The following is a 57,048-nucleotide window of genomic DNA, read 5'->3' on the forward strand; positions in this document are numbered from 1 at the left end:
GGGAATAAATATATCGCCAGGCAGGAGAGTAACGCAGTTACTGCAATACCGAGGTAGATTCGTTTGCCGGTGCTGAGACGTTTAAAGAGTGACATAAAGGAAAATAAACCGCGCCGAATTAACAGCCCTTTATAAAAACGATGATGTTTTAATTCATTATTACGCACTTTCGCATACAGTTTTTCACTGGCCGCAATCTCTTCCCGGGAGGGAATATTCCGCACGGAAATATAGCCCGTGAGGGTTTCATCCTGCCAGACCGGGGTCACGTTTGCCCGCACCCAGTAATGGTCGCCATTCTGACGACGATTCTTCACCATCCCCGTCCAGGTCTCACCCTGCTGCAGGGTAAACCACATGTCGCCGAACGCCCCGGCAGGCATGTCAGGATGGCGGATGAGGTTATGCGGTTCACCCAGAAGATGTTCTTCTTTATATCCGCTGGCTTCAATAAAAGCGGAATTGGCATAGGTAATATGACTTTCTGTATCGGTGGTCGACATTAGCGTTGAACCATCGTTAAGCAAATACTCGTTTTGTGTAACGGGAGTGTTACGCCTCATGAGGAACTCCATAATAATGTGCAAGAATAAAAACACCCGGAAAACGCTCAGGTAAGATTAATGTAATTATTTTTATAACTGTCCACCGTCTATTCTCTCTGAAATTAATATTATTCGAAATAGCCCCGTTAATTATTTTTATAGGGTTAATTCCATCGAATGTAATAAAAATGAAAATATCTCCAGGCGCGTTTTTTTGAACCGCTGTAAATAAATGACCTAAGCCAAACTGAAAGAGGGAGATCGCCTCCCAGGGAAAATTGTCCTGCTGAAATAGCGTTTCGTTAACAGGATGAAAACGTTATTATTTAGTCAGTTTTCGTTAACGGGGTGAGGCTTAAGTGAAAATTAACGTCATCGGAACCAGCGGGAGTGGAAAAAGCACCCTGGCGAAGCAGATAGCGGCCGAACTGGCGATTCCCTATATCGAGATGGACAGGCTCTACTGGCTCCCTGACTGGCAGGGAAGCCCGGACGATCTCTTTGAGGAAAAGCTGGAGCAGGCGCTACGGGCGTCGCCAGACTGGGTGCTTGACGGTAACTATAACCGCACTCGGCCCATTAAATGGCGTAACGTCGACGTTGTGGTGTGGGTAGATTACGGGTTTGTCCGCACACTCTGGCAGGCCGTCATCAGGGCCATCAAACGGGCCTGGCACAAGCACGAACTCTGGCCCGGCACGGGGAACAAAGAGAGTTTTCGGCGCGCGTTCTTCAGCAGAGAGTCCATTATCATCTGGACGATGAAAACCTGGCGCAACAACCGCACGCGTTATGCAGCCGATCTGCAAGATCCGCGCTACGCGCACATTCGCTTTGTCCGCATTACCCGTCGCGAGCAGGCGGAAACGCTGATTGCCTCCCTAAAGGCTTATTCTTAGCATGGTTTTATATATCTGATTTCCGGCAAACCAAATGTAAATTAATTGTTTCTCAGTGGTGAAATGCGCCTTTAATAATGTCGACATGTTAAGTCAAACGAGAACGCAACATGTCATGGCGAATCAGCATTCTGGATAAAAGCCCCATCGCTGAAAATGAAACGGCTGCCGATGCACTGGCGCGTACCCTTGCGCTGGCGCAGCAGGCAGAAAATCTGGGCTATCACCGCTTCTGGATTGCCGAACACCACAATACCCCACAGCTTGCCAGCCCCTCGCCGGAGCTGCTGATTGCCTGGATCCTCGGGCAAACCGCGCGGATTCGCGTCGGCTCCGGCGGCGTGATGCTTCAGCACTACAGCCCATATAAAGTTGCCGAGAATTTCAACGTTCTTGCCGCGCTGGCGCCGGGCCGCGTGGATCTCGGCGTCGGAAAAGCCCCCGGCGGCTTGCCGCTCTCGACCCGCGCGCTGCAGCAGGGTCTGAATCAACAGGAAAAGGGCAGCTTTGCCGAACAGCTGGCCCAGCTCGATCGCTGGATCCGTCCTGAACATCAGTCAACAGAAGAAGCCGTTCTTGCCACGCCGCTGCCGCCGTCTCCCGCGCAGGGTTTCCTGCTGGGGGCGAGCACCGAAAGCGCGCTGCTGGCCGCCCGGCTTGACTGGCACTTTGTCTTCGCCGCGCACCTGAACGGCGATCCGGACCTGCTGCGTGAGGTAATCGCCACCTGGCGTGAAAACAGCACTCGCGAGGCGATTGTGGCGGTGCAGGCGATTGTCGCGTCGACGCAGGCCGAAGCGGAAGCGCTGGCGCAGAAGGTGGAAGTGTGGGGCGTTGAGCTGGCCAACGGACAGCGCGTCACCGTCGCCAGCGAAGAGCAGGCTTACGCGTTTGCGCGCCAGGCGGGAAGTGAACCGGTGCGCATTGCGCGTCGGGCGCAATCTCTGCTGGCGGGTACGGCGGAATTCGTGCTCGAACACCTGAACGCCCTCCATGAAACGTGGGGCATTGACGAATTTATTATTGATACCCCGATTGCAAATGGCGCCACGCGCGTGGCGTCCCTGCGCCTGCTGGCCGAGGCGCGTCTTAACAGGGAGGTTACCGTATGAGCTTTGGCGAACAGCTGATTGCCTGGCGGCGCGAGCTGCACCAAAACCCGGAGCTGTCGGGCCAGGAAGTGGAAACCACCGCGCGCCTGCGCCAGTGGCTGACAAACGCGGGCATTGCGCCGCTGCCTTACGAACTGCCGACCGGGCTGGTGGCGGAAATCGGCACCGGCAGCAGGCTGATTGCGCTGCGGGCAGATATCGATGCCCTGCCGATTGAAGAGCGCAGCGGCGTGCCGTTTAGCTCTCAGCACGCTGGCGTCATGCACGCCTGCGGACATGATATCCACACCAGCGTGATCCTCGGCGCGGCGCTAAAGCTGAAAGAGCGGGAGGCCTCGCTTAACGGCCGGGTGCGTATTCTGTTCCAGCCCGCGGAAGAGAACTTTGGCGGTGCGAAGAGCATGGTGCGGGCCGGTGCCCTGCGCGACGTGAGCGCGATTTTCGGTATGCATAACGAGCCCGGACTGCCGGTCGGCGAGTTCGCCACCCGCGGCGGGCCGTTCTATGCCAACGTCGACCGCTTCGTGATCCGCATTACCGGCAAGGGCGCGCACGCCGCACGTCCGCACGAAGGCAACGACGCTATCGTGCTGGCGAGCCAGCTGGTGACGGCGCTGCAAAGCGTTGCCAGCCGCAACGTCAATACGCTGGATTCGGTAGTGCTGAGCGTCACGCGCATCGCCGGCGGCAACACCTGGAACGTGCTGCCGGAAAGCGTCGAGCTGGAAGGCACGCTGCGCACCCATCGCACGGAAGTGCAGCAGAACGTGAAGGCCCGCGTGGGCGAAATTGCCGCCGGGTTTGCCAGCGCCTTTAGCGCGCAGATCGATATCACCTGGTATGCCGGGCCCACCGCGCTGGTCAATGACGAACGCTGGGCAGACTTCGCCACCTCGGTTGCCCGGGAAGCCGGTTATGAAACCCGGCACGCGGAGCTGCACATGGGCGGGGAAGATTTCGCGGTCTATTTGCAGTCCATTCCCGGCGCGTTTGTCAGCATTGGCAGCAACAGCCCGTTTGGTTTACACCACCCGGCGTTTAACCCGGACGAAGCATTAATTGAGCCCGCTGCCCGCTATTTTGCACAGCTTGCGGAAAAAGCCCTGCAACACGTTTAATTCAGAAGAGGTGAATATGTCTGCACATCGTCAACTGCGGCTCGGGACCATTTTGCATGGTGCATCCGGGAATATGTCCGCCTGGCGTCACCCGGCGGCCGTCGCCGATGCCAGCATCAATTTTGATTTCGTCAAAGCGACGGTGTTAAAGGCGGAAGAGGGCAAACTCGATTTCTTATTCGTTGCCGACGGCCTTTATATTAACGAAAAGTCGATCCCGCATTTTTTAAACCGGTTTGAACCGCTGACGGTGTTATCCGCGCTCGCCAGCATCACCTCGCGCCTGGGGCTGGTGGGAACCTTATCCACCTCCTACAGCGAGCCCTTTACCACGGCGCGTCAGTTCGCCAGCCTCGACCATCTGAGCAACGGCCGCGCGGGCTGGAACGTGGTAACCTCACCGCTGGAAGGGTCGGCGAAGAACTTTTCCCGCGAAAAGCACCCGGAACACGCGCTGCGCTACCGGATCGCCGATGAGTATCTCGACGTGGTGAAAGGGCTGTGGGATTCCTGGGAAGGCGATGCGTTCGTACGCAATAAAGAGAGCGGGCAATTCTTTGACGCGTCAAAGCTTCACACCCTGGATCACCACGGTGATTTCTTCCAGGTCGCCGGGCCGCTGAATATTGGCCGTACTCCGCAGGGGCGTCCGATCGTTTTCCAGGCCGGCGCGTCGGATGACGGGAAAAAGCTGGCGGCGAAACATGCCGACGCCATTTTTACCCATCACGAAACCGTCGAGGAAGCGAAGGCGTTTTATCGCGACGTGAAGCAGCAGCTGGAAACGCACGGCCGCCGCGCCTCTGATTTACATATTTTCCAGGGCGTCAGCGTTATTGTCGGCAACGATGCCGACGATGTGGAAAACCAGTATCAAACCACGGCGGCGCTGGTGTCGATTAACGATGCCCTTAATTACCTCGGGCGTTATTTCGAACATCATGATTTCAGCCAGTATCCGCTCGACGAACCGTTCCCGGATATCGGCGACTTAGGCAAAAACAGCTTCCGCAGCACCACCGATGAAATCAAGCGTAACGCCCGCGAGCGCAGCCTAACCCTGCGTCAGGTGGCGCTGGAAGCCGCTTCGCCGCGCCCGCGCTTTTCCGGTACGCCAGAAGAGGTTGCGGACGGACTGCAGGCCTGGTTCGAAGGCTATGCCGCAGACGGCTTTATCATTCAGGGCGGTACGCCGGACACCTTCCCGCGCTTTGTTGACCAGGTGGTGCCCGTGTTACAGGCCCGCGGCCTGTTCCGCACCGACTATCCGGGCACCACGCTGCGCGAAAGCTTAGGCCTGGACGAGCCGAAAAACGCCTTCACACAACAATAAAAGAGAACACCGCTATGCAGAAAACATCGCTTATTCTGGCGCTCGCGCTGGCCTTTACCCCTGCCGTCTGGGCAGAGAATGTGAATATTAACGGCACCGGCGTGAGCATTGAGGCCAATAAAACGCCGATCAACACCGCCAAAAACGGCGATGCCATTGCCCAGCTGCCGAAAGACTATCGCTTTGCCGTACCGGGGAAATTTACCGTGGCGGTGGCCGCGCTTAACTCGCCGCCGCTGACGGTTTTCTCCGATGACAACAAAACGCTGTTGGGAAGCGAGGTCGACGTTGCGCGTCTGGTGGCGGACAGCCTTGGGCTGGAGCTGAACGTGGTGCCGACCTCCTGGGAAGACTGGCCGCTGGGCGTGGCCTCCGGGAAATACGATGCGGCCATCAGCAATATTACCGTCACCAAAGAACGCAAACAGAAGTTTGATTTTGCCACCTACCGGAAGGACTCCCTTGGGTTCTACGTGAAATCCACCAGCCCAATTACCTCGCTTCAGAAGGCGGAAGACATCGCCGGGCTGCGGATTATCGTGGGGTCCGGCACGAATCAGGAAGCCATTCTGCTGGCATGGAATGCTGAAAACCTGAAGAAGGGGCTGAAACCCTTTACCCCGATCTACACCAAAGACGATGCGGCACAAACCCTGGCGCTGCAGTCCGGGCGCGCGGACGCCTACTTTGGTCCGAACGTGATCGGCGCGTGGAAAGCCGCGCTGACGGGTAAAACCAAGCTGGTCGGCAGCGTCGACGGCGGCTGGCCGAAGGCGGCGCACATCGCGGTAACGCTGAAAAAAGGCAGCGGCCTGGTCGAGCCGGTACAAACCGCGCTGAACGGTGCCATCAAAAGCGGCGATTACGACAAGGTGCTGAACCGCTGGGGTGAGGGCGTTGAGCGCATCCCGAGTTCAGAAGTGAACCCGGCTGGCCTGGGTGATTAAGGAGGCGCGATGAGCGAACAATTTCGTGATGTTTCGCCGGAAAACGCCGAACTCCAGCCCATTATCGAGGGGTTGTTCGGTGAATACGCGGCTCGTTACGGGGACTACTTCTCTAAGGACGCAGAAGTCGAGCTGACGGAATGGTATCTGGCGCCGCAGGGGCTGTTTATCGTCCTGGAGCGCGATGGTGAAATCATCGCCACCGGCGCCTACAAGCCCTTTGACGAGCGGACCGCAGAGATTAAACGTATCTGGACCAACAAATCCCTGCGTCAGCAGGGACTTGCCGGGCGCGTGGTGCAGGAGCTGGAGCGCAGGGCGGTGCTGGCAGGGTATAGCCAGATCTACCTGACAACCGGTTTTCGCCAGCCGGAGGCGGTCAGGCTCTATATCAGCCAGGGCTACCAGCCGCAGTTCGATCTGAACCGGGATCCGGAAGAGTATAGCCAGCCGCCGTTTGACGGCCGGCTGCGATTCACCAAAACGCTGGTACGCGAAGCGTTCAGTCAAACCGCATGAGGAACGACGATGAGCAACGTTGAAACCATTAAGGTGGTCCCGGCGCGATATCCGCTGCGGGCCGTCGGCGCCGCGGTGGCGCTGTTTGTCCTGGCGGTCGTCATTCAGTCCGTGGCCTTTAACCCGCGCTGGGAGTGGGCGGTATTCGCCCGCTGGTTCTTTGACCCGGTGATCCTCGAAGGCGTCGGCCAAACCCTGCTGCTGACGCTGATCGGCACCGCGCTTAGCGTGGTGATTGGCGGCATGCTGGCCCTGGCGAGACTCTCTTCGTCCTGGCTGCTGAGCAGCCTGGCGTGGGCCTACATCTGGCTGTTCCGCTCGCTGCCGCTGATCGTGGTGCTGATCATTCTCTACAACTTTTCCTATCTCTACGACACGCTCTCTCTCGGCGTGCCGTTCACCGGCATCACCTGGGGCAGCTTTGAAACCATCAACGTGCTGGGGCAGTTCTCCACCGCCGTGGTAGGACTCACCCTGGTGCAGAGCGCCTACACCGCCGAGATCATTCGCGGCGGATTCCTCGGCGTCGACCACGGGCAATATGAAGCGGCCGCCGCGCTCGGCCTGCCGGCCTGGCGCCGCACGGTGCGCATTATTTTGCCGCAGGCGCTGCGCACCATTCTCCCTTCGGGATTCAATGAGATCATCAGCCTCGCCAAGGGCACGGCGATGGTCTACGTCCTGGCGATGCCGGAGCTGTTTTATACCATCCAGATGATCTACAACCGTACGCAGGAGGTGATCCCGCTGTTGATGGTCGGGGCCGCCTGGTACCTGGTGATTACCACCGTCTTGTCCGCTATCCAGTACGGTGTTGAACGCGCGCTCGCCCGCAGCGAACGCCGCTCTGCCGTTAATCAGAACCGCGCCACCCGTCGCAGCCGTTCTGTCACCACCGCACCAGCACAGGAGCCCGTCCATGCAAGCCTCTCCTGAAGGACACATTTCGATTACCGGCGTCAGCAAGTACTTTGGTCGCCATAAGGCGCTCGACAACGTCACGCTTGAGATCCCGCCCGGATCCGTGACGGTGATCCTCGGGCCGTCCGGTTCGGGCAAATCGACGCTGCTGCGCACCATTAACCACCTGGAGCGCGTCGACGAAGGCTTTATCCAGATAGACGGCGATTACATTGGCTATCGCCGTCAGGGCGACAGGCTCTACGAGCTGAAAGAGAAGGAGATCCTCAAGCAGCGCGTCAACGTGGGCTATGTGTTCCAGAACTTCAACCTCTTTCCGCACCTCACGGTGCTGGAAAACCTGATAGAGGCGCCGGTCGCGCATAAAAAGCTCAGCAAAAAAGAGGCGGTGGAAAGGGCGTTTAGCCTGCTGGACGTGGTTGGGCTGCGGGATAAAGCGGACGCCTGGTCCCGCCATCTTTCCGGCGGTCAGCAGCAGCGCATTGCCATTGCCCGCGCGCTGGCGCTGCGCCCGCGCGTGATGCTGTTTGATGAACCCACCTCGGCGCTGGATCCGGAGCTGGTGGGGGAAGTGCTGGACGTGATCAAAAAGCTGGCCCGGTCCGGCACCACGCTGGTGGTGGTCACCCACGAGATCGGCTTTGCCCGGGAGGTGGCGGATCAGGTGGTGTTTATGGTCGACGGAAAAATCGTGGAGCAGGGCAGCAGTGACGAGGTGCTGAATCATCCGTCGCACCCGCGAACGCGCCAGTTTCTCTCCAAAGTCTTATAAGGAGCGCCAATGAAATACGGACTTCTGGCGGGGCTGATTTTTTCAGCCGCCAGCCACGCCAGCATTGATTTAAAAGCCAACGAGCAGCCGCTGCCGGTGACGGTCGATCCGCAGGCGGTGGCGAAGATCCCCGCGAATTACCGGTTCGTTGAACCGGGGACGCTGACGGTCGCCATTTCGGCACTGAACTCCCCGCCGCTGGCGCTGCTGGCCAGCGATAACCGGACGCGGATTGGCAGCGACCCGGATATCGCTCGCCTGCTGGCGGGCAGCCTGGGGCTGAAGCTGAAGCTGGTGCCGACGGCGTGGGAAGACTGGCCGCTGGGGATCGCCTCCGGGCGCTACGACGTGGCGCTGGTTAACATTGCGGTGACCGAACAGCGTAAAGAGAAGTTCGATTTTGCAACCTACCGCGTCGATTCGCTGGCGTTTTCGGTGAAATCCACCAGCGAGGTGCAGTCCATTAAAAACGCGGAAGATCTGGCGGGGAAAAAGGTGATTGTCGGCTCTGGTACTAATCAGGAACGTATCCTGCTGGGCTGGAACGAAGAGAACCAAAAGGCAGGGCGGGCGCCTGCGCTGCCGGTCTATCTCCACGACGATGCCTCGGGCAATCTCTATATTCAGTCCGGCAGGGCGGACGTGTTCTTCGGGCCGCAGTCGGTCTCGGCCTATAAAGCAGCGCTCACCGGCAAGACACGCGTGGTCGGTTTAGGGCCGAAAAAAGCCTATGTCGCCACCACCACCAAAAAAGGCAATGAGCTGGTGTACGCGCTGCAGGCCGCGCTGAACGGTGCGATTACGCGCGGAGATTACCAGAAGGTGCTGGCGCGCTGGGGCGAGCAGGGCGAAGCGGTAGCACAGTCGGAGGTCAACCCGCCTGGGATAACCTACTAATGGTGCTCTACACTTAGGGTTTTCATCCCTCACCCTCAGGGGGCAACATGATTAAACTCTATGGCGTACGCGGCTGGGGCTCGGCAATCAGTGAAGTGATGCTAACCCTGGCTGATATCCCTTATCAATTTATCAACGTGGACGGGTTTGACCAGCCCGGTCCGCAGCGTGAGCTGCTGCACAAGCTGAACCCGCTGTGCCAGGTGCCGACGCTGGAGCTGGAAAATGGCGCCGTCATGACCGAAACGGCGGCGATTGCCCTGATGGTGCTCGACAGGTGTCCCGATCTCGCCCCGCCCGTAGGGCAGGCCGAACGCCAGCAGTTTCAGCGTTTGCTCATCTGGTTTGTGGCGAACGTCTATCCCACGTTTACGTATGCCGACTATCCCGAACGCTGGGTGCCGGACGCGCCGGAGCAGCTGCAGAAAAACTGCATCGAGTACCGGAAATCCCTCTATTTGTGGTTCGAAGATCGGCTCAGCGCGGCCCCGTTTGCGCTGGGTGAACGGCTGACGCTGCTGGACGTGTATATCGCGGTGGTGCGCACCTGGGGACCCCGACACGCCTGGTTTGCGGCCAATACGCCGAAACTAACGGCCATCGCGGATACCGTATGCCAGCTGCCGGAACTGCACAAGGTGTTAAAGGCCAACGATATTATCTGATAACGTGGAGCCCTGACTCACAACTGGAAGCCTGCATATGCCACACGTAGATATCAAATGTTTTCCCCGTGATTTGAACGACGAACAAAAAACCGCCCTGGCGGCGGATATTGCCGAGGTGATTATTCGCCATTTCAACAGCAAAGACAGTTCCGTGTCGGTGGCGTTGAACCAGGTGAATCAGGAGGACTGGAAAGCGCAGGTCTGGGATACCGAAATAGGACCGAAGCTGGACGAGCTGATTAAGAAGCCCGGCTACTCCATGTAAGATCTTGTGCCGGGGAGCGGATCCGTTCTTCCCCGGCTTTCCCCGCCTGTCATCCCGCTTTTCGCAAAAATCGATAAAAATGAGTTTTGTCTTATCCGCTACACTTTACGTTTCTGACTGACATTTCATAAATCCTTAGGAAAGATCTTCAACAGAATCAGTTAAGGACAGACACGTTAAAGGATAATTTTCTGATGACAAAATTACCGCGGTTTTCCCTCGCCTTTCTTCACCCCCGCTACTGGCTCAGCTGGGCCGGCATTGCCGCGCTGTGGCTCATCATGCTGCTGCCTTATCCGCTGCTGTTCCGAATCGGTCACGGCCTGGGGCGGCTGGCGATGCGCCTGCTCCCTCGGCGCGTCGAGATTGCCCGCCGCAACCTTGAGCTTTGCTTTCCTGAGATGAATGAGAATGAACGCGAGACGTTGCTGCAGCGTAATTTTGAGTCGGTAGGAATGGGTGTCATCGAAACCGGGATGGCATGGTTCTGGCCGGCGTGGCGGGTGCAGAAATGCTACACCGTGGTGGGCTATGAGCACATGGAAAAGGCGCGGGCGAAAGGCAATGGCGTGGTGCTCGTGGGCATGCATTTCCTCACCCTTGAGCTGGGCGCGCGGATCTTTGGCATGCTTAACCCCGGCATTGGGGTGTATCGTCCTAACAATAACGCGCTGCTGGACTGGCTGCAGACGCGCGGGCGCCTGCGTTCCAATAAAACCATGCTCGATCGCCATGATTTAAAAGGCATGATTCGCTCGCTGAAGCAGAATGAAATTTTGTGGTACGCCCCGGACCATGACTATGGCAAAACAAATAGCGTCTTCGTGCCGTTTTTTGCGGTGCCGAATGCCGCCACGACGGCGGGCAGCTATATGCTGGTCAAAAGCGCGCGGCCTGCCGTCATTCCCTTCGTGCCGCGGCGCAGGGCGGACGGCTCAGGTTACGAACTGATTATTCTGGAGGATATTGGTGAAGCGCTGCAGGGGGGAGATAAAGAATCCGTGGCGACGCAGATGAACAGGGCGATTGAGCACGCGGTACGGATGGCGCCAGAGCAGTATATGTGGCTGCACCGTCGCTTCAAAACGCGTCCTGAAGGCCAGCCTGACCGGTATGCCCGCCGTAAACCGGCGGCATCGCGGGTTGATATTCTGTCCGTCGACGATTTTTCCGACCGCTCGGGCGTACAGCACTAAAACAGCACCAGGGCCCTCACCGCGCGGTGAGGGCATGACCGATCCTACAGCGCGGAGCGGCGGTAAGGCGCATAGTCCGCCTGCCACCATGTCTTCTCGATGCGCGCCATCAACGTCTCATCATCTATCGTCGGGGCAACGCCCTGGGCAATTGCGGCCTGTGCCACGGCAACGGCTATCTGGCGTGACACCGTTTCAATACAATCAACCGGCGGCAGCAAACCCCCTTTTTCCGTGGTAACCAGCGGAGACTGCGCCGCCAGGCTGCGGCTTGCTGCCATCAGCATCTCTTCGGTTACCCGGCGCGCGTTGCTGGCCAGAACCCCTAATCCCAGCCCCGGGAAAATATAGGCATTGTTACACTGGGCGATGTCGTACTGCGCGTCCTGCCAGAAGACCGGGGCAAACGGGCTGCCGGTAGCCACCAGCGCGGCGCCCTGAGTCCAGGCGATAAGATCCTGCGGCTGAGCCTCCGCCCGTGACGTCGGGTTCGAAAGCGGCATGATAATCGGGCGCGGGCAGTGGCGATGCATCTCTTTGACAATCTCTTCGCTGAACAGCCCCGGCTGGCCCGAAACGCCAATCATCACCGTTGGGTGCGCGTTCTTCACTACGTCCAGCAGGGAAATATTCTTCGCCTCTACCTGCCAGCGGCTAATGGCGTCGCGCGCGGTGAGCAGGTTTTTCTGGAAATCGAGCAGGTTGGTCATGTCGTCGGTCAGCAGGCCGAAGCGATCGACCATAAAGATCCTGCTGCGGGCTTCGGACTCGGTCAGGCCGTCATCCACCATCAGCGCCACAATTTTTTCTGCTATACCGCATCCGGCGGAACCGCTGCCCAGGAAGACCACGCGCTGGTCGCGAATGCGCGTGCCCGCGGCATGGGCCGCCGCAATCAGCGTACCTGCGGTAACGGCTGCCGTTCCCTGAATGTCATCATTGAAGCAGCACAGCTGGTCGCGGTAGCGCTGGAGCAGTCTGGTGGCGTTTTTCTGGGCAAAGTCTTCAAATTGCAGAAGAACGTTGGGCCAGCGCGCCTTGACGGTGCTGACAAACATATCCATAAACTCGGCGTATTGATCGTCGCTGATGCGCGGATGACGCCAGCCCATGTACATCGGGTCGTCCAGATGCTGCTGATTGTTGGTGCCGACGTCCAGCATGATCGGGAGGGTATAGGCCGGATGGATCCCCCCGCAGGCGGTATACAGCGACAGCTTGCCAATCGGGATGCCCATTCCGCCGATACCCTGATCGCCAAGCCCTAAAATACGCTCCCCGTCCGTCACCACAATCACGCGAATGTCGTTGCGCGAGAAGCTTTGCAGCATCTCATCAATACGATGGCGGTTAGGCCATGAAATAAATAACCCGCGCGCGCGGCGATAAATCGTCGAGAAATGCTCGCAGGCTTCACCCACGGTCGGGGTATAGATAATTGGCAGCGTCTCTTTCAGATGCAAACGCAGGAGATTATAAAAGAGGGTTTCATTGGTATCCTGAATATTGCGCAGATAAACATGACGGGAAATATCGCTTTTAAAATGGCAGAACTGCACCCAGGCACGTTCGGTTTGTTCTTCAATGGTTTCAACGTTGTGCGGCAATAGCCCATGCAGGTTAAAATTATCCCGCTCTTCTTTAATGAAGGCGAGCCCTTTATTTAATAACGGGTTCTCCAGCAGTACGGCTCCGTTATAGGGCGTATACAGCACTTCTTTGCGAGACATGGTTAACTCCTGATTATTTAAAAGGCGAGTAAAAACAGCGTCTTTAATGATTTTAAAGACACGGTATTTGTGTGATTGATTGTGGGGTAATTTAGCGCCTGGCTAGCGGAGCAGGAGTGATAAAGTTCACATTCTTTCTGGTTTTATTAATTTCAAAAAGGAATGCATTGATCGCCGCGAATAACTTTAGTTACATAATGATGAATTAAATTATTTAAAAGGAAAGAGTTGTTGTGTTCACATTTCTCTTCGGGAGTACATGTTAATTTCACTCTGAGCCTGTTTTTAGAAAAGGCCGCATAATTCATTATTTATATTTAAAAATATTTATTTTGTCAGGAATAGTTTCCAGCCTATTCCTTTCTCTGTATATCCGAACACAATTTTCAGGTGATTATATGAAAGATAATCCTGTACCGACTTCTGCGCTGCCGACCTCGCGTTTCGCCTTTGGGCTCAATACCGAGGTTGGCGCGGTCCCGCTGATGCTGTTTGTCGGGATTGCAGCCATTGTGGCGACGTCCGCCTGGGCAGGGCTGCTGCCGAAAAATATGATTGGCGGACTGGCGGTCATCATGACCCTCGGCTTCGCATTTGCCAAAGTAGGGCGTCAAATCCCCCTGTTGAAAGACATCGGCGGCCCGGCGATCCTGTGCCTGATGGTGCCCTCCGTGCTGGTCTATTTTGGCGTATTTGACAAACATACCCTTGATACGGTGCATCTGCTGATGAAAGAGGCGAATCTGCTCTATTTCGTCATCGCCTGCCTGGTGGTCGGCAGCATTCTGGGGATGAACCGGGTGCTGCTGATCCAGGGGATGATGCGCATGTTTGTTCCGCTGGTGGCAGGGACATTCATGGCCGTGCTGAGCGGGCTCATTGTGGGTTCGCTGTTTGGCTATACGCCTTACCACACGTTCTTCTTTATCATCGTTCCGATTATTGGCGGCGGGATTGGCGAGGGGATTTTGCCCCTGTCCCTGGCCTATTCGGCAATACTGGGACACACGCCAGACGTCTACGTTGCGCAGCTGGCACCCGCTGCGGTCGTCGGGAACATCTTCGCCATTATTTGCGCCGGTTCGCTGGCGCGTCTCGGGGCAAAACGTCCCGCGCTTACGGGTAACGGCATGCTCACCCGGAGCAAAGAGGACGCCAGCCTGTTTGCCGGGGCGCAAAGCGCTCAACAGACGGATTTCCATCTGATGGGGGGCGGGTTGCTGATGGTATGCGCGTTTTTCATCGTCGGAGGATTGTTTGAAAAACTGGTCCACATTCCCGGCCCGGTGCTGATGATCCTGATTGCCGTCCTGTGTAAGTACTTCAGGGTGATCCCGGCCTCCATGGAGCTGGGGGCGCACAGCTGCTATAAATTCGTCTCGGCCGCGCTTGTCTGGCCGCTAATGATCGGCCTCGGGATGTTATACGTGCCGCTCGAGAGCGTGGTGTCGGTCTTCTCTGTGGGGTATGTGGTGGTGTGCGGCTCGGTCGTGATTGCGATGGCGCTCAGCGGCTACTTTATTGCCTCGCGTCTTAATATGTATCCCGTGGAAGCGGCCATTGTGACCTGCTGCCACAGCGGTCTGGGCGGGACAGGGGACGTGGCTATTTTGTCGGCCTCTAACCGGATGTCGCTCATGCCGTTTGCGCAGATTGCCACCCGCATCGGCGGCGCGTCGACGGTGATTTTCGCCACGCTGCTGATGGGATGGATTATGGCGCACTGATCCGAAACGTCAGGATGCTGAATCGCAACGACATTTTCAGGATGCCGCTGCGGTTCAGTCCTTTATAAATATCACCGCGCTGTATAGAATTACCGCATCCACAGCGACGGGATACCACACGATGACCGGAAGAGTTGATTATCAGATTGAAAAATATCTCCTTACCGAAGCCGCCGAGCCGGAGCGCCTGACGCGCCAGTGGGCAGAGGTGATGGAGGAGTGTCGTGAGCAACAGTCCGGTGCAGAGGAGCGGCTGCGTCTCGCATTGCTTAATGTGGATTACGTCACCAGCTTCGAGCTGCCCTTCAGGCTACTCCTTACCCGTGCACCCCAGCTAATAGACGTTGTCAGAAAAGAGCTTCAGCTCAGTCAGAAAAATGTTCTGTTCAACGGCAAGCGCTTTGGCTGCGTCTATAGCCTTAAAAGGGATCTCGACGGAATACCTGACGAATTTACCTATCAACTTAAAACGCGTATCCAGCGCAGTGACGCGACAGGATGCAGTGAAGTGCCTTACCGGCAAATTGCCCAGCAGGTTAAAGCCCCGAAGGAACGTCTCAAGCTGGCGCTGGAAAACGGACTGTCGGTGACGGCACTCGACGGGCTTTTCTGGTTTGGCATTCAGCGCATCGCGGCCGATGTGCAAAGATTACGCAAGACAGGGATGAGGATCGTGACGTCCGACGCCGAGGTGTTTGATACGCTCACCAAAACAACCCGGCGGATCCCGGTCTATCGCCTGGAAGGGACTGAAATTATTTAACCTGCAGCAGTATCTTCATCAGCCCGGGAAAACGGGTATCCAGATCCTCTCTGCGCAACGAAATCATGTTCTCCCGCCCCTGCGGGCGCTGCCATATAACGCCGCTGTCGCGCAGTACGCGCCAGTGGTGTGTCATTGTCGATTTCACTACATCCTCCGGGCGCAGCGCGTTGCAGCTGAGTTCGCTGCCGTCGGCCAGCCGGCGAATAATCGACAGCCGGAGCGGGTTGCCGAGGGCAAACAGCACATTTTCCAGCAGTATTTGTTCAGTTTCGGGATGGTTAGGGATCATCGTTTTCCTGCGTGTGGTGTCAGATTGAGCTATATCAACAATAGGTCAACCACTAAAAAATAGTTCGATAATACTCGTACAATAGGACTATTATAGCAAACGAACGAATACGCGACCATCCCGGTCGTCACAAACAGGTCATAGAGACTTAAGGAAATATCATGCCCCGACCCATCCCTCTCGAACGTTATCGCAACATCGGTATCTCCGCGCATATCGATGCCGGTAAAACAACCACCACCGAGCGTATCCTGTTTTACACCGGGATGAGCCACAAGCTGGGTGAAGTACACGATGGCGCGGCAACAACCGACTGGATGGCGCAGGAGCAAGAGCGCGGAATCACCATTACGTCCGCAGCCGTCAGCTGCTTCTGGCCGGGTATGGACAGAGGGTTTGAACCGCACCGGATCAACATCATCGACACCCCGGGGCACGTGGATTTCACCATTGAGGTGGAGCGCTCCATGCGCGTTCTCGACGGTGCCGTGATGGTGTACGACTCCGTGGGCGGCGTTCAGCCTCAGTCCGAAACCGTCTGGCGTCAGGCGAATAAGTATCACGTGCCGCGTCTGGCCTTCGTCAACAAAATGGACCGTCCGGGCGCCGATTTCTTCCGCGTGGTGCGGATGATGCAGGAGCGCCTGAAGGCGAATCCGGTACCGATTGTGATTCCGGTTGGCGCGGAAGAGCATTTCACCGGCGTGGTGGATCTCATCAAGATGCGCACCATTCTGTGGGACGATGCCACCCAGGGCATGGTGTTCACCTATGCGCCCGTGCCGGATGACTTAGTGAAAACCGCTCAGGAATGGCGGGAAAAAATGGTCTCTGCGGCGGCGGAAGCCAGCGACGATCTGATGGATAAATACCTGGAAACGGGCGATCTGGACGAAGCGGAAATTATCAGGGGGCTGCGTATTCGCACCATCTCGGGTGAAATCCAGCCGATGCTGTGCGGCAGCGCGTTTAAAAACAAGGGCGTGCAGCGCATGCTCGATGCGGTCATTGAGCTGATGCCGTCGCCGCTGGACGTGCCGGCGATTGACGGCGTGGATGAAAAAGGGCAGCACGCGGAACGTCACCCCAGCGATGACGAACCGTTCTCCGCGCTGGCGTTTAAGCTGATGAGCGACCCGTACGTCGGGCAGCTGACCTTTATCCGCGTTTACTCTGGCGTGCTGCGCAAAGGCGACGCGGTGTATAACCCGGTGAAAGGGAAGAAAGAGCGTATCGGGCGTATCGTGCTGATGCATGCCAACGATCGCCACGAGGTGGACGAGCTGCGCGCCGGGGATATCGCGGCCTGTGTTGGGCTGAAAGATGTGACCACGGGTGACACCTTAACCGACCCGAACGCGGTGATCACGCTTGAGCGGATGGAGTTCCCTGATCCGGTTATCTCGCTGGCGATCGAGCCGAAAACGAAAGGCGATCAGGAGAAAATGGGGATCGCGCTGCAGCGTCTGGCGGCGGAAGATCCGTCTTTCCGTCTGCACACTGACGAAGAGTCCGGCCAGACCATTATCTCCGGGATGGGTGAGTTACACCTGGAGATTATCGTCGACCGCATGAAGCGTGAGTTTGGCGTCGAGGCGAACATTGGTCGTCCGCAGGTGACCTACCGAGAAACCTTGCGTAAAGCGGTGAAGGATATCGAAGGCAAATTTGTCCGTCAGTCCGGCGGTAAAGGGCAGTACGGTCACGTGGTGCTGAGCCTTGAGCCGACCGAACCCGGCAGCGGCTTTACGTTTGAAGATGCCACCAAGGGCGGCGTGGTGCCGCGCGAGTATATCCCGTCCGTTGAGAAAGGGCTGCGTGAAGCCATGAACAGCGGCGTTCTGGCGGGGTATCCGGTTGTCGATGTCAAAGCGACTCTGACGTTTGGCTCGTATCACGAGGTCGACTCCTCGGAGATGGCGTTCCGCATGGCGGCGATCCTCGGCTTTAAAGAGGGCGCTCGCAGGGCGGATCCGGCGATTCTTGAGCCAGTCATGCACGTGGAGGTGGAAACACCAGAGGAGTACGCCGGCAACATTATGGGCGATCTCTCCTCCCGCCGTGGCATGGTGCAGGGGATGGAAGAGCAGTACGGAAGCCAGATTATTCGTGCTGATGTGCCGCTAGCCGAGATGTTTGGTTACGCCACGACTTTGCGCTCGATGTCCCAGGGACGCGCGACGTACACGATGGAGTTCCATCATTTTGCTGAAGCTCCGCGAAATGTTGCGGATGAGATTATTGCGCGGCGTGCGAAGTAGTTAATTAATTGCACACGGTAGCCGCTGGGCTACCGTGTGCTTTTTACGCTGGTACAGGCGGCTTTCATATCACGTTATCACTTAATCAGCGTGGCCGATCGAACTTTCCATTTCCCTTTTTCCTCAACGAGACAATCGGCAACAACGTGATCCTGCTTTTTACCAAACGCGATATACACGTTTGTGCAAACGGCATCAAAATCAGAATGCAACACTGTTATCCGATCCCAGTCCTCATTCCAGTCCTGCGATTTAATAAACATATCCGCATCGGGCATGTCTTTTTCGTTACTGTCGCCAGAGTACATCTCTTTAATTGCTGCGATAGTTTCTGAAGTAACGTAGTCACTCATGCTGTCCGGATTGAGGACTGGCGATTTGTCCTGATTCAACTGCGCGATATACCATTGATTGAATTTAAGCGCCGCCATCCCCGGTGGATAGATGCTATCAGCGACGGCGAACGGAGACAGGGCGAAAAGAAAAAAGAAGAGTGCTTTCATTAGTCATGCCTGAAGAGTTCGTAATGGGGTTGTATGCTTCGGTAAGCCTGCCCTGGGTACAAGTTGCGTTGTACAAAATAGCTGATCCACTGCTGGCCATCGTAGATGCAAACGTGTCCGCTATCGTGGCCCACAATATTCTGGATAACGGCTACGTCGCCTGCATGCGGTTGATCATATACCAGGCGGAAGCCAGCGTTGACTAATGTCAGCCCCATGTCTTTTGCAAGACGCGTATTAGGGATTTTTAATCTTCCTCCGGCTCTTATTGCTTCGGTGACGTAGTGAGCACAATAGCCTGTGCTCTTCGATTGGGCGTGCGATCTGGCATATGAGATTGCGCCATCTTTATTCCATGACATCGATATTTCCTTAATGAAAATTGCTAATGCAGCAGACCCAGAAATATCCTCCCTTTTACTTCGTCATGGTAAACATAAAATGTCATGGAAAATATTTATATTTCAGAAGGATATGATTGACGAAATCAATCCAGCGCCTTCACCATCTTCCCACTCGCCACAAACGTCCCGGCGCCAAGATGATGCAGCGTATTCAGCTTATCACCGTCAAACTGCCAGCGTCCGGCGACAAACGCGCGTTCATCTGCTGCCGCTGATACCACTTCGCCAAACAGCGTATCGTACTTTTCTGCCGCTGATGTAGCGGGTAATAATCGACACTCCATCCACGCCAAACATTTTTCTTCAATGACCGGCAGGCCGAGTTCGGGGCCGTTTACGACCGGGATCCCGTAGCAGTTGAATTTGTCTTCATCGCGCCCGCTGACGCTACCCACCGCGTAAGTCCAGTTGGCCGCCGCCACGCCGGGGATGACGATGCCAAACTTTCCGCTGCGTTCTATCAGTTCGCGCGACCAGGCGCTTTTATCCACCACAATGGCAATACGCGGCGGTTCAAATTCGACGGGCATTGACCATGCGGCGGCCATCACGTTGCGTCTATCCAGGGTTTCATCCCGGCTGGTAATTAGCACGGTAGGGCCGTGGTTCAGCAGGCGGCTGGCATGACGTAATTCAACAGGGCGAAAGTGGCTCATAGGTTCTCCTCATAAATAATCGAGTATGCAGAAAAAGCACGGAAATCAAAGTGAACGCGTAAAATTAGTTTATAAACAAAACATCACTTTTAAAGGAAACTGATGCATGTCTCCCTTTCTGACTGCCTATTTTGCTCGCATCGGCTGGAAGCAACCGGCTTCTGCTGATATCGACACCCTGCGCACGCTGCACTTACATCACAACTGCGCGATCCCGTTTGAGAATATCGATGTTGTCCTGCCGCGCGAAATTCATCTTGAAGACCCGTGTCTGGTCGACAAACTGGTGACCGCCCGTCGCGGGGGATACTGCTTTGAGCAAAACGGCCTGTTCGAGCGCGTCTTGCGCGAAGTCGGGTTTACGGTGCGCAGCGTGCTTGGGCGCGTGGTATTGGCTAATCCGCCGCAAATGCCGCCGCGCACGCACCGACTGCTGCTGGTGGAGCTGAACGGCGAGCGCTGGATTGCCGACGTTGGGTTTGGTGGCCAGACGCTGACGGCGCCAATTCGCCTGCTTGCCAACGAAGAACAGGAGACGCCGCACGGGCTTTATCGTCTGCTGAGCGAGGGGAATGACTGGGTGCTGCAGTTCCGTCACCACGAGCACTGGCAGTCGATGTACCACTTTGACCTGACGACGCAGTATTTCAGCGATTACGTGATGGGGAATTTCTGGTCGGCGCACTGGCCGCAGTCGCATTTCCGCCATCATCTGCTGATGTGCCGCCATCTGCCGGACGGCGGTAAGCTGACGCTGACCAACTTTAACTTTACCCACTGGCAGAAGGGCCATGTAGAGGAGCAGATCCATCTTCCCGACGCTGCGGCGCTGTATCAGCTGATGCAGGAACGCTTTGGGCTGGGCGTTGACGATCCGAAGCACGGTTTTTCACTGGCAGAACTGACGGCGGTCATGGCGGGGTTTGATACTCACGGGAAATAACCTGGACCGCTATCGCCCGCGAAATTCGCGTCGATAGCGGGAAGGCGACGTATTCAGCAGATTGTTAAAGTGACGGCGCAAGGACGTTGTCGAGGGAAAACCGACTCGCTCAGCAATGTCATCCACCGGCTGGTCAGTTTTTTCGAGATAGCGTTGCGCGACGATAATGCGTTGATTAAGCAGCCAGCGCGAAAAACTCTCCCCGGTTGTTTGCTGAAAACGGCGGGTGAAGCTGCGTCGGCTCATGCAGGCCTTTTCCGCCACGCAGTCCAGTGTGAGTGCGAGCTGAAGATTCTCCGTTGCCCACGCCAGCGCATCGGTGAAATAATCCCCGCGACGCGTATTCTGAACCGGCAGCTCTACATACTGCCGCTGCCCACCCTGGCGGTGGGGTGGAACAACCAGCAAGCGCGCTACGCTGTTTGCCACTTCTGCTCCCCATGCCTGACGCACCAGATGCAGGCAGCAGTCAATGCTGGCCGCCGTCCCCGCAGATGTGACAACGTCACCATCATCAATATAAAGCACATCTTTGTCCATTTGCACGGAGGGATAGAGGCGCTGAAAGTCAGCCGCCCATCGCCAGTGCGTTGTCGCAGGGCGATGTTCCAGTAACCCCGAGGCGGCAACCACAAACGCGCCCATGCATAAGCCCACAATGCGTGCACCCGCAGCATGGGCCTTTTTCAGCGCCATCAAGAGCTCGGAATCTGGGGCACGATCGGGAACATCCCAGCTTGGGACGATCACCATATCCATTCCTGCCAGAGCATCAAGCCCACGCTCAACAACGATAGAAAAGCCGGCATTGGTTTTAAGTACACCGGGTGTCGTGGCGCAAACGACCAGCTGACAAAGGGGCTCGCCTTGTGGCGTCAATGCTTTCTCAAAGACAGCGTAGGGCACCGAAAGGTGAAAAGGGATGATCCCATCAAATACCACAATACCAATTTTTAACGTCATAAAGGCCTCCATATGCCAGCCAGTATAGAAGTCTGGCTGGTTACAGGAGACAAGTCTGGTCTTATTTTGTGACCGGCAGTGCCATAACGTCTTTGGTGGTCATTATCTCAGCGAATACATCGGCCACACCGGCTAATGCCGCACGTTGCAGTGTTTTGTGATCCACCACGCCGCCCTGGCCATCGTCCAGATCGCGTGTTGCTGTCGCATCTTCAGGAATAATCACGCTGTAACCCAGCGGTACAGCATCACGTGCGGTCGATGAAATGCACATGTGCGTCATCAGGCCAATCACAATCACCGTTTTAATTCCTTTTTTCTTTAATTGCGCATCCAGATCGGTGCCAACAAAAGAGCTTGGAGTCGCTTTGGTGATAATGGTGTCTTGCGCAGAGGGTTGCAGATCTTTATGGAATTGCGCATAGATGGACCCTTCGGCGAAGATCGGGCTATCCTTCGGCCCCATATGACGCACGAAGTAAACCGGCAGCCCTTTTTGATGGGCATAGTCGACCAGTTTCTGGCTGTTCTTCAGTACCTTTTCACCATCCGGGATAACCATCTGACCACGAAAATCTTTTGATGCGTAATATTCGTTTTGAATATCCACCACGATTAACGCGGTTTCAGAAGCCGATAAGGATGGGGTTGCCGCTGCGCCCGTCATCGCGCGAATGGTTTTGCTATTCATGCTGGTTGTCTCCTGTGCGATTGCATAAGTTGAAAATGCGCTCATCATGCCGATCATCAATGCCGTACGAAAAAATGGTTTCATCACGATAACTCCCTCTATGTTGTGTTCGGGAGTCATTATTTCGCATAGTCGCCAGCGGCAGGAGTCACCTGGAGAACAAAAAATGGTACTTTTGGGCCAATATGAGACGGCTACAGCTGAGTAAACTTGCCTATCCACGGGCTGCTGTTTTCGCCAGACCACAGATGTAAAATCAGCTCGCGGAATTTTTCCGCCGCCGGGCTAAGGGGCGTTTCCCGGCGTTGCACAAGCCCCAGCGTTCGGCGTATGACGGGTTCAATCAGCGGGCGGCTGACAAGGACGTGATGTTCATCGGTCGGCATCGCCAGACTCGGAACGACAGACACGCCGAGACCCGCTTCCACCATCCCCAGTGACGTTGACAGATGACGCACTTCATAAAACCAGTTCGGTTTCCAGGCCATTTTCTCGAAAGCCTGATCGATAAGCGAACGGTTTCCGCTGGAACGTCTTACCCCAATCAGCTTCATTCCGGCCAGATCGTCCCATGTGACCAGCGGTTTTTTCGCCAGTTCATTGTCGCGCCGGCATGCCAGAACAAAGGGTTCATTCACCAGCGGCGCAAAATCGATATTAGGATGTGTGATGTTTATCATATTTATACCGAAATCTGCGTCGCCATTTAAAACCGCTTCGAGACAATCGCTGGCGCTGTGCTCAAGTATGCGGATCCGGATGTTTGGGTAGTCATTGTTATAATCTCGTATCACTGATGGCAGAAAATAGAAGGCCGCGGTAGGGATACAGGAAACCGTAATCACGCCTGCCTGATGCGTCGCCATCTCTTTAATACTCAGGATTGAGCTTTCATAAAAATCGATTAAATTCCTTGCCTTAGGTAAAAACTCTCTTCCCACCGTCGTAAGCTTCACGCTGCGCGTCGAACGCTCAAATAGCGTGGCTCCCAGGCTCTCTTCCAGTTTTTGAATTCTGCGTGTTAACGCCGGTTGTGAAATATGAAGAAATTGCGACGCTTTTGTAAAACATCCGATTTCTGCAATTTTTACAAACGCTTGTATTCCCTGTAATTCGTGTTGCATATCCGCATCCCGTTCTCGCTTTTCTTTAACCACGATAACGCAGGGGTTATTAATGTGCAAAACGTATTAATCCTGCTTTTTTTGACATTAGAGTTATCAACAGGAGTGTGAAAACCTTATTGCGTTCCTGATAAAACGAAATGAGAAAAACACATGTTAAAGATCCCTTGCGTATTAATGCGTGGCGGTACGTCAAAAGGCCCCGTTATTCTGGCCAGCGACCTGCCTGAGGAAACCGAAGAGCGCGACGCGGTGTTACTCAGCTTGATGGGCGCAGGCCATGAACTTGAAATTGACGGCATTGGCGGTGGAAGCCCGCAAACCAGTAAGGTGGCCATCGTCAGTCCTTCCGACAGTCCGGATGCAGATGTGGATTATTTATTCGCACAGGTGATGGTGAACGAACGTCGCGTCGATACCACGCCAAACTGCGGCAATATGCTCTGTGCCGTGGGGCCCTTTGCGATAGAAAAAGGGCTGGTGAAGGCGCAAAGCCCGGTGACATCGGTGAGGATCCGTAATCTTAATACCGGAACGCTGGTTGATGCGGAAGTGCAAACGCCTGATTATCGGGTCACCTATGAAGGTGATACCCAGATTGATGGTGTTCCGGGTACGGCCGCACCCGTTGGCTTAACCTTCCTGAATTCAGCGGGTTCCAAAACAGGAAAATTACTCCCGACTGACAGCGTCACAAACGTATTCGACGGTATTGAAGTTACCTGCATTGATATGGCAATGCCGATGGTAATGATTGAGGCATCGGCCCTGGGGAAAACAGGAGGGGAGTCACCCGCGGAACTGGATGCCGATACGGCGTTTAAAGCAAGGCTGGAGAGCCTGCGCCGTCAGGCGGGCGAGGCGATGGGCTTAGGGGATGTGTCAAACAAAGTGATCCCTAAACCCGTTCTCCTCAGCCGGGCGCGCAATGGCGGAACGCTTCAGGTGCGGTATTTCATGCCACACACCTGCCATAAATCACTGGCCATTACCGGCTCGATTGGTATTTCGACCGCGACGCTTATAGAAGGCTCCGTCGCCGCTAAAATTGTCGCCGATCGCCCAAAAGAGCGATTTACCAATATTATTGATATTGAACACCCAAGTGGAAAAATATCCGTGTCATTGTTGAGGGACGGGAACAATATTGAAAATACCCGAGCCGCGGTAATTCGCACTTCCCGTAAGCTATTTGAAGGTGTCGTCTGCGTGCCTGAAAAAATGCTCTCTGAAGTTGATTAAGTAAAAGCCAAGCTAAGAAATAGTTCTACCTTAAACAATTATATTCTGTACCTTAACTATAAAACTGAGGTTATTATGGCGTTAACGCATGCTAACAATACCCTGAAAGCGCCCGATCCTGTAAAAGCCAGCGCGCATATTCGCGTAATTCTGGCACTCGCATTATCCGGGCTAGCAGAACTTGCTTCTCTGTTTTTTATTCAGCCACTGCTTCCGACGCTGGCCGTGGAATATAATGTTCCGGTCAGCCAGGTGAGTATTATCTTATCTGCAGAAACGGCCTTGCTGGCAATTGGGTTGCTGTTTACCGGGACGTTATCCGACCACTATGGCAGGAAGCGGTTAATTATCATCTCCCTCCTGTTGGGCGGTATTCTGACGCTGCTCTGCCCGCTGGTGGAATCCTGGGCGATGCTGGTGGCGCTGCGTGCGGTGATTGGTCTGGCGCTGAGCGGTATCGCTGCGGCGGCCACCGCCTACATCAGTGAAGAGGTCGCACCGGTGGCGGCTGGCATCGTGACGGGCTATTTTGTCTTCGGTAACTCGATGGGCGGTATGTCCGGCCGTATTGTTGCCAGCCAGCTTATCGACCACGTTTCAATCAATGTCATCTTTTATGGATTTGCGGTCAGCCTGATAGCGGTTGCCGTTCTGGTGAAGTTCCTGCTGCCTGAATCTAAAAACTTCAAGCCTACGCAGAGCCTTAATGCTATGCGTATGGTGAAAGGGGCGGCATCGCACTTCAAAAATAAAAATCTGGTGCTGGCGTTTGTCATCAGCTTTATTATCTTCGGCGCATTTACCTCACTGTATAACTATCTGGCCTTCTTCCTGAAAGGTGAACCGTTCCATATTTCACCGGCAAATGCAGGCCTGCTCTCCTTTAGCTTCGCCCTGAGTTTCTTTACGGCACCGCAGGCAGGCCGCTTATCGGCAAAATATGGCGCAATGAAAGTCCTGCGCGTGTTGTTCCTGATCATGGCGTTCGGCATGCTGCTGACGCTCACGTCGAACGTTGTCACCTTTATTATTGGCGCCGTAATTTTTACCGGCTGTTTCTTCGGCTGCCACTCTATCGGCTTAAGCTGGGTCAGTAAAAATGCAACCCATGCAAGAGGCCAGGCCGTCGCGCTCTATTTATTCTTCTACTACATGGGCGGTTCGGTGATTGGTTTTATTAACGGTTTTGTTTTCCATTCGATGGGCTGGCAGGGGATGACCGGATTTATTCTGGCATTGCTCGGGGTTGGCGTTGTGGTGGCGACGTATCTGGCATCCGGTAATAAACCGGTACTGGTACCCGCCCAGTCCGCAGAATAAAAGTCAGGCAATGTGTTCACGTCCTGGGGCGTGAGCACAGAAAGAACACGTATATCAATCGGGTATTATCATGAAATTAGCAAGCTATATTCATCAGGGCCGTAAAAGCTACGGGATTTATACACCATCCGGCTTTATCGATTTGGGTAATAAAATCGGCCATCAATATGCGACATTGAAAGACCTTCTTCACTGGGATGCGGTAGACGTCGCCAGACAATATCTCGACTGCCCGGTGGATATTAGGCCTGAAGAAATCACCTTTTTGCCCGTTATAGAAGAGCCCGGAAAGATTTTCTGCGTGGGGATGAATTACGCTGAAAAAAGAAAAGAGTTTGCTGAGATGAATAATGCCCCCACGCTTTTTATCCGTTTTCCTGATTCGCAAACCGGGCATGCGCGGCCGGTGATAAAACCGGTTCTCTCCAGCGAGTTCGATTACGAAGGCGAGCTGGCCGTGATCGTCGGTAAACCCGGTAGCCAAATTGACGTTAATAACGCGCTCAGCCACGTCGCGGGATACAGCTGCTATATGGACGGCTCCGTGCGCGACTGGCAGCACGCCTGGTTCACCGCCGGTAAAAACTGGACGCAAACCGGCGCCTTCGGCCCGTATATGACCACGGCGGACGAGATCCCCGACCCTCACGCGTTGACCATTCACACCTGGCTGAACGGCATGCTGGTTCAGAATGACTCCACCGGCAGCATGATCCACAAAGTGGCGGATCTTATCGCCTACATCAGCACGTTTACCTCTCTCAGCGCCGGCGACGTCATTATTACCGGTTCGCCGGGCGGCGTCGGCAAAAAGCGTAATCCACCTCTGTTTATGCACGACGGCGATCGCGTTGAAGTGGAGATCGAAAACGTTGGCCGACTGGTCAATACCATTGTGGAAGCTCAACCGCAGCCACAAGCGTTAGCTGTCTAAACGCTCAGGAGAGAGAAGATGTACACCGCCAGAACACCCGAATTTGAGGTTATTAACGCCGGTAACGCCCAGTCCCGGGAAGAGGTCGTCCGCTTCCTGGCCCGCAACGGTTTAGGCATTGATGATGATATTGAGCAATTTATTGTTGCGCGCTATCAACGCCATCTGGTTGCCTGCACCGGCATTGCGGGTAACACGCTGAAGTGCATCGCGGTGGATCCCGCGTGGCGGGGCACGTCGTTAAGCCTGACGTTAATCCATGAGGCCGAGCTTCAGGCGGCGCAGAACGGTGAACATCAGCTCTTTCTTTTTACCTGTCCGGATAACGTGAAGTCGTTTCGCGGATGCGGGTTTTATCCGCTGGTGACGGTCGAGAACCGTGCGTCATTAATGGAGAATACGCCGGTAGGTATTCATCGTTATTGCAGCCAGCTGCGCCGCCATCATTTCGTGCCGGGGAAAAATATTGGCGCAATTGTGATGAACGCCAATCCGTTCACCCTCGGCCATCAATATCTTATCGAGCATGCGGCAAGCCGGTGCGACGCGTTACATGTTTTCGTGGTCCAGGAAGATGTCTCGGCATTTTCGTTTAAAGAACGGTTCGCGATGGTCAGGGACGGATCGCAGCACCTGCCGAATGTCACCGTCCATCCGGGGTCGGCGTATATTATTTCGCGCGGGACATTTCCGGGCTATTTCCTGAAAGATAAGCAGGTCATCGATAAAACCTACGCGGCAATTGATCTCATGCTGTTCAGAAATTACATCGCCCCCGCGTTGAATATTAATCATCGTTTCGTGGGTACCGAGCCATTTTGTCCGTTAACCGCCGAATATAACCGGGCGATGCACCGCTGGCTTGAAGAAGAGACGAGCACAGCGGCTCGTATTAGCGTACACGAAATAGAAAGAAGAACGGACGGTAATAATGTGCCGGTATCGGCTTCAGCCGTTCGTCGTTTATTAAAAGAAAACAACATCGCTGCCGCCAGTCGCATGGTGCCTGCCACCACGCGCGCGTTTCTGAATAACGGAATACAGCATCAGCCCTGTTTATCCGAGCCGCTGACGGCAGCGGTTTAAGCGCATTATCACAGGAAAATGAATATGAAAATTATGCAAGCCGCGATGGCGGGAACGCTGGAGTCCAGCGACCTGATGGTCAAGGTCAGTCCCGTCGAGAGCGGGCTGGATGTGGTCATCCAGAGCGAAGTGTATAGGCAGTTCGGCGACCGAATTGCAGAGGTGGTCAATGAAACCCTTGCGGCGTTCAATATCGAGCAGGGGCTGATCGTTGTCGATGATAAAGGCGCGCTGGACTGCGTGATCCGCGCCCGCGTGCAGGCTGCACTGCTCAGAGGTACAGCCCGGGAAGACATTGCATGGGAAACGTTATAATGAAAAAGTTACGCCGCAGTATGTTATTTATTCCCGGTTCAAGTGCAGCCATGCTGTCGAGGGCATTTATCTATAAACCAGACTCAATTATGTTTGACCTGGAAGATGCCGTTGCGCTGAAAGAAAAAGACAGCGCGCGTCTTCTGGTATTTCACGCGCTGCAACACCCGATGTACAACGATATTGAAACCGTTGTCAGAATTAACCCGCTTAATACCCCTTTTGGTTTAAAGGATCTGGAAGCCGCCGTCAGGGCAGGGGTGGATGTTATTCGCTTGCCGAAAACCGACACACCGGAAGATATTTATCAGCTTGAACGTGAAATCGTCCGCATTGAAGAAAGCTGCGGGCGTCCTGTTGGCTCAACGAAATTAATGGCGGCAATCGAATCCGCCGTCGGCGTCATTAATGCCGTTGCCATTGCGAAGTCCTCCGACCGTTTAATGGGGATTGCGCTCGCCGCCTTTGACTACGTGATGGATATGCAAACCGAGCGGGGCGACGGGACCGAACTGTTCTATGCCCGCTGCGCCGTACTGCATGCCGCTCGCGGGGCAGGGATCGACGCTTTCGACGTGGTATACGCCGATGTCAATGACGAGGCCGGTTTCCTGAAAGAAGTGGATCTCATCCGCCGGATGGGCTTCAACGGAAAATCGCTGATTAATCCGCGACAAATTGAAATTCTTCACAACGCCTACGCGCCCACGCAGGAAGAAGTGGATTACGCCGAGCGCGTGATTGCTGCCGCAGAAGAGGGAGAACGCAACGGACTGGGGGTGATTTCGCTGAACGGAAAAATGATCGACGCGCCAATCATCAACCATGCCCGCGTGGTTATCGAACGTAAAAATGCCTCGGGCATTCGTCAGTAATCCCTTATACCGCAAGCGACAGGATGAATAATGAAAAGTCTCACTGAAACCCTGCACCACATTCCTGGCTCTCGCCGTGAGTACGTCGCCTTCAGCGGCGCTAACGCGACGACGCCATATCTTGCTGACGCTCAGCAAAAGTCTCAGCGCAAACTTTTTGCCAGCGTGGACGACGTGCTGTCCCGCTGCGATCTGCATGACGGCATGACCGTTTCCTTTCATCACGCGTTCCGCGAGGGCGATAAGGTCATTAATTACGTGATGGATAAGCTGGCTCAGCGCGGTCTGAAAGGGATCACGCTCGCGTCCAGTTCGTTGATGTCGTGCAATGCGCCGCTTATTGAACACATTCGCAGTGGCGTGATTGGCATAATCTATACCTCCGGCATGCGTGGCGAGCTGGCGGATGCGATTTCACACGGGCTAATGGACGAGCCGGTACAGATCCACTCCCACGGCGGGCGGGTGAACCTGATTCAGAAGGGTGAAATTGCCATTGATGTCGCTTTTCTGGCGGTGTCCTGCTGCGATGAATATGGCAATGCCAGCGGCAACGGCGGCACATCGCAGTGCGGCTCGCTCGGTTACGCCATGGTCGACGCGCAATATGCTAAAAAGGTGGTCTTGCTCACCGAAACCCTGAAGCCGTTCCCCAATCTGCCGGCCAGTATCGTTCAGGACCGGGTTGACTATGTGGTGCAGATTGAGAGCGTCGGCGACCCGGCAAAAATCAGCGTAGGCGCCGCCAGGGTCACCAGCAATCCACGTGAGCTGATGATTGCCCGTTCTGCCGCCGATGTTATCGAACACTCTGGCTATTTCCGCAACGGCTTTTCCATTCAGACCGGTTCAGGTGCGGCGTCCACCGCCTGTACGCGGTTTATGGAAGCCCGTATGCGCAAACACAACATTGTCGCCCGTTTCGCGCTCGGCGGGATCACCGGCAGCATTGTCGATCTGCATCATAAGGGGCTCATTGAAAAGATCCTCGATACGCAAAGCTTTGACGGCGCCGCGGCCGCGTCCATGACCGTCAATCCCGGTCATGTGGAAATTTCCACCAACGTCTATGCGAACCCGGCTGCAAAAGCCGCCTGCTGCGACAGGGTGGACGTGGTCATCCTCAGCGCGCTGGAGGTGGACACGCAGTTTAACGTCAACGTGCTGACCGGTTCCGACGGCGTGATGCGCGGCGCGTCGGGCGGGCATTGCGACGTCGCCGCGGCGGCAAATCTCACCATTGTGGTTGCCCCGCTGATCCGCAGCCGAATTCCTACCGTTGTCAGGCAGGTCACCACCCTGGTGACGCCGGGCGAAAGCATTGACGTTCTGGTTACCGATCACGGTATTGCCGTTAACCCGGCGCGTCCGGAGATCCGCGAACGTCTGATTAACGCCGGGCTGGCCGTCGTCGATATCGATGCGCTGTATCACAAGGCGCTGCTCATCTCAGGGCAGCCTAAGCCTGTGGAGTTTACTGACCGGATCGTGGGCGTGGTGCGCTACCGCGACGGCAGCGTGATTGACGTGGTTCGCCAGGTTAAGGAGTGATTTCCATGACGGATAAAGCCTCGAACGTGAAGGTTTCTCTGGAACAGGTGCTGAACGCCAGAGAACAGCGAGCCCGCCGCCAGCAGGCGTGGCTGTTTCAGTCGGATCATACGGTGGTGTCCGTCACGCTGGTCTGGCCGGGGGAGGTGAAGGATACCGCGCTGGCCAGACGGGTGATGGCCGCTGCCCATGACGCGCTCGGTGACCTGTTCCGGACCCATCAGTGGACGGTCTGCCGCCAGCAGATCCTGCAGCCGGTCACGGGGCCGGAAGCGCTCTGGTCGGTGGCGGCACCCGCGTGGATGATCAAACACGTGACGGCGCATCTGGAAGATAACCATCCGCTGGGGCGCTTATGGGATATCGACGTGCTGTGTCCGAAAGCGGGCCTGCTGAAAAGAGACGCCATCCAGCAACCGATGCGCAAATGCTTTATCTGTCATGAACCAGCTCACGTTTGTTCCCGCATGCTACGTCATTCGCAGGCCGAGCTCACGCGCGTAATCGAGGCGTTAACCGATGACTACTTCGCTTGCCAGATGTAATGCGCCAGACGTTCAGCAACCCTTCGCGGAGCTGGCGGCCGAGGCCCTGTACCGGGAAATTCGCTTGACCCCGAAACCGGGCCTGGTGGATCGCGTCAACAGCGGGGCGCATAAGGATATGGATTTCGCCCTGTTCATGAGCAGTATCGCGGCGATTGCCCCCTGGTTCTCGACGTTCTTTAACGTTGGCAGAGAGACGGCTCGTCTTGCTGGCCCGCAAACGCTGCGGGCGATAAGGCCAACCGGTCTGGCCTGCGAACAGGCGATGTTTAACGCCACCGGCGGGGTGAATACCCATAAAGGCGGGATTTTCTCTCTGGGGCTGCTGTGTGCCGCGGCGGGACGTCTGACGCAAAGGCAAGAAAACCTCACGCAGCGCAGCCTGTGCGAGGAGTGCAGCGCAATCTGCACGGGCATCGTTGAGCGGGAGCTGAATAATCGCGGCGTGGCGAAAACGAAGGGCGAGCAGCAGTTCAAAGCGTACGGTTTCACCGGTGCCAGAGGTGAAGCGGAAAGCGGTTTTGCCACCGTCCGCCACGCTGGCCTTCCTCACTTTGAAACCGCACTGCGCCGGGGAGCCTCTGAGGACGAGGCGCTGCTGAGGATGTTGCTCGGGCTGATGGCGTCGAATCCGGACACCAACCTTGTTTCACGTGGTGGAACGAAAGGGCTGAATTATGCCAGACGCTATGCCAGACGAATATTAACCGTGAAACATCTGACGCCGGAAAAATTAATTAACGCCTTAACCAACATGGACGTTCAGTTTATTCGCCGGAACCTGAGCCCGGGAGGGAGCGCAGATCTTATCGCCGTCGGATGGTTATTGTCGCAGTTTCCGTCCGAATAATCGAAAAAGGAAAACGTCATGATTGAACAACGCCTGCAGCAGCTCAGTAACGTTTATACCCCTATTCTTGTGCCGGGGCTGAGAGACAGCGATGAACATCACTGGCAAAGCTGTTGGGGGCGGCGTTTTCCTTTCTGGAAGCGGATCCAGCAGAAAAACTGGTTCGAGCCCGATATTGAAAACTGGGTCTCCGCCATTTCCCGCGAGCTGGCAGCGTGTCAGCTGCCCGCCATCCTCGTTGGCCATAGCTTTGGCGCGCTGGCGTCATGCCGGCTGCTGCAAACGCGGCGGGTAAACGTCGCCGGGGTGGTGATGGTCGCGCCAGCAGAGCCCGCTTTTATTGGTCTGGAAGAGGCCATTCAGCCAGCCTCATTACCGGTTCCCTGCCTGATGTTTGCCAGCAGAAACGACCCCCTGATGCCTTTCGCGCGCGCTCAGTTCTGGGCGGCACGCTGGGAGGGGCAATTAATCGATATCGGGGAGGCCGGGCATATTAATGCCGAATCCGGATTTGGTGAATGGCCTTACGGGCTCGAACGACTAACAGAATTTTGTGAACAACTTTAGCTTTAACAGGAGAACCTATGTTAGATGATTATGATCAGCACCTGAACGCGCGCGCTGAATCGGGTATTCCGGCAAAACCCTTAACGGCGGAACAGACCGAGGCGCTTATTCATCGCTTAATTCACGATGCACCCGCAGATCATCCGCGATTAATTGATTTATTAACCCATTGCGTTCCCCCGGGCGTCGATCCTGCGGCAAAGTTAAAAGCCGAATTTTTATTTAAGCTGGCACTGCAGGAATACCGTATTGACGGTCTCTCTCCCGAAGCGGCCACGACGCTGCTGGGTTCCATGCAGGGCGGCTATAACGTTCAGCCGCTGATCGATCTTCTGGACCACCCGAGCCTGGCACCGCTGGCCGCACAGCAGCTTTGTTCGACTATCCTGATCTTCGAAAAATTCAGCCAGGTTGAAGCCAAAGCGCTGAACGGTAACGTCCGGGCAAAAGAGGTGCTTCAGTCCTGGTCAAATGCCGAGTGGTTCACCCGCCGTCCGGCGATGCCTGAAAAAATCACTCTGAAGGTATTCAAGGTTTCCGGCGAAACCAATACTGACGATTTGTCTCCGGCACCGGAGGCGTGGTCACGCCCGGATATTCCGCTACATGCGCTCTCCATGCTCAGTAACGCCAGGGAAGGGGTTGAGCCGGATGAGCCCGGCGTGCGCGGGCCTTTGCGCCAGCTGGCAGCCTTAAAAGAGGCAGGCTGGCCGCTGGCGTACGTCGGCGACGTCGTGGGAACCGGGTCATCGCGCAAATCTGCCACCAACTCGATCTTATGGCACATCGGGAATGATATTCCGTTCGTGCCGAATAAGCGTAACGGCGGGTTTGTGTTTGGCGGCAAAATTGCCCCGATTTTCTTCAACACGCTGGAAGATTCCGGTGCCTTGCCGGTAGAGATGGACGTCTCCGCGCTGACGACCGGGATGCTGATCGATCTTTATCCCTACAAAGGCGAAATTCGCGAAACGGAAAGCCAGCGCCTGGTGACGCGCTTTACGCTTAAAACCGAGGTGCTGCTGGACGAAGTGCGCGCCGGCGGGCGGATCCCGCTGATTATCGGACGCAGCCTGACCGCGAAAGCGCGGGAATCGCTGAAGCTTGCGCCTTCCGATGTCTTCCGCAAGCCCGCCGCCCCTGCGCCGTCCGCAGCCGGTTTTACGCTGGCACAAAAAATGGTGGGTAAAGCCTGCGGCGTTGCGGGGATCCGTCCCGGACAGTACTGCGAGCCGAAAATCACGACCGTGGGCTCTCAGGACACCACCGGCGGGATGACGCGCGACGAGTTAACCGATCTTGCCTGCCTGACGTTTTCAGCCGATCTGGTGATGCAGTCATTCTGCCACACCTCGGCGTACCCTAAGCCCGTCGACGTTCAGCTGCATGAAACCCTGCCGCAGTTTATCTCCCGTCGTAACGGGGTTGCGCTGAAACCGGGGGACGGCATTATCCACTCCTGGCTTAACCGGATGCTGCTGCCGGATACGGTGGGCACCGGCGCCGACTCCCATACCCGCTTCCCGCTGGGGATCTCGTTCCCGGGCGGCTCCGGTCTGGTGGCGTTTGCCGCCGCAACCGGCATTATGCCGCTGGATATGCCGGAATCGGTGCTGGTTCGCTTTACGGGCGAGATGCAGAAAGGGATCACCCTGCGCGATCTGGTTCACGCCATTCCGCTCTACGCCAGAAAGCAGGGCCTGTTGACGGTCGAGAAAAAGAATAAGCGCAATATTTTCTCGGGCCGGATCCTTGAAATTGAAGGGCTGGAAACACTGAGTGCAGAGCAGGCGTTTGAGCTGGCTGACGCTTCCGCTGAACGGTCCGCTGCCGCCTGCGTGATGCGCCTGACGGAAGACAGTGTCGCGCAATACCTGCGTTCCAACGCGGCCCTGCTGCGCTGGATGGTTAAGCAGGGATATGAGAACGCCGACACGCTTGAACGACGCATCGCTGAAATCGAGGCGTGGCTGGCTAACCCATCGCTGCTCCGCGCCGATCCTGACGCGGAATATGCCGCAGTTATAGACATCGATCTCAATGAAATCACCGAACCGGTGGTCTGCGCGCCAAACGATCCGGATGACGCCCGCTTACTTTCTGAGGTGGCCAGCACGCCGATAGAGGAGGTCTTTATTGGCTCCTGCATGACCAACATCGGTCATTTCCGCGCTGCGGGAGAAATCCTGGCCGATGCCGGTGAAAGTCAGGCGCGGCTGTGGATCGCGCCTCCCACCAAAATGGACGCCCGGCAGCTTTCCCGTGAGGGCTATTTTAGCCAGTTTATAAAGTCGGGGGCGCGAATCGAGCCCGCGGGTTGTTCCCTCTGCATGGGGAACCAGGCGAGGGTGCGCGAAGGGAGTCACGTGGTATCGACGTCCACCCGAAATTTCCCGCATCGTCTGGGAACGAATGCCAGCGTGTTCCTTGCCTCGGCGGAATTAAGCAGCGTCGCGGCCATACTGGGTAAAATGCCAACCGTTGAAGAATATTTACGCTATACGGATAAACTTCAAGGCGCGCGTGAAAATATCTATCGCTATCTCAGTTTTGACACCCTGGCCGAATATCAAATCACAGAAGGTGATAATATCCCGGTTGTTAGCGTGTAGTTTTTTATTATTTATTTAGCAAATGTATTTATCCGGCAGAGGCGTCTCTCAGGAGAATCCCCTGCCATTCAGGGACCCTTTTCTCATGGGTGAGATATGCTTAAATCCAATGTTTTAAAAACAATCTTACTTGCCGTAATAATATTATTATCAATATTTATTCCTCCGCCTGATGGATTAAGTAAAGAGGCGTGGATACTGGCAGGGATATATTTATCCGCTATCGTTGGCCTGGTCATTAAACCTTATCCCGAACCCGTCATCATGCTCGTCGCGGTCGCGTTAACCTGTTTTACCGTGACAAAATTTCCGGATTCACCTGTCAAATCAATGGATGTGCTGAGCGGATACGCCTCCGGCACGACCTGGCTGGTGTTCAGCGCCTTTACGCTTAGCGCGGCGTTCGTTACGACCGGTCTGGGAAAGCGGCTTGCTTACTGGTTTATCCTCAAATTTGGCAGTACGACGCTAAGGCTGGGGTATGTCACCGCCTTGCTGGACCTGGTGCTGGCACCCGCCACGCCCTCCAATACCGCGCGGGCAGGTGGGGTAGTTTTCCCGATTATTAACAGCATCGCGACCGTACTGGGCTCAACGCCAAAAGAGACACCGTGCAAGGCTGGCCGTTATTTAATGGTCAATGTCTATATGGTCACTAAAACAACCAGCTATATGTTTTTAACGGGCTTTGCCGGGAACGCGTTAGCGCTTCAGCTCATTTCAGATATTTTCCATATCCATATTAGCTGGATCGGTTGGATGCTGGCGGGTGCCCCGTTGGGATTATTGATGCTGTGTATTATTCCCTATATTTGCTACCGAATCGCCTCGCCGGAAATTAAGCATATTGATAATGTCGCGATTGCGACAAACGGGCTGGAAAGCCTCGGGGCAATGAGCCTCAAAGAGAAGGGGCTGGTGGTTATTTTTATCGCCGCATTATTGGGCTGGATCTTCTCACGTCATCTTGGGCTCACTGAATCTGCCGTCGCCATTATCGCGATGGGGGCGGCGCTGCTGTTTAATATTATCGGCTGGAGCGATGTCCAAAAAAATAAAGGCGGCTGGAATACCCTGATGTGGTACGGGGGCATCATCGGTCTGAGCGCCACCCTGAGCAAGGAGGGATTTTTCCGCTGGCTGGCGGATTTCCTGTCAACGCATCTGGATTTTCTCAGTGCCGGTAATATGACCATCGTGATTATCGTGTTTCTCAGCGTGCTGGTTCGCTATTTCTTCGCCTCTGGCGGGGCATACGTCGCGGCCATGGTGCCGGTGTTTGCCACCGTGGGTCTGGTCACCGGAACGGCGCCCGTCCTGCTGGCGCTTGCGATTCTGTTTTCCAATTCCTACGGTGGGTGTATCACGCACTATGGCGGCGCAGCAGGACCTATTATCTTCGCCTCGGGGTATAACGACATTAAGTCAAGGTGGACGATTGGCACCATCGTGGCGCTGTGCACGTTTTTAGTCCACATGCTCGTCGGCATTCCCTGGTGGGGTTTCCTCATGCAGCATGGGATGCTGCAGTCTTAATCGCCCGGTAGCGACTACGCCTTACCGGACCTACATAAGTTTGAACGTAGGTCGGGTAAGGCGTAGCCGCCACCCGACAAAATCAACGGCGCGATCTCACCACCTGATAACGACGGGTAAAATACTCAAACGGCGCGCTCCATACGTGCACCAGACGGGTGAACGGGAAGATAAGGAAGATCGTCATCCCCAGCACCAGATGGATGCGGAAGATCGGCGCTACGCCGCTCAGCATTTCTGATGAACCTCCCTTAAACGTCACGATCCCCTGCGCCCAGCCCACCAGCTTCATCATTTCACTCCCGTCAGGATACTGCGCGGAGAAGGGGATGGTGGTCAGCCCCAGGATGCACTGGATCAGCAAAATGCTCATGATGATGATATCCGGCGTGGTGGACGTGGCGCGCACGCGCTGATTGAACAGGCGGCGGTAAAGCAGCATTGACCCGCCAATTAACGTCAATACGCCACACACCCCGCCAGCCATCATCGCCAGCTGCTGCTTAACCGCGACGGGTAAAAACCAGGCGTACATCCAGTGCGGGGTTAACATGCCGAACAGGTGTCCGAAGAATATTCCCAGGATCCCGATATGAAACAGGTTAGAGCCCCAGTTCATGCCGCGTTTGCTGAGCATCTGGCTCGACGAGGCGCGCCAGGTGTACTGCCCGTAGTCGTAGCGCAACCAGCTGCCGAGGAAAAAGACGGTGGCACAGATGTACGGGTAAATGTCATAGAAAAACACGTTCAGGTAATGTGTCATTTTGGGCCTCCGGCGCTGACGTCCACGTACTGAGGCGCGACGTCCTGGCTAAAGCGTCGTTGATATTGCTGCATCGGCGAGCTGTCGCACGATGTGGCGTTGTCTTCGATAAACTTGACCTGTTCCTCTTCCCATACGGCGTCCAGCGCCTGACGGGTATCATCCCGTTTTTCACCGGACACCTGTTTCGCCACGCTGTCGCTGGAAAGCCGCGTTTCCGCCAGCGCCAGCAGGGCGTCAAACAGCTGGTAATGCGCCACGCCACGCTGCTTCAGGCGTCCCCCAATCAGCGCCAGGATCGGCGCGACGTTTTGCAATCCTTCGCGCGCTTCGTCGTCGGTGACGATACTGAGGTATTCCAGGTAGAGCGGCAGGTAGTCCGGCAGCTCGCGGCAGTCCAGCTGGAGCCCGGCTTTCTCGTACTGGCTCATCAGGTCGACCATCGCCTGACCGCGATCGCGGGACTCCGCGTGAACGTGCTCGAACAGCAGCAGCGACGTCGCGCGACCGCGCTCAAAAACCTCGCACCACTCGGCCTGTTTATCCAGCAGCGGGGCGTTCAGGTGCTGCCGGGTAAACGGCAGCAGCATGGGGGCGTCCTGCTCAATCAGCGAAAGCGCTTCGTCACGGCTTTCCCACAGGGTTTCATCGGGATACTCGATCAGCAGCGCGATGATTTTGAGGATTTGCATTATTCTCCCTCCCCGTGTTCGCGCACCTCGGTGATGTTGATCGCGTCAATGCGGCTGCTGTTGAAGAGGTTGAATTTGGTGTCGGAGCCGTGGCAGCCGTCGCCAAAGGTGAAGCCGCAGCCGTTTTTCTCCGGGAAGGCGTCGCGCGCCATTTCGCGGTGGCTGGTCGGGATCACGAAGCGGTCTTCGTAGTTAGCAATTGCCAGGTAGCGGTACATCTCTTCAACCTGCGCTTCGGTCAGGCCCACTTCTTCAATGGCGCGGGTATCGGTTACGCCTTCCACGGTCTGGGAACGTTTGTAATGGCGCATCGCCATCATGCGCTTCAGGGCGCGCAGCACCGGGCCGGTATCGCCCGCGCTGAGCATGTTCGCCAGATACTGTACAGGAATGCGCAGGCTCTCTACGGCAGGCAGGACGCCGTCGCTCTGCGGCAGGCCGCCGGCGTCCGCGTAGGACTGGATCGGCGACAGCGGCGGCACGTACCAGACCATCGGCAGGGTGCGGTATTCCGGGTGCAGCGGCAGGGCGAGCTTCCAGTCCATCGCCATTTTATAGACCGGCGAACGCTGGGCGGCGTCAATCACGTTCTGCGGAATACCCTGCTTCAGTGCTTCTTCAATGACCGCCGGGTCGTTCGGGTTCAGGAACACGTCGCACTGGCGCTCGTACAGATCGGTTTCATGCTCGGTGCTGGCCGCCTCTTCAATGCGGTCCGCGTCATACAGCAGCACGCCGAGGTAGCGGATGCGCCCGACGCAGGTTTCCGAGCATACGGTCGGCTGGCCGGACTCAATGCGCGGGTAGCAGAAGATGCATTTTTCTGACTTGCCGCTCTTCCAGTTAAAGTAGATTTTCTTGTAGGGACAGCCGCTGATGCACAGACGCCAGCCGCGGCATTTGTCCTGGTCGATCAGCACAATGCCGTCCTCTTCGCGCTTGTAAATCGCACCGCTCGGGCAGGTGGCGACGCAGCTCGGGTTGAGACAGTGCTCGCACAGGCGCGGCAGGTACATCATGAAGGTGTTTTCAAACTGGCCGTACATCTCTTTCTGGATCTTCTGGAAGTTACGGTCACGGGCGCGCTTTTCGAACTCGCCGCCCAGCAGCTCCTCCCAGTTTGGTCCCCAGACGATTTTATCCATTCGCTTGCCGTCAATCAGCGAGCGCGGCCGGGCGGTAGGGAGGTGATCGCCCTCCGGGGCGCGGTGCAGATCCTGATAGTCAAAGGTAAAGGGCTCATAGTAATCGTCTATCTGCGGCAGGACGGGGTTAGCGAAAATTTTCGACAGTACGCCCATCTTGCCGCCGAGGCGCGGCGTCAGCTTGCCGGTAATGCCGCGGATCCAGCCGCCTTGCCACTCCTCCTGATCTTCCCAATTTTTCGGGTAGCCGATGCCCGGTTTGGTTTCGACGTTGTTAAACCACGCATACTCCATCCCTTCACGCCCGGTCCAGACGTTCTTACAGGTGACCGAGCAGGTGTGGCAGCCGATGCATTTATCGAGATTCAGAACCATGCCAACCTGTGAGCGTATTTTCATTTTTTCGCCTCCTGTACCTGATCCCGACCTTCGCCATCCAGCCAGTTAATGTTTTTCATTTTGCGGATCATGATGAACTCGTCGCGGTTAGAGCCGACGGTGCCGTAATAGTTAAAGCTGTACGCCAGCTGGGCGTAGCCGCCGATCATGTGCGTCGGTTTCGGGCAGACGCGGGTCACCGAGTTGTGGATCCCGCCGCGCCGTCCTGTCACCTCTGAGCCCGGGATGTTCAGGATGCGCTCCTGGGCGTGATACATCATGGTCATGCCCGGCGGCACGCGCTGGCTGACCACCGCGCGGGCGGTGAGGGCGCCGTTGGCGTTGAAGGCTTCGATCCAGTCGTTGTCCTCAATGCCCAGCTCGCGGGCGTCGGTTTCGCTGATCCAGACAATCGGCCCGCCGCGCGACAGGGTCTGCATCAGCAGGTTTTCGCTGTAGGTGGAGTGGATGCCCCATTTCTGGTGCGGCGTCAGGAAGTTGAGCGCTTTTTCCGGGAAGCCGTTCGGCGGGATCTCGCGCATATGGCTGACGCTGCGGGTGTCAATCGGCGGACGGTAGGCTACCAGGCTTTCCCCGAAGGCGCGCATCCACGGATGATCCTGATACAGCTGCTGGCGGCCCGAAAGGGTACGCCACGGGATTAGCTCGTGGACGTTGGTATAGCCCGCGTTGTAGGAGACGTGCTCGCTCTCAAGACCGGACCAGGTCGGGCTGGAGATGATTTTGCGCGGCTGCGCCTGAATATCGCGGAAGCGGATCTTCTCGTCTTCTTTATTCAGCGCCAGATGGGTGTGGTCGCGCCCGGTCAGTTCGCCGAGCGCTTCCCAGGCCTTCACCGCCACCTGACCGTTGGTTTCCGGCGCCAGGGCGAGGATCACCTCGGAGGCGTCGATCGCCGTTTCAATCAGCGGGCGACCTTTCGCCGGACCGCCGGGCTTGACGTAGTTCAGCTTGCCGAGGAAATCGACCTCGTTCTGCGTGTTCCACGATATGCCTTTTCCGCCGTTGCCGAGCTTGTCCATCAGCGGGCCGAGCGAGGTGAAGCGTTCGTAGGTTTCCGGGTAGTTACGCTCGACGACCGCAATGTTTGGCGCGGTTTTGCCGGGGATCAGGTCGCATTCGCCTTTGCGCCAGTCCTGAATATCAAACGGCTGGGAGAGCTCCGCCGGCGAGTCGTGCTGCAGCGGCTGCAGCACCACGTCGGTTTCGGTGCCCAGATGCCCGACGCAGACCTCGGAGAAGACTTTGGCGATGCCTTTGTAGATCTCCCAGTCGCTGCGGGACTCCCACGCCGGGTCGACGGCGGCGGAGAGCGGATGAATAAACGGATGCATATCCGAAGTATTCATATCGTCTTTTTCATACCAGGTGGCGGTGGGCAGGACGATATCCGAGAACAGACAGGTGCTGGACATGCGGAAGTCGAGCGTCACCAGCAGGTCGAGCTTGCCCTCGATGGCGGCGGTCTGCCACTCCACCTCTTCGGGCTTCACGTCGTCGGTCGAGCCGAGATCCTCGCCCTGAATGCCGCTTTCGGTGCCGAGCAGGTATTTCAGCATGTACTCGTGGCCTTTTCCGGACGAGCCGAGGAGGTTAGAGCGCCAGACGAACAGGTTGCGGGGATGGTTTTTACCGTTGTCAGGCTGCTCGCAGGCGAAACGCACGTCACCCGATTTCAGCCCCTGCACGGTGTACTCCTGCGGCGTCATGCCCGCCGCTTCAGCACGGGCTTTAACGTGCAGCGGGTTCAGGTTGAGCTGCGGGGCCGACGGCAGCCAGCCCATGCGCTCGGCGCGGACGTTGAAGTCGATCAGGTGGCCGGTGAATTTCGAGGCGTCCGCCAGCGGGGAGAGCAGCTCCTGCGCGGTCAGCTTCTCATAGCGCCACTGGCTGGCGTGGTTGTAAAAGAAGGAGGTGCTGTTCATCTGGCGCGGCGGGCGGTTCCAGTCCAGCGCGAAGGCCAGCGGTAGCCAGCCGGTCTGCGGGCGCAGCTTCTCCTGGCCCACATAGTGGGACCAGCCGCCGCCGCTCTGCCCGACGCAGCCGCAGAAGACCAGCATGTTGATCATTCCGCGGTAGTTCATGTCCATGTGGTACCAGTGGTTCACCCCGGCACCCAGAATGATCATCGAACGACCGTGCGTTTTGTGCGCCGTATCGGCAAACTCGCGGGCGATTTTTTCTATCAGATACGCGGGCACGCCGGTAATCTGCTCGCCCCAGGCGGGCGTATAGGCCTTAATCTGGTCATAGCTTTCTGCGGCGTTGCTGTCTTCCAGACCGCGATCGAGACCGTAGTTAGCCAGCACCAGATCGTAAACGCTGACCACCCGTTTCTGGCTGCCGTCGGCGAGCGTCAGGGTTTTGCTCGGCACGCGACGCGTCAGCACCGGCTCCTGCTTCACGCTGCGGAAATGCGGGTTTTCGTTGCCGCCAAAGTAGGGGAACGCCACATCGGCAACGCTATCGTGGGTAATCAGCAGGGAGAGGGTCAGCTCGGTTTCATGGCCTGCGGCCTGCGGCTCCAGGTTCCATTTGCCTTTTTCTCCCCAGCGGAAACCAATCGATCCGTTTGGCACCACCAGGTTCCCGGCAATATCAAAGGCGACGGTCTTCCATTCCGGGTTATTGGCTTCCCCCAGCCCGTCAACCAGGTCCGAGGCGCGCAGCATCCGGCCCGGCACGACGCGGCCGTCCGCCTGCTCGTCCAGCAGCACCAGCATCGGCATGTCGGTGTAGCGACGGCAGTAGTTGAGGAAGTAGTCGCTGGGGTTATCGAGGTGAAATTCTTTGAGGATCACGTGGCCCATCGCCATCGCGAGGGCGCTGTCGGTGCCTTGTTTGGGCGCCAGCCACTGGTCACTCAGCTTCGCGACCTCCGAGAAGTCCGGCGTGATGGCGACGGTTTTGGTGCCTTTGTAGCGTACTTCGGTGAAGAAGTGGGCGTCTGGGGTACGGGTCTGCGGCACGTTCGAGCCCCATGCAATGATGTAGCTGGAGTTGTACCAGTCGGCGGACTCCGGCACGTCGGTCTGTTCGCCCCAGGTCATGGGGGAGGCAGGGGGGAGATCGCAGTACCAGTCATAGAAGCTCAGGCAGGTGCCGCCCAGCAGGGAAAGATAGCGCGTGCCGGCGGCGTAGGAGACCATCGACATCGCCGGGATAGGGGAAAAACCGGCGACGCGGTCCGGGCCATAATTTTTGATGGTCCAGACGTTGGCGGCGGCGATCAGCTGGTTTAGCTCTTTCCAGTTCGAGCGGATAAACCCGCCGTGTCCGCGCGCGCGCCTGTAGCTCTGCGCTTTTTGTGGATCGCTCTGGATGGCGTCCCACGCCAGGACCGGATCGTGATGCTGGGCCAGCGCCTCGCGCCAGAGCTCAATTAACTTGCGGCGCACCAGCGGGTATTTGAGACGGTTGGCGCTGTAGAGATACCAGGAGTAGCTCGCCCCGCGCGGGCAGCCGCGCGGTTCATGGTTGGGCAGGTCGGGGCGGGTTCGGGGATAGTCGGTTTGCTGCGTCTCCCAGGTCACCAGACCGTTTTTGACGTAAATTTTCCAGCTACAGGAGCCGGTACAGTTCACGCCGTGGGTCGAGCGCACAATCTTGTCGTACTGCCAGCGCTGGCGGTAGCTGTCCTCCCAGTCGCGGTTGGTGTGATACACCTGCCCGTGCCCATCGGCGAAACTGTCGCCTTTTGTTTTGAAGTAGCGGAAGCGGTCCAACAGTTTGCTCATGACATTTCTCCTGCTTCGATAGCATTGCCGGAGGGTGCTGCATCACGCTCCGGCTAAGAGGTCGTTATTATTTTTGTGCGGATTTGCGGCCATACACCAGCCAGGTAACGAGCACGCAGACGATGTAAAACACGAGGAACACCTTCATGGCGCCGACCGGCGATCCGGTCATCGCCAGCGAGGTGCCAAAGGCTTTGGGGATGAAGAACCCGCCCACGGCACCGATGGCGGAGATAAAGCCCAGCGCGGCAGCGGTCTCGGTCACCGCTTCATGCTGCGCCTGTTCGTCCGTTCCGCCCTGCTGCTTCACGCGGGTAAGGGTGATCTGCCGGAAGACAATGGCAATCATCTGGAAGGTGGAGCCGCTGCCCAGCCCGGCGGTGAGGAACAGCCCCATAAAGACCAGGTAGAAGGCGATAAAGCTGCCGGAGCCCGTGCCGGGCAGGGTCAGGAAGATCAGGGCGCTGAACGCCGCCATAAAGATGAAGTTCACGAGCGTGACGCGTACCCCGCCCAGCCTGTCGGAGATCATCCCGCCCGCGGAACGCGCCAGCGCGCCAATCAGGGGACCAAAGAAGGCGAGGTGAAGGATATTCACGTCGGGAAACTGGGTTTTTGACAGCATGGCAAAGCCTGCCGAGAAACCGATAAACGAGCCGAAGGTCGCGAGATAGAGCAGGCTCAGCAGCCACAGGTGAAAGCGTTTTAGCACCGGGAGCTGGCTGGCGATAGAGGCTTTAGAGCTGGCGATATCGTTCATGCCAAAGAAGGCGGCAAGGGTGGCCAGCAGCAGCAGCGGAGCCCAGATCCAGGCGGCATTCGCCAGCCACATCGTGGAGCCGTCATCCTGCGGTACGCCCTGCACGCCCAGGAAGGTAAACATTGGCAGGAAGATCACTAGCGGCGCGATCAGCTGCATCACGCTGACGCCCAGGTTTCCCAGCCCGCCGTTAATACCGAGCGCGCTACCCTGTTTTGCCTTGGGGAAGAAGAAGCTGATGTTGCCCATGCTGGAGGCAAAGTTAGCGCCGGCAAAGCCGCAGAGCAGGGCAATCACGATAAAGACCCAGTAAGGCGTCGCGGTGTTCTGAACGGCAATCCCCAGCCAGACGCAGGGAATAATCAGGATGACGGTGCTCAAAACCGTCCAGTATCGTCCGCCAAATATCGGCACCATAAACGAGTAGGGGACGCGCAATATCGCACCGGAGAGAGAAGGCAATGCCGTTAGCATAAAAAGCTGGTCAGTGGAGAAAGTAAATCCGATTTTATTCAGGTTGACGGCAATCGCGCTAAATAACATCCATACGCAGAACGCTAGCAGCAAACAAGCGACTGAAATCCACAGGTTTCGCCGCGCGATATGTTTTCCTTTATTCTCCCAAAATTGCGTATTTTCCGGTTTCCAGTTACTCAACAGATGCGGATTACTCTTCTCACTTTGTTGTGACATATCACCCTCTTGCTCGCCAAGATGAAGATAAAAAACAAATGAAAACAAACGGATAGTTGTAGGTGTGTTGACTGGTTTATTGGATGTTTTTGGATACAACTGAAAGGATAGATAAAAAAACGAACCCTTGAGTTTAGAAAGGAAATAAGGGTTCGCTTAATATGTTACTAATTGTAAGCGCAGCGGTAAATAATACTCCGTCAGGAGTATTAACCCAATTCGAGGGAAATCAGCTTGTCGAGATGCTTATTAAGCGCTGCATCGTCCATTCCGGGCATATTTAATATGGTAATCCCGTCGAGCCCGCAAACCAGCCCGATCAAACGCCAGGCAATATTTTCTGCGCGGTCGGTAAGCGTAAAGGCACTGGACTCCGCCCCGGCGCGGATAATCGCCACGGTCTCCTGATGCCACATCTCCATGGTCAGGACATACGCCGCTTTGATTTCGGGATCCCGGCTGGCGAGGATTTGCGCTTCCCGCCACAGGCGAATGTAGGGTTCAAACCCGCCGTCATCGCTGCCGAGCATGTTGTGCAGCCGCTCGCGCCAGCTGGCGTTTTCACCCAGCATGTCGGCATCCAGCAACTCGCGGATCAGACGCACAAAGGCCAGCGATTTTAGCTCGCCGCCGGAGGTGAAGTGGTGGTGAACCTGACCGGTCGCGACGCCGGCTTCAGCGGCAATGCGCCGCACCGTCATGGCCGCCAGTCCTTCGGCCAGCGCCACGCGCATGGCGGCCTGCAGGATAGCTTCCCGCCGTTCATCCTTGCTCAGATATGGCATGTTTACTCACTCTCAATGGGAACGAAACGAGTGTAACAAAAAGCTGGACACTCGTTCAACTTTACGTAGGATCGCATTCTGGACATGTGTCCATGTTTAAAAAGAAAAGGAAATTTATGTTTCGTCAGTGGTTAGCGTTAGTGATTATCGTGCTGGTGTATATCCCGGTGGCGATCGACGCGACGGTGCTGCACGTGGCGGCGCCGACATTGAGCATGACGCTGGGTGCCAGCGGTAATGAATTGCTGTGGATCATCGATATTTACTCGCTGGTGATGGCGGGTATGGTGCTGCCGATGGGCGCCCTGGGTGACCGCATTGGTTTTAAACGACTGCTAATGATTGGCAGTACGCTGTTTGGCCTGTCGTCCCTGGCGGCGGCGTTTGCCCCGTCGGCCGGATGGCTGATTGCGGCGCGCGCCTCGCTGGCGATCGGTGCGGCGATGATCATCCCGGCTACGCTTGCTGGGATCCGTACGCTGTTTGTCGACGCGCGGGACCGTAATATCGCGCTTGGCGTCTGGGCGGCGGTCGGTTCCGGCGGGGCGGCGTTTGGTCCGCTGATCGGCGGTATGCTGCTTGAGCATTTCTACTGGGGATCGGTGTTTTTGATTAACGTGCCGATCGTGCTGGTGGTGGTTTCGCTGGCCGCGCGTTTTGTGCCGCGTCAGCAGGGCCGGCCGGAGCAGCCGCTGAATATCAGTCATGCCGTCATGCTGATTGTGGCGATTTTGCTGCTGGTCTACAGCGCCAAAACCGCGCTAAAAGGCGCGCTGTCGCCGTGGCTGGTTGCCTCCGCGCTGGTGACCGGCTCGGTGCTGCTGTTTGCCTTCGTGCGTATTCAGCTTCGCGCTCGCGTACCGATGATCGACATGCGCCTGTTCTGCCACCGCATCATCTTGAGCGGCGTGGTGATGGCGATGACAGCCATGATTGCCCTGGTCGGCTTTGAGCTGCTGATGGCCCAGGAGCTGCAGTTCGTTCACGGCTTTACGCCGTTTGAAGCGGGCATGTTCATGCTGCCAGTGATGGTCGCCAGCGGGTTCAGCGGACCGATCGCGGGCGTGCTGGTTGGGCGTTTGGGGCTACGCATCGTCGCGGCCGGCGGAATGGGGCTCAGCGCCGTCAGCTTTATCGGACTGTCGATGCTCGACTTCAGCACGCAGCAGTGGCAGGCGTGGGGGCTGATGGTGCTGCTTGGCTTCAGCGCCGCCAGCGCGCTGCTGGCCTCGACCTCCGCCATTATGGCTGCCGCGCCGAAAGAGAAAGCCGCCGCCGCAGGGGCGATTGAAACCATGTCCTATGAGCTGGGGGCCGGGCTGGGGATCGCCATTTTTGGCCTGCTGTTGACCCGCAGCTTCTCGGCGTCGATTGCGCTGCCGCAGGGGCTGAATGCTTCTCTCGTCGACAAAGCCTCGTCATCCATCGGTGAGGCGATGAAGGTGGCGCAGGATCTGACCCCGACCCTGTCGGAGTCGGTCATTGAGGCGGCGAAAAGCGCGTTTATTACCTCGCACAGCGTGGCGCTGGGCAGTGCGGGCGGTATGCTCCTGCTGCTGGCCGTTGGGATTTGGTTCAGCCTGGCGAAGATCAACCCTCGGTAAATAGCGCAGCAAAACCGGGCTGGCGGTTGGCGCGGGTAGGGCAGATGGGCTATGTTTTTTAAAGGATTATCTGACTCTAGCTGGAAAATATGAGCCCGCGCCACAGCAGTGAACCGTCTCAACCCTTCTCCCGGCTAACCCTGCTTGCAGGCGGTGCGCTGGGCGTCGTTTTTGGCGATATCGGCACCAGCCCGCTTTATACCTTCAGAACGGTGCTTTCGCTCTCTGAGCATGACCCGACGCCCGGGGTCATACTGGGCCTGCTCTCCCTGATTACCTGGACACTCATCCTGGTGACATCCATAAAATATGCCGCCTTCGCCATGCGAATTGATAATCATGGCGAGGGCGGCATCATGGCCCTGATGTCGCTTCTGGTGGAAAAAGGGAAAGGCGGACGCTGGGTTATTTTTGCCGCCCTTATCGGCGCAGCGTTGATTTACGGTGACGGTGCGATTACCCCGGCAATCTCGGTGCTTTCCGCGCTGGAAGGGCTGGAGATGGTCATTCCTGAATCGCAGCCGTACATATTGCCCCTCACGGTCGCGGTTCTGCTGGCGCTGTTCCTGATCCAGCCTTTTGGGACCGCCCGCATAGGGAAGATATTTGGCCCGGTGATGGCGCTGTGGTTTCTGGCGATTGCCGCGCTGGGCGTCTGGGGCATCATTCAACACCCTTCGGTGCTGTTGGCCCTGAACCCGGCTTACGGCATCGCGTTTTTGTTCTCGAACGGGTACACCAGCTTCCTGGTTCTGGGCGGCGTTTTTCTCTGCGTAACGGGGGCCGAGGCCCTGTATGCCGACATGGGGCATTTCGGTAAAAAGCCGATCTGGCTTGCCTGGTACGGCGTCGTTTTTCCGTCCCTGCTGCTCAACTATGCTGGCCAGTCGGCACTGATTCTGGCGGGTGCCGACAGCAAACAAAATCTCTTTTACCTGCTGTGCCCGCCGGTGCTGCAGGTTCCGCTTATCGTGCTTGCCGCGCTGGCAACGATCATCGCCAGTCAGGCGATTATTACCGGCGCCTTTTCCATGACCCGCCAGGCCATTCAGCTTGGCTGGCTACCGCGATTACGCATTAAACAGACTGCGGCGGAGAGCTACGGTCAGATCTATATCGGGACAATAAACTGGCTGCTGATGGTGGTGACCATCGGTCTGGTCGTGTTCTTCAAATCCTCCGATAAGCTTGCCGCCGCGTACGGCATTGCCGTGTCGTTAACCATGCTGATGACAACGGGGCTGCTGTTTGTCGCCATGCGGGAAATATGGCGCTGGAGCCTGGTCAGCAGCGCGGTCATCGCCTTCTGTTTCTTCGTGGTTGATGCCACCTTTTTATTTGCCAACCTGATTAAGGTCCTGGAGGGCGGCTACATTCCGCTCCTGATGGCGGCCGCCATTTGTACGGTGATGCTGATCTGGCACCGCGGCGTTCGGGCGGTCTCCGCGTCGGTGGGCGAGAAGGGCGTCAGCGTGGATGCGTTCTTTGCCCAGCTTAAGCAAAAGACGGTGCCCAGAGTGGCGGGCGCCGCCGTATTTTTGACCCGTACCCAGCACAATATCCCGCCGGTGATGCGCTGGCACGTCGCGCGAAACCGGGCGCTACAGCAGGATGTGTTGTCGCTGACCATTGATATTCTCAACGTGCCCTACGTCGGAGAAGAACAGCGCATCAGCGTGGAGCAGCGCGCGCCGGGCTACTGGCACGGCGTGGCGCAGTACGGCTTTATGGAACACCCGGACATCCCGCGCTTGCTGCAGGGCGTCAGCGAGATTAACGCGCTGTTTGCCACGGATGACGCCACCTGGTATGTCGGGCATGAAACCATTGTGGCAGGCGAAGGCGGGGCCGGAATGGCGGCGTGGCAACGGCACATTTTTGCCTTCATGAAGCGCAACTGCACGCACGTCATCAACCATTACCACCTTCCCAGCGATCGGGTTGTCGAAATCAGCCGGCGCGTTGCCGTATAGCGCCGCGCCTATTTCTCCTGGGCCGCGGAGAGAACGCTGTGTAACAACACGTTCGCCCCTTTCTCCGACCATTCCGGGTGGATCCTCTCCGCTTCGTTATGGCTTATGCCTTTCACGCAGGGGATAAATATCATGCTGGCAGGCGCAATCTTGCTGACGTAGCAGGTGTCGTGTCCCGCACCGGAGACCATCGGCTTCGACGAATAGCCCAACTCCGCCACGGCCTTCTCCGTGCGGGCCAGGCATTCAGCATTAAACGCGATGGGCGCATAGTCAAAAATGCGTTCAACGGCAGCCGCCACGCCGCGCAGGCTCAGGCTTTCAGCTACCTTATGCAGCGCCGCTTCCATGGCTATCAGCGCCTCCTGCGAAGGATGGCGAAACTCCACGCTGCATACCACGCGAGACGGCACGACGTTGCGCGAGTTCGGCGTAACCTGCGCCATACCGATCGTCGCGCGTCCGTCTGGGGCATGCCGATAGCCAATCTCTTCCACCTTCAGCGCCAGCTCGGCGAAGGCGGTCAGCGCGTCGCGGCGGCTGTGCATCGGCGTCGTTCCTGCATGGGCGGCAAAACCGTCCAGCGTCAGGGTAAACCAGCGCTGGCCCATTGCGGCGCGGACGAGCCCGATATCCAGACCTTCATCTTCCAGAATCGGGCCCTGTTCGATGTGCAGTTCGTAGCAGGCGTGAACCGGAAACGCGCGAGCCGGGATGTCACCGCGATAGCCGATTGCTTCAAGCGCCTCGCGGACCGTGACGCGCTTGCTGTCCATCCGGGCGTAAGCAAACTCCTCGGTAAGCTGGCCTGCCCAGACGCCTGAGGCGAGCATGGCTGGCGCAAATCGCGCGCCTTCTTCGTTAGTCCAGTTCACCAGCACAATGTCGCGTTCTGTCTCAACGCGATGGTCATTGAGGGTGCGCAGCAGCTCCAGCCCGGCCAGCACGCCGTAAACACCGTCGTAGTTGCCCCCCAGCGGCTGGGTATCCACGTGCGAGCCGGTCATGACCGGCGCGAGCGCCGGGTTTTTCCCCGCGCGACGGATAAACATGTTGCCCATGCTGTCGACGTCGCAGGTAAAACCCGCCTCCTGCGCCCAGTCGCGCAGCAGGTTACGCGCAATACGATCTTCCTCGCTCAGCGCCAGGCGAGTCACGCCCCCGGCGGGCGTGCCGCCGATCTGCGCCATCATCTCAAGCGTTGACCACAGTCGTTCGACGTTGACGCGGATCATGGCTTGTCCTTAGTGCTGCGGTAGCGGAAATCACAGCACGGGCCGCCCTGCATGATGGTGGAGGTGCGGGTCAGCTTCACGTCCGGCGCATAGCCCACGATGAACTTTTCATCGCGCGCGCAGGAGAGCAGGTGGCCAATTTCGCCCAGCCCCATCTCGTGGTACATCTCCGCGTAGCGGCAGCGGGTAACGTTATAGTTGTACTGCTGGTCGTCGGCGTCGATCACCTTCACGTCCAGGGCGTTATCTTTCTCCCACAGATACTGCAGGGCGATAAAGCTTTTGACGTCCGCGCCGTTGGGCTCTTTGCTGGCAAACGCTTTGCCAGCGTCAATCGCGGCCTGCTCAATGGCCTCGCCAATCACCGCCTGGGCGCGGGTTTTCCCTATCTCGCGCACCAGGATTTCATAAATTGGCTTAATAATTTCTGCTTCAATTTTGCGGCGGGCGAGAATGCCCAGCTCGTTATTATCACTCATCACATTGCCTCGCTGCGTTACTTCGCTTTTGCGCCGCCCAGCACGGTCTGCGGCTGCCATTTGCCGTCGACAACCTTGTAGACCGTGAACGACGGTGATTTCAGGTTGCCCTCTTTATCAAACGCGATCTCTCCCGTAACGCCGGAGTAGCTAATGGCGCGCAGGGCGGGCAGGTAGCCGGACGGCTCCACGGTGTCTGCTTTTTCCATTGCCGCCACCAGCACGCGGGTGGCGTCATAGGCGAACGGGGCGTGCAGTTCGATATGGGTGTGGTAGCGGGCCTGATAGGCCTGTTCAAACGCTTTGCCGCCCGGCATCTGGTCAACCGGCAGGCCAGGCTCCAGAGCGACAACGCCTTCTCCCTCTTTTTGCGCCAGCTGCAGGAACGTCTGGCTGACGAATCCGCCTGCGCCCATCAGCGTGGCATTCATGCCCAGCTGTTTGATGCGGCGCGCCAGCGGTGCGGCCTGGCTGTCGACGCCGCCGAAGAAGATCAGATCGGCATTCTTACTGCGAATCGCGGTCAGCACGGCGCTGAAATCGACCGTTTTGTCATCCACGTACTGACGATCGACAATCTTCACGCCCTGTGCTTCAAGCGACTTAATAAACTGGTCCGCCAGACCCTGACCAAAGGCGGTACGGTCGTCGATCACCGCAATGCGTTTGGCCTTCAGGGTATTCACCGCGTACTGACCGGCGAGCTGGCCGCCGTCGTCGTCGTGGCCCATCACGCGGAAGCTGGTGTCAAAACCCTGTTGGGTATACGCGTGACCGGTCGCGACCGGTGCCACCTGTGCGATGCCCGCATCGTGGTAAACGCGGGCCGCTGGAATGCTGGTGCCGGTGTTCCAGTGACCCACCACGCCCGCCGCGCCGCTGTCGACCAGACGCTGCGCGACGGCCACGGCGGTGCGCGGGTCGGACTGATCGTCTTCGGACTGCAGCTTGAAGGTCACCGCCTTGCCGCCGATGGTCGGGTGCTGCTTGTTGATGTCATCGATAGCCAGCTGTGCGCCGTTTTCCAGATCTTTACCGATACGGGCAGACGGGCCGGTGAGCGGGCCCGCCAGGCCGATAACCACGGTTTCGCTGTCAGCGGCCCACGAGGACGTTGAGGCAAAACCACCGAGCAGAATAGCGGCGCTGAGCGCACTGATTTTTACTGTTTTCATTGTATTTCCCTGATGTTGGCTGGTGTTGTTAAACGGGCATTTCGCCCAAATAAATCTGTGCAATCTGGTCGTCATCGAGCATCGCTTTCGACTGACCGTGATGAACGATGCTGCCGCTGTCCATCACCCACGCGCTGTCGGTGACCTCCAGCGCCAGGCGGGCGTTTTGTTCAATAAGCAGCAGGGCGACGCCGCGCTCGCGCAGGCCGGCGATAACGGCAAAAATGTTTTCGACCATCTTCGGGGCGAGGCCCATCGACGGTTCGTCGAGGATCAGCAGGCGCGGCTGGCTGAGCAGGGCGCGGTTAAGGGCCAGCAGCTGCTGCTCACCGCCGGACAGCAGACCGGCAAGCTGGTGCTGGCGCTCGCCCAGACGCGGGAAGCGCTCGAAAATGGCATTCATTTCGCGCTTAACCGTGACAGTGTCACGCCTGAGCCAGGCGCCCATCTGCAGGTTTTCCAGTACCGTCATGCGGGAGAAGATCCCGCGGCCCTCCGGGACCATCACCAACCCGTCGCGAAGCAGGGCGTCGGGGCCGTGTTTGCGTACCGCTTTACCGTTAAATTCAATGCTGCCGCTGAAGCTTTCCAGCCCGGTGATGGCGCGCACGGTGGAGCTTTTTCCCGCGCCGTTAGCGCCGATCAGCGTCGCCTGTTCGCCCTCGTGCAGGGTAAAGGAGACGTCGCGTACTGCCTGAATGCCGCCGTAATGCACGTCCAGACGTTGGACCTTAAGTAATTCAGACATGGGCGTTGCCTCCAAGCCAGGCGGCGATCACAAGAGGGTCTCGACGCACGCTTTCCGGCGTGCCGCAGGCGAGCGTTTTGCCGTAATCCAGCACCGTCAGGCGATCGCAGATGCCCATCACCAGCTTGACGTCATGTTCAATCATCAGCAGGGTTTTGCCGTCATCGCGGATGCGGATGAGCAGCTCGCCGAGCGCCACTTTTTCCGCCGCGTTCATTCCGGCGGCGGGCTCGTCCAGCGCCAGCAGGAGCGGATCCGTTGCCAGCGCGCGGGCGATTTCAAGGCGACGCTGGTGACCATAGGCCAGATCGCAGGCGCGATAGTGGGCGAACTTCGCAATGCCGGTATAGTCTAGCCAATGCCAGGCCAGCTCGCGGGTCTGCTGCTCTTCCGCGCGGGCGCGTTTGTGACGGCTCAGCGCGGCCCACAGGCCGTTGCGGGTGCGCACGTGGCGGCCGACCATCACATTTTCCAGCACCGACATGTCGTTAAAGAGGCGCACGTTCTGGAAGGTACGGGCAATTCCGGCGGCGGTGACTTTTTCAATCTGCTTCGGGAAATAGGGCTTATCGGCAATCGAAAACTCGCCGCTGTCCGCCGGATAAAGCCCGGTGATCAGGTTAAAGCAGGTGGTTTTTCCCGCCCCGTTGGGGCCGATCAGCCCGTAGATCTCGCCCTTGTTTACGGTAATCGACACATCATCCACGGCAGTCAGCCCGCCGAAGCGTTTTGACATATGGCGTACGGTTAACAGACTCATGCCTTCACCTCCTTGTGGCGTACCGGCCAGATGCCGGAAGGACGCACCAGCATCACCAGCACCAGCGCCAGGCCGTAGAACAGCTGACGTAACACTTCCGGGTCAATCAGCACCGAACCGAACAGCGCCTGCTGAACCGGGGCCGCCTGGCTGCGCAGCAGCTCCGGCAGGGCGGTGAGCAGTACCGCGCCGAGGATCACGCCCGGAATGTGCCCCATACCGCCCAGCACCACCATCGCCAGCACGGCGATGGATTCCTGTAACGTGAAGGATTCCGGGGAGACAAAGCCCTGAAACGCGCCGAAAAGTGCGCCCGCCACGCCGCCAAAGGAGGCGCCCATCGCGAAGGCCAGCAGCTTATAGTTACGCACGTTGATGCCCATCGCGCGGGCCACATCCTCATCTTCACGAATAGCGTGCCAGGCGCGGCCAATACGGGAATGTTGCAGGCGCAGGCAGACGAAAACGATCGCGATAATCACCAGCATCAGCAGGTAGTACCAAAGCCACAGGGCGGGGACTTTTACGCCGAACCAGTGATAAACGCCGCTGAACTTAAGGCCGAACAGGTTAAGCGTATCTACCCCTGTAATGCCTTTTGCACCGTTGGTGATGTTCACCGGGCGATCGAGGTTACGCATCAGGATGCGGATAATCTCCCCAAAGCCGAGGGTCACTATCGCCAGATAGTCTCCACGCAGCTTCAGCGTGGGGGCGCCCAGCATAATGCCGCAGACGGCCGCCACGAGCGCGGCCAGCGGAATGATGAGCAGATAAGAGGTGTGCAGCCCGTCCGGGAACCAGACGCCGAGGATCGGGAACACCTCCAGCAGGTGTGGCGACGCCATCAGCGCCGCGAGGTAGGCCCCGACCGCGTAAAAGGCGATAAAGCCCATGTCCAGCAGGCCGGTGTAGCCGACCACAATGTTGAGCCCCAGCGCCAGCATGATGTAGAGCAGGGCGAAGTCGATGACGCGCACCCAGTAGTTGCCGCCAAGCTGCGTGGCCACCACGGGCGCAACCAGCAGCGCGAGGCAGAATAACGTCATGCCGGACCAGAACTTGCGCGTCGTTGCCGGAGCCTGGAGTTGAAGAGTTGTCATAGTGTCCCTTACGCTCTGTTTGCCACGCGCTCGCCCAGCAGGCCTGCCGGACGGAAGACCAGCACCAGAATCAGCACGATGAACGCAAAGACATCCTGGTAATTGCTGCCGAATACGCCGTGGGTCAGTTCACCCAGGTAGCCCGCGCCCAGCGCTTCGATAATGCCGAGCAGGATCCCGCCAATCATGGCGCCACGAATGTTACCAATGCCCCCCAGCACGGCGGCGGTGAAGGCTTTGATCCCGGGCAAAAAGCCCATCGAGAAGCTGGCGTTGCCGTAGTTGCTTGCCATCATGACGCCTGCCAGCGCGGCAAACGCACCGCCAATGGCAAACGTCAGGGTAATGATGGCGTTCGGGTTGACGCCCATCAGCGTGGCCACGCGCGGGTTTTCCGCCACGGCGCGCATGCCGCGGCCCAGGCGGGTGTATTCCACCAGCAGCCACAGCCCGGTCATCACCGCAAGCGCCAGCGCCACGGTGACAATGCCGGTGACGGTCACAATCGCGGGCGGATGCATTTCACTTCCCGACGTAACGGCAATCGGATCCATGGGCAGGATCTGCGGGAACATCAGCGGGTTGCGCGTCCAGATAATCATCGCCACGGTTTGCAGCAGAACCGAGACGCCAATACCGGAGATCAGCGGCGCCAGACGCGGGGCGTTGCGCAGGCGGCGATAGGCAAAGCGCTCGACGGCCATGGCCAGCAGGGCGCAAACGGCCATCGACACCGCCAGGGCAACGCCGAGCTGCAACAGCAGCGGCATGTGCGGGAAGGCGGCATTCAGGGCGTTAATGACGGAGAGCGTGGTGAGCGCGCCGACCATCAGAATATCGCCGTGAGCAAAGTTAATAATGCGCAAAATGCCATACACCATGGTATAGCCCAGCGCGATCACCGCGTAGATGCTTCCCAGCATCACGCCGTTGATCAGTTGTTGTATGAGTGTATCCAACGTTTGTACCCGCAAAGTGCTCTTTCTGCGGCTACCATCCAATAAATGAATTAAATTGTAAAATACGCATCTATTATTTCTTATGATAAATAAATATTGTTTTATCTTTATGATTTATATAAAGATAATGAAAAGCTGTTTTTGGGTAAAAAGCTTAAAGAAATCAACATATGAATAAAATAGAACAATCGGTTGGGCTGTCTGCGTATGCAGAAAGTCGCCTTGCAAACGATCCGCCGCTTCGGGCCGTGCGTGCCTTTGAGGCCATAGCCCGGCTGGGCAGCGTCACGCTGGCCGCGCAGGAGCTGGCTATCTCTCCGTCGGCCGTCAGCCATCAGCTCAAGGTGCTCGAAGGGTATCTGCAAATGCCGCTGACGGAGCGTCAGGGGCGCAGGCTGGTTCTGAGCCAGCACGGGCGTGAATACTACCGCTCGATCCGCGCGGCGTTTAACGTGCTGCGCCAGGCGACGGAGCATCTGGCGGAGCAGGCGCAAACGCGCCAGGTCACCATCAGCCTGATCCCGCTTTTTGGCATGGGATGGTTTATCCCGCGTTTGCCTGCGTTCATGCGTGCCAACCCGCAAACCGAGATCAACGTGGTGTATGCCAACCACCGTAACTATCTGAGCGACGCGTCGGACATGTCGATTCGTTTTGGTAACGGCCAGTGGGCGGGCTATCAGAGTGAAAAGCTGATTTCCGGACAGATGGTGCCGGTGTGCAGCCGCGCGTTTTTGCGCGTGCATGGCCATATCGACACCCCTGAGCAGCTGCTGCAAATGCCGCTGCTGCACGATGAAGAGCGTACCAGCTGGCCGCAGTGGTTTCAGTTGCAGGGGGTAAAACGTTCTCTGCGGCGCAGCGGCCCCCTGTTTGAAGACGGGCTGTTGACGCTGGCGGGCGTGCAGGCTGGTCTGGGCTGCGCGCTGATGCGTGAGCCGCTGATTGCGCCTTATCTCGAAAGCGGCGAGCTGGTGAAGATATTCGACTCACCCATTGACGACGGACGCGACTATTACCTCTGCGTACGTGCCGATTCAGAGATGACCGAGGACGGTAAGCTGCTGCAAAACTGGCTTCGTCGGGCGGCAGGCGTTGAACCGCTTACGGCGTAAGCAGGCACTGTTTATCCAGCGCTTCAATTTCCGAACCGCTGTAGCGCGCGTATTGCCCGGTCAGGCCAAAAAACGCAGGTTGGGTTTCGGTGTAGATTTCCGCGGCGAGCACCAGCCGGCGTCGCTCATCTTCGCCCATCTCAAGCAGCGTCCAGGGAATGAAATAGCGCGACGTTGAGGTCAGTTTGAACCACAGCGGGCAGCCGCAGCCGGGACAGAACCAGCGTTCGCCGCGCGCCGA

52 protein-coding genes and 1 pseudogene (2 of these 53 cut by a window edge) are annotated in these 57,048 nt (G+C 57.1%); 30 read left to right on the forward strand and 23 right to left on the reverse strand.

Features of this window, described 5'->3' with window-relative positions; translation table 11 throughout:
- Nucleotides 1-563, reverse strand: partial view of a methyl-accepting chemotaxis protein gene (locus tag ABR39_RS19960; protein ID WP_047348358.1) — the beginning only. Its footprint begins 973 nt before the window's first position; the window shows 563 of its 1,536 coding nt (coding positions 1-563); the start codon lies at nucleotides 561-563; its stop codon lies beyond the left edge, outside the window.
- A gap of 341 nt (nucleotides 564-904) precedes the next feature.
- Between ABR39_RS19960 and ABR39_RS19965 the strand changes: the two genes are divergently transcribed.
- The 11 genes and pseudogenes from ABR39_RS19965 (at nucleotide 905) to ABR39_RS20020 (ending at nucleotide 11,192) form a co-directional block, all read left to right on the forward strand.
- Entirely contained in the window at nucleotides 905-1,444 is a 540-nt protein-coding gene (locus ABR39_RS19965; protein WP_047348359.1) for an AAA family ATPase, read from the forward strand.
- Between the two features lie 110 nt (nucleotides 1,445-1,554).
- Nucleotides 1,555-2,556: an LLM class flavin-dependent oxidoreductase gene (locus ABR39_RS19970; protein WP_047348360.1), complete on the forward strand. Its 1,002-nt coding sequence runs from the start codon at nucleotides 1,555-1,557 to the stop codon at nucleotides 2,554-2,556.
- Entirely contained in the window at nucleotides 2,553-3,674 is a 1,122-nt protein-coding gene (locus ABR39_RS19975) for an amidohydrolase (protein WP_047348361.1), read from the forward strand. Before ABR39_RS19970 ends, ABR39_RS19975 begins: the two co-directional genes overlap by 4 nt.
- Before the next feature lie 16 nt (nucleotides 3,675-3,690).
- Nucleotides 3,691-5,954 (forward strand): annotated as a pseudogene (locus tag ABR39_RS26285) (NtaA/DmoA family FMN-dependent monooxygenase).
- Nucleotides 5,955-5,963: 9 nt separating this feature from the next.
- The gene (locus tag ABR39_RS19990) at nucleotides 5,964-6,473 is read left to right on the forward strand and encodes a GNAT family N-acetyltransferase (protein WP_047348364.1); all 510 of its coding nucleotides are present in this window, start codon (nucleotides 5,964-5,966) and stop codon (nucleotides 6,471-6,473) included.
- Nucleotides 6,474-6,482: 9 nt separating this feature from the next.
- Nucleotides 6,483-7,409 carry an amino acid ABC transporter permease gene (locus ABR39_RS19995; protein WP_047348365.1) on the forward strand — a complete coding sequence of 309 codons (927 nt, stop codon included), beginning with the start codon at nucleotides 6,483-6,485 and terminating at the stop codon, nucleotides 7,407-7,409.
- Complete coding sequence (locus tag ABR39_RS20000) at nucleotides 7,393-8,166, forward strand: amino acid ABC transporter ATP-binding protein (RefSeq protein WP_047348366.1); 774 nt, start codon at nucleotides 7,393-7,395, stop codon at nucleotides 8,164-8,166. The genes ABR39_RS19995 and ABR39_RS20000 overlap by 17 nt, the downstream gene beginning before the upstream one ends.
- A 9-nt stretch (nucleotides 8,167-8,175) precedes the next feature.
- The gene (locus tag ABR39_RS20005; RefSeq protein ID WP_047348367.1) at nucleotides 8,176-9,063 is read left to right on the forward strand and encodes a transporter substrate-binding domain-containing protein; all 888 of its coding nucleotides are present in this window, start codon (nucleotides 8,176-8,178) and stop codon (nucleotides 9,061-9,063) included.
- 47 nt (nucleotides 9,064-9,110) lie between these two features.
- Nucleotides 9,111-9,728 (forward strand): glutathione S-transferase family protein, encoded by a 618-nt coding sequence (locus tag ABR39_RS20010; protein WP_047348368.1) that lies wholly within the window; start codon nucleotides 9,111-9,113, stop codon nucleotides 9,726-9,728.
- A 37-nt stretch (nucleotides 9,729-9,765) separates the two neighbouring features.
- Nucleotides 9,766-9,996 (forward strand): tautomerase PptA, encoded by a 231-nt coding sequence (gene pptA, locus ABR39_RS20015; protein ID WP_047348369.1) that lies wholly within the window; start codon nucleotides 9,766-9,768, stop codon nucleotides 9,994-9,996.
- 194 nt (nucleotides 9,997-10,190) lie between these two features.
- A complete protein-coding gene (locus tag ABR39_RS20020) occupies nucleotides 10,191-11,192 on the forward strand; it encodes a Kdo(2)-lipid IV(A) acyltransferase (protein ID WP_047348370.1) in 1,002 nt (333 codons plus the stop codon).
- A gap of 44 nt (nucleotides 11,193-11,236) precedes the next feature.
- Here the strand turns inward: ABR39_RS20020 and ABR39_RS20025 are convergent, their stop codons facing one another.
- Entirely contained in the window at nucleotides 11,237-12,922 is a 1,686-nt protein-coding gene (locus ABR39_RS20025; RefSeq protein ID WP_047348371.1) for an NAD-dependent malic enzyme, read from the reverse strand.
- 398 nt (nucleotides 12,923-13,320) lie between these two features.
- Between ABR39_RS20025 and ABR39_RS20030 the strand changes: the two genes are divergently transcribed.
- Together ABR39_RS20030 and ABR39_RS20035 are read left to right on the forward strand one after the other, a co-directional pair.
- Nucleotides 13,321-14,649, forward strand: coding sequence for a 2-hydroxycarboxylate transporter family protein (locus ABR39_RS20030; RefSeq protein WP_047348372.1), 1,329 nt, complete (start codon nucleotides 13,321-13,323; stop codon nucleotides 14,647-14,649).
- Nucleotides 14,650-14,770: 121 nt separating this feature from the next.
- A complete protein-coding gene (locus tag ABR39_RS20035; RefSeq protein WP_047348373.1) occupies nucleotides 14,771-15,412 on the forward strand; it encodes a helix-turn-helix domain-containing protein in 642 nt (213 codons plus the stop codon).
- On the opposite strand, the gene ABR39_RS20040 is transcribed toward ABR39_RS20035, so the two are convergent.
- Nucleotides 15,405-15,704: an ArsR/SmtB family transcription factor gene (locus ABR39_RS20040; RefSeq protein WP_047348374.1), complete on the reverse strand. Its 300-nt coding sequence runs from the start codon at nucleotides 15,702-15,704 to the stop codon at nucleotides 15,405-15,407. The genes ABR39_RS20035 and ABR39_RS20040 overlap by 8 nt on opposite strands.
- 161 nt (nucleotides 15,705-15,865) lie before the next feature.
- On the opposite strand from ABR39_RS20040, the gene fusA reads away from it, so the two are divergent.
- Nucleotides 15,866-17,965, forward strand: coding sequence for an elongation factor G (fusA, locus tag ABR39_RS20045; protein WP_047348375.1), 2,100 nt, complete (start codon nucleotides 15,866-15,868; stop codon nucleotides 17,963-17,965).
- 77 nt (nucleotides 17,966-18,042) lie between these two features.
- Here the strand turns inward: fusA and ABR39_RS20050 are convergent, their stop codons facing one another.
- The 3 genes from ABR39_RS20050 to ABR39_RS20060 form a co-directional block, all read right to left on the reverse strand.
- Complete coding sequence (locus tag ABR39_RS20050) at nucleotides 18,043-18,468, reverse strand: DUF3828 domain-containing protein (RefSeq protein WP_047348376.1); 426 nt, start codon at nucleotides 18,466-18,468, stop codon at nucleotides 18,043-18,045.
- A complete protein-coding gene (locus ABR39_RS25145) occupies nucleotides 18,468-18,830 on the reverse strand; it encodes a CHAP domain-containing protein (RefSeq protein WP_072059267.1) in 363 nt (120 codons plus the stop codon). The genes ABR39_RS20050 and ABR39_RS25145 overlap by 1 nt, the downstream gene beginning before the upstream one ends.
- 125 nt (nucleotides 18,831-18,955) lie before the next feature.
- Nucleotides 18,956-19,528 (reverse strand): flavin reductase family protein, encoded by a 573-nt coding sequence (locus tag ABR39_RS20060; RefSeq protein WP_047348378.1) that lies wholly within the window; start codon nucleotides 19,526-19,528, stop codon nucleotides 18,956-18,958.
- A gap of 106 nt (nucleotides 19,529-19,634) precedes the next feature.
- Between ABR39_RS20060 and nhoA the strand changes: the two genes are divergently transcribed.
- The gene (nhoA, locus tag ABR39_RS20065) at nucleotides 19,635-20,471 is read left to right on the forward strand and encodes an N-hydroxyarylamine O-acetyltransferase (RefSeq protein ID WP_047348379.1); all 837 of its coding nucleotides are present in this window, start codon (nucleotides 19,635-19,637) and stop codon (nucleotides 20,469-20,471) included.
- 9 nt (nucleotides 20,472-20,480) lie between these two features.
- Here the strand turns inward: nhoA and ABR39_RS20070 are convergent, their stop codons facing one another.
- The 3 genes from ABR39_RS20070 to ABR39_RS20080 form a co-directional block, all read right to left on the reverse strand.
- Nucleotides 20,481-21,434: a GlxA family transcriptional regulator gene (locus ABR39_RS20070; protein ID WP_082132663.1), complete on the reverse strand. Its 954-nt coding sequence runs from the start codon at nucleotides 21,432-21,434 to the stop codon at nucleotides 20,481-20,483.
- A gap of 61 nt (nucleotides 21,435-21,495) precedes the next feature.
- Nucleotides 21,496-22,209: a cysteine hydrolase family protein gene (locus ABR39_RS20075; RefSeq protein ID WP_047348381.1), complete on the reverse strand. Its 714-nt coding sequence runs from the start codon at nucleotides 22,207-22,209 to the stop codon at nucleotides 21,496-21,498.
- 110 nt (nucleotides 22,210-22,319) lie between these two features.
- Nucleotides 22,320-23,249: a LysR family transcriptional regulator gene (locus tag ABR39_RS20080; RefSeq protein ID WP_047349056.1), complete on the reverse strand. Its 930-nt coding sequence runs from the start codon at nucleotides 23,247-23,249 to the stop codon at nucleotides 22,320-22,322.
- Between the two features lie 153 nt (nucleotides 23,250-23,402).
- On the opposite strand from ABR39_RS20080, the gene ABR39_RS20085 reads away from it, so the two are divergent.
- From ABR39_RS20085 to ABR39_RS20140, 12 genes are all read left to right on the forward strand, one after another.
- Nucleotides 23,403-24,491, forward strand: coding sequence for a 4-oxalomesaconate tautomerase (locus ABR39_RS20085; RefSeq protein WP_047348382.1), 1,089 nt, complete (start codon nucleotides 23,403-23,405; stop codon nucleotides 24,489-24,491).
- Nucleotides 24,492-24,566: 75 nt separating this feature from the next.
- Nucleotides 24,567-25,811, forward strand: coding sequence for an MFS transporter (locus ABR39_RS20090; protein ID WP_047348383.1), 1,245 nt, complete (start codon nucleotides 24,567-24,569; stop codon nucleotides 25,809-25,811).
- Between the two features lie 70 nt (nucleotides 25,812-25,881).
- A complete protein-coding gene (locus ABR39_RS20095; RefSeq protein ID WP_047348384.1) occupies nucleotides 25,882-26,745 on the forward strand; it encodes a fumarylacetoacetate hydrolase family protein in 864 nt (287 codons plus the stop codon).
- Nucleotides 26,746-26,763: 18 nt separating this feature from the next.
- Nucleotides 26,764-27,831 carry a [citrate (pro-3S)-lyase] ligase gene (gene citC / locus ABR39_RS20100; RefSeq protein ID WP_047348385.1) on the forward strand — a complete coding sequence of 356 codons (1,068 nt, stop codon included), beginning with the start codon at nucleotides 26,764-26,766 and terminating at the stop codon, nucleotides 27,829-27,831.
- Nucleotides 27,832-27,855: 24 nt separating this feature from the next.
- Entirely contained in the window at nucleotides 27,856-28,146 is a 291-nt protein-coding gene (gene citD / locus ABR39_RS20105; protein ID WP_047348386.1) for a citrate lyase acyl carrier protein, read from the forward strand.
- A complete protein-coding gene (gene citE, locus ABR39_RS20110) occupies nucleotides 28,146-29,021 on the forward strand; it encodes a citrate (pro-3S)-lyase subunit beta (protein WP_047348387.1) in 876 nt (291 codons plus the stop codon). Before citD ends, citE begins: the two co-directional genes overlap by 1 nt.
- A gap of 30 nt (nucleotides 29,022-29,051) precedes the next feature.
- Nucleotides 29,052-30,572 (forward strand): citrate lyase subunit alpha, encoded by a 1,521-nt coding sequence (citF, locus tag ABR39_RS20115; protein ID WP_047348388.1) that lies wholly within the window; start codon nucleotides 29,052-29,054, stop codon nucleotides 30,570-30,572.
- Between the two features lie 5 nt (nucleotides 30,573-30,577).
- Nucleotides 30,578-31,117 carry a citrate lyase holo-[acyl-carrier protein] synthase gene (gene citX, locus ABR39_RS20120; protein ID WP_047348389.1) on the forward strand — a complete coding sequence of 180 codons (540 nt, stop codon included), beginning with the start codon at nucleotides 30,578-30,580 and terminating at the stop codon, nucleotides 31,115-31,117.
- Complete coding sequence (gene citG / locus ABR39_RS20125; protein ID WP_047348390.1) at nucleotides 31,092-31,967, forward strand: triphosphoribosyl-dephospho-CoA synthase CitG; 876 nt, start codon at nucleotides 31,092-31,094, stop codon at nucleotides 31,965-31,967. Before citX ends, citG begins: the two co-directional genes overlap by 26 nt.
- Before the next feature lie 18 nt (nucleotides 31,968-31,985).
- Nucleotides 31,986-32,534 carry an RBBP9/YdeN family alpha/beta hydrolase gene (locus ABR39_RS20130; protein WP_047348391.1) on the forward strand — a complete coding sequence of 183 codons (549 nt, stop codon included), beginning with the start codon at nucleotides 31,986-31,988 and terminating at the stop codon, nucleotides 32,532-32,534.
- Nucleotides 32,535-32,551: 17 nt separating this feature from the next.
- Nucleotides 32,552-35,146: a bifunctional aconitate hydratase 2/2-methylisocitrate dehydratase gene (gene acnB, locus ABR39_RS20135; RefSeq protein ID WP_047348392.1), complete on the forward strand. Its 2,595-nt coding sequence runs from the start codon at nucleotides 32,552-32,554 to the stop codon at nucleotides 35,144-35,146.
- A 96-nt stretch (nucleotides 35,147-35,242) separates the two neighbouring features.
- Nucleotides 35,243-36,682, forward strand: a complete 1,440-nt coding sequence (locus ABR39_RS20140) for an anion permease (protein WP_047348393.1) — start codon at nucleotides 35,243-35,245, stop codon at nucleotides 36,680-36,682.
- Between the two features lie 82 nt (nucleotides 36,683-36,764).
- Here the strand turns inward: ABR39_RS20140 and narI are convergent, their stop codons facing one another.
- The 6 genes from narI to ABR39_RS20170 form a co-directional block, all read right to left on the reverse strand.
- Nucleotides 36,765-37,445 carry a respiratory nitrate reductase subunit gamma gene (gene narI, locus ABR39_RS20145; RefSeq protein WP_047348394.1) on the reverse strand — a complete coding sequence of 227 codons (681 nt, stop codon included), beginning with the start codon at nucleotides 37,443-37,445 and terminating at the stop codon, nucleotides 36,765-36,767.
- Complete coding sequence (gene narW, locus ABR39_RS20150) at nucleotides 37,442-38,137, reverse strand: nitrate reductase molybdenum cofactor assembly chaperone (RefSeq protein ID WP_047348395.1); 696 nt, start codon at nucleotides 38,135-38,137, stop codon at nucleotides 37,442-37,444. The genes narI and narW overlap by 4 nt, the downstream gene beginning before the upstream one ends.
- The gene (gene narH / locus ABR39_RS20155) at nucleotides 38,137-39,681 is read right to left on the reverse strand and encodes a nitrate reductase subunit beta (protein WP_047348396.1); all 1,545 of its coding nucleotides are present in this window, start codon (nucleotides 39,679-39,681) and stop codon (nucleotides 38,137-38,139) included. The genes narW and narH overlap by 1 nt, the downstream gene beginning before the upstream one ends.
- Complete coding sequence (locus tag ABR39_RS20160) at nucleotides 39,678-43,418, reverse strand: nitrate reductase subunit alpha (RefSeq protein ID WP_047348397.1); 3,741 nt, start codon at nucleotides 43,416-43,418, stop codon at nucleotides 39,678-39,680. The genes narH and ABR39_RS20160 overlap by 4 nt, the downstream gene beginning before the upstream one ends.
- A gap of 67 nt (nucleotides 43,419-43,485) precedes the next feature.
- Nucleotides 43,486-44,871: a NarK family nitrate/nitrite MFS transporter gene (locus ABR39_RS20165; RefSeq protein ID WP_047348398.1), complete on the reverse strand. Its 1,386-nt coding sequence runs from the start codon at nucleotides 44,869-44,871 to the stop codon at nucleotides 43,486-43,488.
- A gap of 209 nt (nucleotides 44,872-45,080) precedes the next feature.
- Nucleotides 45,081-45,656, reverse strand: a complete 576-nt coding sequence (locus ABR39_RS20170; protein WP_047348399.1) for a TetR family transcriptional regulator — start codon at nucleotides 45,654-45,656, stop codon at nucleotides 45,081-45,083.
- A 116-nt stretch (nucleotides 45,657-45,772) separates the two neighbouring features.
- Between ABR39_RS20170 and ABR39_RS20175 the strand changes: the two genes are divergently transcribed.
- Nucleotides 45,773-47,260 carry an MFS transporter gene (locus ABR39_RS20175; RefSeq protein WP_047348400.1) on the forward strand — a complete coding sequence of 496 codons (1,488 nt, stop codon included), beginning with the start codon at nucleotides 45,773-45,775 and terminating at the stop codon, nucleotides 47,258-47,260.
- 89 nt (nucleotides 47,261-47,349) lie between these two features.
- Nucleotides 47,350-49,233, forward strand: a complete 1,884-nt coding sequence (locus tag ABR39_RS20180; protein WP_047348401.1) for a potassium transporter Kup — start codon at nucleotides 47,350-47,352, stop codon at nucleotides 49,231-49,233.
- 8 nt (nucleotides 49,234-49,241) lie between these two features.
- On the opposite strand, the gene ABR39_RS20185 is transcribed toward ABR39_RS20180, so the two are convergent.
- From ABR39_RS20185 to ABR39_RS20215, 7 genes are read right to left on the reverse strand one after another with little or no spacing between them, the layout of a single operon-like run.
- Entirely contained in the window at nucleotides 49,242-50,468 is a 1,227-nt protein-coding gene (locus tag ABR39_RS20185) for a Zn-dependent hydrolase (RefSeq protein ID WP_047348402.1), read from the reverse strand.
- Nucleotides 50,465-50,947 (reverse strand): L-2-amino-thiazoline-4-carboxylic acid hydrolase, encoded by a 483-nt coding sequence (locus ABR39_RS20190; RefSeq protein ID WP_047348403.1) that lies wholly within the window; start codon nucleotides 50,945-50,947, stop codon nucleotides 50,465-50,467. Before ABR39_RS20190 ends, ABR39_RS20185 begins: the two co-directional genes overlap by 4 nt.
- A 17-nt stretch (nucleotides 50,948-50,964) precedes the next feature.
- Nucleotides 50,965-52,122, reverse strand: coding sequence for a branched-chain amino acid ABC transporter substrate-binding protein (locus ABR39_RS20195; protein WP_047348404.1), 1,158 nt, complete (start codon nucleotides 52,120-52,122; stop codon nucleotides 50,965-50,967).
- Nucleotides 52,123-52,150: 28 nt separating this feature from the next.
- The gene (locus tag ABR39_RS20200; protein WP_047348405.1) at nucleotides 52,151-52,870 is read right to left on the reverse strand and encodes an ABC transporter ATP-binding protein; all 720 of its coding nucleotides are present in this window, start codon (nucleotides 52,868-52,870) and stop codon (nucleotides 52,151-52,153) included.
- Nucleotides 52,863-53,630, reverse strand: a complete 768-nt coding sequence (locus ABR39_RS20205) for an ABC transporter ATP-binding protein (RefSeq protein ID WP_047348406.1) — start codon at nucleotides 53,628-53,630, stop codon at nucleotides 52,863-52,865. Before ABR39_RS20205 ends, ABR39_RS20200 begins: the two co-directional genes overlap by 8 nt.
- On the reverse strand, nucleotides 53,627-54,733 hold the full coding sequence (locus tag ABR39_RS20210; protein ID WP_047348407.1) for a branched-chain amino acid ABC transporter permease: 1,107 nt from the start codon (nucleotides 54,731-54,733) through the stop codon (nucleotides 53,627-53,629). The genes ABR39_RS20205 and ABR39_RS20210 overlap by 4 nt, the downstream gene beginning before the upstream one ends.
- 8 nt (nucleotides 54,734-54,741) lie before the next feature.
- Entirely contained in the window at nucleotides 54,742-55,692 is a 951-nt protein-coding gene (locus ABR39_RS20215) for a branched-chain amino acid ABC transporter permease (protein ID WP_047348408.1), read from the reverse strand.
- 170 nt (nucleotides 55,693-55,862) lie between these two features.
- On the opposite strand from ABR39_RS20215, the gene ABR39_RS20220 reads away from it, so the two are divergent.
- Nucleotides 55,863-56,807, forward strand: coding sequence for a LysR substrate-binding domain-containing protein (locus tag ABR39_RS20220; RefSeq protein ID WP_047348409.1), 945 nt, complete (start codon nucleotides 55,863-55,865; stop codon nucleotides 56,805-56,807).
- On the opposite strand, the gene ABR39_RS20225 is transcribed toward ABR39_RS20220, so the two are convergent.
- Nucleotides 56,797-57,048, reverse strand: partial view of a GFA family protein gene (locus tag ABR39_RS20225; RefSeq protein WP_023311941.1) — the 3' portion only. The gene runs 189 nt beyond the window's last position; only the last 252 of its 441 coding nucleotides appear in the window; its start codon lies off the right edge, out of view; the stop codon is at nucleotides 56,797-56,799. The genes ABR39_RS20220 and ABR39_RS20225 overlap by 11 nt on opposite strands.

The sequence above is a fragment of the Enterobacter genomosp. O genome (assembly GCF_001022965.1).
GTDB lineage: Bacteria > Pseudomonadota > Gammaproteobacteria > Enterobacterales > Enterobacteriaceae > Enterobacter > Enterobacter cloacae_L.

Excerpts from the sequence above, each read along its gene's own strand:
- ABR39_RS19970 (WP_047348360.1), top strand. The coding sequence starts at position 1,555 with ATGTCATGGCGAATCAGCATTCTGGATAAAAGCCCCATCGCTGAAAAT.
- ABR39_RS19975 (WP_047348361.1), top strand. The coding sequence starts at position 2,553 with ATGAGCTTTGGCGAACAGCTGATTGCCTGGCGGCGCGAGCTGCACCAA.
- ABR39_RS19990 (WP_047348364.1), top strand. The coding sequence starts at position 5,964 with ATGAGCGAACAATTTCGTGATGTTTCGCCGGAAAACGCCGAACTCCAG.
- ABR39_RS19995 (WP_047348365.1), top strand. The coding sequence starts at position 6,483 with ATGAGCAACGTTGAAACCATTAAGGTGGTCCCGGCGCGATATCCGCTG.
- ABR39_RS20000 (WP_047348366.1), top strand. The coding sequence starts at position 7,393 with ATGCAAGCCTCTCCTGAAGGACACATTTCGATTACCGGCGTCAGCAAG.
- ABR39_RS20005 (WP_047348367.1), top strand. The coding sequence starts at position 8,176 with ATGAAATACGGACTTCTGGCGGGGCTGATTTTTTCAGCCGCCAGCCAC.
- ABR39_RS20010 (WP_047348368.1), top strand. The coding sequence starts at position 9,111 with ATGATTAAACTCTATGGCGTACGCGGCTGGGGCTCGGCAATCAGTGAA.
- pptA (WP_047348369.1), top strand. The coding sequence starts at position 9,766 with ATGCCACACGTAGATATCAAATGTTTTCCCCGTGATTTGAACGACGAA.
- ABR39_RS20020 (WP_047348370.1), top strand. The coding sequence starts at position 10,191 with ATGACAAAATTACCGCGGTTTTCCCTCGCCTTTCTTCACCCCCGCTAC.
- ABR39_RS20025 (WP_047348371.1), bottom strand. The coding sequence starts at position 12,922 with ATGTCTCGCAAAGAAGTGCTGTATACGCCCTATAACGGAGCCGTACTG.
- ABR39_RS20030 (WP_047348372.1), top strand. The coding sequence starts at position 13,321 with ATGAAAGATAATCCTGTACCGACTTCTGCGCTGCCGACCTCGCGTTTC.
- ABR39_RS20035 (WP_047348373.1), top strand. The coding sequence starts at position 14,771 with ATGACCGGAAGAGTTGATTATCAGATTGAAAAATATCTCCTTACCGAA.
- ABR39_RS20040 (WP_047348374.1), bottom strand. The coding sequence starts at position 15,704 with ATGATCCCTAACCATCCCGAAACTGAACAAATACTGCTGGAAAATGTG.
- fusA (WP_047348375.1), top strand. The coding sequence starts at position 15,866 with ATGCCCCGACCCATCCCTCTCGAACGTTATCGCAACATCGGTATCTCC.
- ABR39_RS20050 (WP_047348376.1), bottom strand. The coding sequence starts at position 18,468 with ATGAAAGCACTCTTCTTTTTTCTTTTCGCCCTGTCTCCGTTCGCCGTC.
- ABR39_RS25145 (WP_072059267.1), bottom strand. The coding sequence starts at position 18,830 with ATGTCATGGAATAAAGATGGCGCAATCTCATATGCCAGATCGCACGCC.
- ABR39_RS20060 (WP_047348378.1), bottom strand. The coding sequence starts at position 19,528 with ATGAGCCACTTTCGCCCTGTTGAATTACGTCATGCCAGCCGCCTGCTG.
- nhoA (WP_047348379.1), top strand. The coding sequence starts at position 19,635 with ATGTCTCCCTTTCTGACTGCCTATTTTGCTCGCATCGGCTGGAAGCAA.
- ABR39_RS20070 (WP_082132663.1), bottom strand. The coding sequence starts at position 21,434 with ATGACGTTAAAAATTGGTATTGTGGTATTTGATGGGATCATCCCTTTT.
- ABR39_RS20075 (WP_047348381.1), bottom strand. The coding sequence starts at position 22,209 with ATGAAACCATTTTTTCGTACGGCATTGATGATCGGCATGATGAGCGCA.
- ABR39_RS20080 (WP_047349056.1), bottom strand. The coding sequence starts at position 23,249 with ATGCAACACGAATTACAGGGAATACAAGCGTTTGTAAAAATTGCAGAA.
- ABR39_RS20085 (WP_047348382.1), top strand. The coding sequence starts at position 23,403 with ATGTTAAAGATCCCTTGCGTATTAATGCGTGGCGGTACGTCAAAAGGC.
- ABR39_RS20090 (WP_047348383.1), top strand. The coding sequence starts at position 24,567 with ATGGCGTTAACGCATGCTAACAATACCCTGAAAGCGCCCGATCCTGTA.
- ABR39_RS20095 (WP_047348384.1), top strand. The coding sequence starts at position 25,882 with ATGAAATTAGCAAGCTATATTCATCAGGGCCGTAAAAGCTACGGGATT.
- citC (WP_047348385.1), top strand. The coding sequence starts at position 26,764 with ATGTACACCGCCAGAACACCCGAATTTGAGGTTATTAACGCCGGTAAC.
- citD (WP_047348386.1), top strand. The coding sequence starts at position 27,856 with ATGAAAATTATGCAAGCCGCGATGGCGGGAACGCTGGAGTCCAGCGAC.
- citE (WP_047348387.1), top strand. The coding sequence starts at position 28,146 with ATGAAAAAGTTACGCCGCAGTATGTTATTTATTCCCGGTTCAAGTGCA.
- citF (WP_047348388.1), top strand. The coding sequence starts at position 29,052 with ATGAAAAGTCTCACTGAAACCCTGCACCACATTCCTGGCTCTCGCCGT.
- citX (WP_047348389.1), top strand. The coding sequence starts at position 30,578 with ATGACGGATAAAGCCTCGAACGTGAAGGTTTCTCTGGAACAGGTGCTG.
- citG (WP_047348390.1), top strand. The coding sequence starts at position 31,092 with ATGACTACTTCGCTTGCCAGATGTAATGCGCCAGACGTTCAGCAACCC.
- ABR39_RS20130 (WP_047348391.1), top strand. The coding sequence starts at position 31,986 with ATGATTGAACAACGCCTGCAGCAGCTCAGTAACGTTTATACCCCTATT.
- acnB (WP_047348392.1), top strand. The coding sequence starts at position 32,552 with ATGTTAGATGATTATGATCAGCACCTGAACGCGCGCGCTGAATCGGGT.
- ABR39_RS20140 (WP_047348393.1), top strand. The coding sequence starts at position 35,243 with ATGCTTAAATCCAATGTTTTAAAAACAATCTTACTTGCCGTAATAATA.
- narI (WP_047348394.1), bottom strand. The coding sequence starts at position 37,445 with ATGACACATTACCTGAACGTGTTTTTCTATGACATTTACCCGTACATC.
- narW (WP_047348395.1), bottom strand. The coding sequence starts at position 38,137 with ATGCAAATCCTCAAAATCATCGCGCTGCTGATCGAGTATCCCGATGAA.
- narH (WP_047348396.1), bottom strand. The coding sequence starts at position 39,681 with ATGAAAATACGCTCACAGGTTGGCATGGTTCTGAATCTCGATAAATGC.
- ABR39_RS20160 (WP_047348397.1), bottom strand. The coding sequence starts at position 43,418 with ATGAGCAAACTGTTGGACCGCTTCCGCTACTTCAAAACAAAAGGCGAC.
- ABR39_RS20165 (WP_047348398.1), bottom strand. The coding sequence starts at position 44,871 with ATGTCACAACAAAGTGAGAAGAGTAATCCGCATCTGTTGAGTAACTGG.
- ABR39_RS20170 (WP_047348399.1), bottom strand. The coding sequence starts at position 45,656 with ATGCCATATCTGAGCAAGGATGAACGGCGGGAAGCTATCCTGCAGGCC.
- ABR39_RS20175 (WP_047348400.1), top strand. The coding sequence starts at position 45,773 with ATGTTTCGTCAGTGGTTAGCGTTAGTGATTATCGTGCTGGTGTATATC.
- ABR39_RS20180 (WP_047348401.1), top strand. The coding sequence starts at position 47,350 with ATGAGCCCGCGCCACAGCAGTGAACCGTCTCAACCCTTCTCCCGGCTA.
- ABR39_RS20185 (WP_047348402.1), bottom strand. The coding sequence starts at position 50,468 with ATGATCCGCGTCAACGTCGAACGACTGTGGTCAACGCTTGAGATGATG.
- ABR39_RS20190 (WP_047348403.1), bottom strand. The coding sequence starts at position 50,947 with ATGAGTGATAATAACGAGCTGGGCATTCTCGCCCGCCGCAAAATTGAA.
- ABR39_RS20195 (WP_047348404.1), bottom strand. The coding sequence starts at position 52,122 with ATGAAAACAGTAAAAATCAGTGCGCTCAGCGCCGCTATTCTGCTCGGT.
- ABR39_RS20200 (WP_047348405.1), bottom strand. The coding sequence starts at position 52,870 with ATGTCTGAATTACTTAAGGTCCAACGTCTGGACGTGCATTACGGCGGC.
- ABR39_RS20205 (WP_047348406.1), bottom strand. The coding sequence starts at position 53,630 with ATGAGTCTGTTAACCGTACGCCATATGTCAAAACGCTTCGGCGGGCTG.
- ABR39_RS20210 (WP_047348407.1), bottom strand. The coding sequence starts at position 54,733 with ATGACAACTCTTCAACTCCAGGCTCCGGCAACGACGCGCAAGTTCTGG.
- ABR39_RS20220 (WP_047348409.1), top strand. The coding sequence starts at position 55,863 with ATGAATAAAATAGAACAATCGGTTGGGCTGTCTGCGTATGCAGAAAGT.